The organism is Phenylobacterium sp. (assembly GCF_036677185.1).
GTDB lineage: Bacteria > Pseudomonadota > Alphaproteobacteria > Caulobacterales > Caulobacteraceae > Phenylobacterium.
The window spans coordinates 1-42591 of the sequence record NZ_JAKFEN010000036.1; the positions used below are offsets into that span (position 1 = coordinate 1).

The 42591-nt window shown below is 66.9% G+C and carries 42 protein-coding genes and 1 rRNA gene; 16 read left to right on the plus strand and 27 right to left on the minus strand.

Annotated elements, in window-relative coordinates; translation table 11 throughout:
- Positions 1 to 942, minus strand: a 16S ribosomal RNA gene (locus V6M51_RS19240); the annotation flags it as partial.
- Positions 943 to 1814: 872 nt separating this feature from the next.
- On the opposite strand from V6M51_RS19240, the gene V6M51_RS19245 reads away from it, so the two are divergent.
- Entirely contained in the window at positions 1815 to 2252 is a 438-nt protein-coding gene (locus tag V6M51_RS19245; RefSeq protein WP_332769784.1) for an RrF2 family transcriptional regulator, read from the plus strand.
- A gap of 18 nt (positions 2253 to 2270) precedes the next feature.
- Here the strand turns inward: V6M51_RS19245 and V6M51_RS19250 are convergent, their stop codons facing one another.
- From V6M51_RS19250 to V6M51_RS19265, 4 genes are all read right to left on the minus strand, one after another.
- Positions 2271 to 2702 carry a hypothetical protein gene (locus V6M51_RS19250; RefSeq protein WP_332769785.1) on the minus strand — a complete coding sequence of 144 codons (432 nt, stop codon included), beginning with the start codon at positions 2700 to 2702 and terminating at the stop codon, positions 2271 to 2273.
- Positions 2699 to 3313: a hypothetical protein gene (locus tag V6M51_RS19255; RefSeq protein ID WP_332769786.1), complete on the minus strand. Its 615-nt coding sequence runs from the start codon at positions 3311 to 3313 to the stop codon at positions 2699 to 2701. Before V6M51_RS19255 ends, V6M51_RS19250 begins: the two co-directional genes overlap by 4 nt.
- 136 nt (positions 3314 to 3449) lie before the next feature.
- Positions 3450 to 3878 carry a CBS domain-containing protein gene (locus tag V6M51_RS19260; protein ID WP_332769788.1) on the minus strand — a complete coding sequence of 143 codons (429 nt, stop codon included), beginning with the start codon at positions 3876 to 3878 and terminating at the stop codon, positions 3450 to 3452.
- Between the two features lie 59 nt (positions 3879 to 3937).
- Entirely contained in the window at positions 3938 to 4585 is a 648-nt protein-coding gene (locus V6M51_RS19265; RefSeq protein WP_332769790.1) for a rhomboid family intramembrane serine protease, read from the minus strand.
- Positions 4586 to 4746: 161 nt separating this feature from the next.
- On the opposite strand from V6M51_RS19265, the gene hfaA reads away from it, so the two are divergent.
- The 4 genes from hfaA to V6M51_RS19285 all read left to right on the plus strand — a co-directional run bounded on the left by hfaA (position 4747) and on the right by V6M51_RS19285 (position 10322).
- A complete protein-coding gene (gene hfaA / locus V6M51_RS19270; RefSeq protein ID WP_332769792.1) occupies positions 4747 to 5193 on the plus strand; it encodes a holdfast anchoring protein HfaA in 447 nt (148 codons plus the stop codon).
- Between the two features lie 10 nt (positions 5194 to 5203).
- Entirely contained in the window at positions 5204 to 6190 is a 987-nt protein-coding gene (gene hfaB / locus V6M51_RS19275; protein ID WP_442957685.1) for a holdfast anchoring protein HfaB, read from the plus strand.
- Complete coding sequence (gene hfaD, locus V6M51_RS19280) at positions 6120 to 7358, plus strand: holdfast anchor protein HfaD (RefSeq protein ID WP_332769795.1); 1239 nt, start codon at positions 6120 to 6122, stop codon at positions 7356 to 7358. Before hfaB ends, hfaD begins: the two co-directional genes overlap by 71 nt.
- 81 nt (positions 7359 to 7439) lie before the next feature.
- A complete protein-coding gene (locus V6M51_RS19285; protein WP_332769797.1) occupies positions 7440 to 10322 on the plus strand; it encodes a M16 family metallopeptidase in 2883 nt (960 codons plus the stop codon).
- Here V6M51_RS19285 and V6M51_RS19290 read toward each other — a convergent pair.
- On the minus strand, positions 10319 to 11197 hold the full coding sequence (locus tag V6M51_RS19290; RefSeq protein ID WP_332769798.1) for a M20/M25/M40 family metallo-hydrolase: 879 nt from the start codon (positions 11195 to 11197) through the stop codon (positions 10319 to 10321). The two genes, V6M51_RS19285 and V6M51_RS19290, sit on opposite strands and share 4 nt — an antisense overlap.
- Positions 11198 to 11395: 198 nt before the next feature.
- Here V6M51_RS19290 and lysM point away from each other — a divergent pair, with 198 nt between their 5' ends.
- On the plus strand, positions 11396 to 11884 hold the full coding sequence (gene lysM / locus V6M51_RS19295) for a peptidoglycan-binding protein LysM (protein WP_332769799.1): 489 nt from the start codon (positions 11396 to 11398) through the stop codon (positions 11882 to 11884).
- Between the two features lie 19 nt (positions 11885 to 11903).
- Here lysM and V6M51_RS19300 read toward each other — a convergent pair whose 3' ends face one another.
- Both V6M51_RS19300 and V6M51_RS19305 read right to left on the minus strand, forming a co-directional pair.
- Complete coding sequence (locus tag V6M51_RS19300) at positions 11904 to 12917, minus strand: glycosyltransferase family 2 protein (protein ID WP_332769800.1); 1014 nt, start codon at positions 12915 to 12917, stop codon at positions 11904 to 11906.
- Positions 12918 to 12940: 23 nt separating this feature from the next.
- Positions 12941 to 13819: a hypothetical protein gene (locus V6M51_RS19305; protein WP_332769801.1), complete on the minus strand. Its 879-nt coding sequence runs from the start codon at positions 13817 to 13819 to the stop codon at positions 12941 to 12943.
- Positions 13820 to 14013: 194 nt separating this feature from the next.
- Here V6M51_RS19305 and V6M51_RS19310 point away from each other — a divergent pair, with 194 nt between their 5' ends.
- Positions 14014 to 14559, plus strand: a complete 546-nt coding sequence (locus V6M51_RS19310; RefSeq protein ID WP_332769802.1) for a PAS domain-containing protein — start codon at positions 14014 to 14016, stop codon at positions 14557 to 14559.
- On the opposite strand, the gene V6M51_RS19315 is transcribed toward V6M51_RS19310, so the two are convergent.
- From V6M51_RS19315 to V6M51_RS19335, 5 genes are all read right to left on the minus strand, one after another.
- The gene (locus V6M51_RS19315) at positions 14556 to 15518 is read right to left on the minus strand and encodes an aldo/keto reductase (protein ID WP_332769803.1); all 963 of its coding nucleotides are present in this window, start codon (positions 15516 to 15518) and stop codon (positions 14556 to 14558) included. The genes V6M51_RS19310 and V6M51_RS19315 overlap by 4 nt on opposite strands.
- Before the next feature lie 11 nt (positions 15519 to 15529).
- Positions 15530 to 17179, minus strand: coding sequence for a choline dehydrogenase (locus tag V6M51_RS19320; protein ID WP_332769804.1), 1650 nt, complete (start codon positions 17177 to 17179; stop codon positions 15530 to 15532).
- Between the two features lie 182 nt (positions 17180 to 17361).
- On the minus strand, positions 17362 to 18144 hold the full coding sequence (locus V6M51_RS19325) for an enoyl-CoA hydratase-related protein (protein WP_332769805.1): 783 nt from the start codon (positions 18142 to 18144) through the stop codon (positions 17362 to 17364).
- A 54-nt stretch (positions 18145 to 18198) separates the two neighbouring features.
- Complete coding sequence (locus V6M51_RS19330; protein WP_332769807.1) at positions 18199 to 18411, minus strand: hypothetical protein; 213 nt, start codon at positions 18409 to 18411, stop codon at positions 18199 to 18201.
- Between the two features lie 14 nt (positions 18412 to 18425).
- Positions 18426 to 18956 (minus strand): gamma carbonic anhydrase family protein, encoded by a 531-nt coding sequence (locus V6M51_RS19335; protein ID WP_332769809.1) that lies wholly within the window; start codon positions 18954 to 18956, stop codon positions 18426 to 18428.
- A 306-nt stretch (positions 18957 to 19262) separates the two neighbouring features.
- Here V6M51_RS19335 and V6M51_RS19340 point away from each other — a divergent pair, with 306 nt between their 5' ends.
- Positions 19263 to 20051 carry a PhoH family protein gene (locus V6M51_RS19340; protein ID WP_332769811.1) on the plus strand — a complete coding sequence of 263 codons (789 nt, stop codon included), beginning with the start codon at positions 19263 to 19265 and terminating at the stop codon, positions 20049 to 20051.
- Positions 20052 to 20125: 74 nt separating this feature from the next.
- On the opposite strand, the gene V6M51_RS19345 is transcribed toward V6M51_RS19340, so the two are convergent.
- Positions 20126 to 20332, minus strand: a complete 207-nt coding sequence (locus V6M51_RS19345; RefSeq protein WP_254837089.1) for a DUF3126 family protein — start codon at positions 20330 to 20332, stop codon at positions 20126 to 20128.
- 139 nt (positions 20333 to 20471) lie between these two features.
- On the opposite strand from V6M51_RS19345, the gene V6M51_RS19350 reads away from it, so the two are divergent.
- Both V6M51_RS19350 and V6M51_RS19355 read left to right on the plus strand, forming a co-directional pair.
- Positions 20472 to 21542: a beta-N-acetylglucosaminidase domain-containing protein gene (locus tag V6M51_RS19350; protein ID WP_332769812.1), complete on the plus strand. Its 1071-nt coding sequence runs from the start codon at positions 20472 to 20474 to the stop codon at positions 21540 to 21542.
- Positions 21543 to 21707: 165 nt separating this feature from the next.
- Complete coding sequence (locus tag V6M51_RS19355) at positions 21708 to 22868, plus strand: MFS transporter (protein ID WP_332769814.1); 1161 nt, start codon at positions 21708 to 21710, stop codon at positions 22866 to 22868.
- Here V6M51_RS19355 and cysE read toward each other — a convergent pair.
- Positions 22856 to 23686: a serine O-acetyltransferase gene (gene cysE, locus V6M51_RS19360; protein WP_332769815.1), complete on the minus strand. Its 831-nt coding sequence runs from the start codon at positions 23684 to 23686 to the stop codon at positions 22856 to 22858. The genes V6M51_RS19355 and cysE overlap by 13 nt on opposite strands.
- A gap of 28 nt (positions 23687 to 23714) precedes the next feature.
- Positions 23715 to 24329, minus strand: coding sequence for an NUDIX hydrolase (locus V6M51_RS19365; RefSeq protein ID WP_332769816.1), 615 nt, complete (start codon positions 24327 to 24329; stop codon positions 23715 to 23717).
- 83 nt (positions 24330 to 24412) lie between these two features.
- Between V6M51_RS19365 and V6M51_RS19370 the strand changes: the two genes are divergently transcribed.
- The gene (locus V6M51_RS19370; RefSeq protein WP_332769817.1) at positions 24413 to 25024 is read left to right on the plus strand and encodes a nitroreductase family protein; all 612 of its coding nucleotides are present in this window, start codon (positions 24413 to 24415) and stop codon (positions 25022 to 25024) included.
- A 290-nt stretch (positions 25025 to 25314) separates the two neighbouring features.
- On the opposite strand, the gene queF is transcribed toward V6M51_RS19370, so the two are convergent.
- Positions 25315 to 25770: a preQ(1) synthase gene (queF, locus tag V6M51_RS19375; protein WP_332769843.1), complete on the minus strand. Its 456-nt coding sequence runs from the start codon at positions 25768 to 25770 to the stop codon at positions 25315 to 25317.
- Between the two features lie 95 nt (positions 25771 to 25865).
- Here queF and V6M51_RS19380 point away from each other — a divergent pair, with 95 nt between their 5' ends.
- The 4 genes from V6M51_RS19380 to V6M51_RS19395 all read left to right on the plus strand — a co-directional run bounded on the left by V6M51_RS19380 (position 25866) and on the right by V6M51_RS19395 (position 30863).
- Complete coding sequence (locus V6M51_RS19380) at positions 25866 to 26669, plus strand: SDR family NAD(P)-dependent oxidoreductase (protein ID WP_332769819.1); 804 nt, start codon at positions 25866 to 25868, stop codon at positions 26667 to 26669.
- A 207-nt stretch (positions 26670 to 26876) separates the two neighbouring features.
- On the plus strand, positions 26877 to 27575 hold the full coding sequence (locus tag V6M51_RS19385) for a TorF family putative porin (RefSeq protein ID WP_332769820.1): 699 nt from the start codon (positions 26877 to 26879) through the stop codon (positions 27573 to 27575).
- 293 nt (positions 27576 to 27868) lie between these two features.
- Positions 27869 to 29809 (plus strand): polysaccharide biosynthesis protein, encoded by a 1941-nt coding sequence (locus tag V6M51_RS19390; RefSeq protein WP_332769822.1) that lies wholly within the window; start codon positions 27869 to 27871, stop codon positions 29807 to 29809.
- Between the two features lie 31 nt (positions 29810 to 29840).
- Positions 29841 to 30863 carry an NAD-dependent epimerase gene (locus V6M51_RS19395; RefSeq protein ID WP_332769823.1) on the plus strand — a complete coding sequence of 341 codons (1023 nt, stop codon included), beginning with the start codon at positions 29841 to 29843 and terminating at the stop codon, positions 30861 to 30863.
- On the opposite strand, the gene V6M51_RS19400 is transcribed toward V6M51_RS19395, so the two are convergent.
- Complete coding sequence (locus tag V6M51_RS19400) at positions 30860 to 31555, minus strand: hypothetical protein (RefSeq protein WP_332769824.1); 696 nt, start codon at positions 31553 to 31555, stop codon at positions 30860 to 30862. The two genes, V6M51_RS19395 and V6M51_RS19400, sit on opposite strands and share 4 nt — an antisense overlap.
- A 182-nt stretch (positions 31556 to 31737) precedes the next feature.
- Here V6M51_RS19400 and V6M51_RS19405 point away from each other — a divergent pair, with 182 nt between their 5' ends.
- The gene (locus V6M51_RS19405) at positions 31738 to 32778 is read left to right on the plus strand and encodes an AraC family transcriptional regulator (RefSeq protein WP_332769825.1); all 1041 of its coding nucleotides are present in this window, start codon (positions 31738 to 31740) and stop codon (positions 32776 to 32778) included.
- Between the two features lie 3 nt (positions 32779 to 32781).
- Here the strand turns inward: V6M51_RS19405 and V6M51_RS19410 are convergent, their stop codons facing one another.
- The 9 genes from V6M51_RS19410 to V6M51_RS19450 all read right to left on the minus strand — a co-directional run.
- Positions 32782 to 34071 (minus strand): nucleotide sugar dehydrogenase, encoded by a 1290-nt coding sequence (locus tag V6M51_RS19410; RefSeq protein WP_332769827.1) that lies wholly within the window; start codon positions 34069 to 34071, stop codon positions 32782 to 32784.
- Positions 34072 to 35133, minus strand: coding sequence for an AGE family epimerase/isomerase (locus V6M51_RS19415; protein ID WP_332769829.1), 1062 nt, complete (start codon positions 35131 to 35133; stop codon positions 34072 to 34074).
- A 232-nt stretch (positions 35134 to 35365) separates the two neighbouring features.
- Entirely contained in the window at positions 35366 to 36067 is a 702-nt protein-coding gene (epsI, locus tag V6M51_RS19420) for an exosortase-associated protein EpsI, V-type (protein ID WP_332769830.1), read from the minus strand.
- A complete protein-coding gene (gene xrtV, locus V6M51_RS19425) occupies positions 36064 to 36879 on the minus strand; it encodes an exosortase V (protein ID WP_332769832.1) in 816 nt (271 codons plus the stop codon). The genes epsI and xrtV overlap by 4 nt, the downstream gene beginning before the upstream one ends.
- Before the next feature lie 63 nt (positions 36880 to 36942).
- Positions 36943 to 37668: a CpsD/CapB family tyrosine-protein kinase gene (locus V6M51_RS19430; protein ID WP_332769834.1), complete on the minus strand. Its 726-nt coding sequence runs from the start codon at positions 37666 to 37668 to the stop codon at positions 36943 to 36945.
- Positions 37665 to 39032, minus strand: coding sequence for a hypothetical protein (locus V6M51_RS19435; protein WP_332769836.1), 1368 nt, complete (start codon positions 39030 to 39032; stop codon positions 37665 to 37667). Before V6M51_RS19435 ends, V6M51_RS19430 begins: the two co-directional genes overlap by 4 nt.
- Before the next feature lie 26 nt (positions 39033 to 39058).
- Entirely contained in the window at positions 39059 to 39892 is an 834-nt protein-coding gene (locus tag V6M51_RS19440) for a polysaccharide biosynthesis/export family protein (RefSeq protein WP_332769838.1), read from the minus strand.
- 36 nt (positions 39893 to 39928) lie between these two features.
- Positions 39929 to 41119, minus strand: a complete 1191-nt coding sequence (locus V6M51_RS19445) for a hypothetical protein (protein WP_332769839.1) — start codon at positions 41117 to 41119, stop codon at positions 39929 to 39931.
- Positions 41120 to 41395: 276 nt separating this feature from the next.
- A partial coding sequence (locus tag V6M51_RS19450) for a calcium-binding protein (protein WP_332769841.1) occupies positions 41396 to 42591 on the minus strand: 1196 nt, incomplete at its 5' end.

The following is a 42591-nucleotide window of genomic DNA, read 5'->3' on the forward strand; positions in this document are numbered from 1 at the left end:
GGCATGTCAAAAGGTGGTAAGGTTCTGCGCGTTGCTTCGAATTAAACCACATGCTCCACCGCTTGTGCGGGCCCCCGTCAATTCCTTTGAGTTTTAATCTTGCGACCGTACTCCCCAGGCGGAGTGCTTAATGCGTTAGCTGCGTCACCGACATGCATGCATGCCGACAACTAGCACTCATCGTTTACGGCGTGGACTACCAGGGTATCTAATCCTGTTTGCTCCCCACGCTTTCGCGCCTCAGCGTCAGTAACGGGCCAGTGAGTCGCCTTCGCCACTGGTGTTCTTCCGAATATCTACGAATTTCACCTCTACACTCGGAGTTCCACTCACCTCTCCCGTACTCAAGATAGCCAGTATCAAAGGCAGTTCCAAGGTTGAGCCCTGGGCTTTCACCTCTGACTAAACTATCCGCCTACGCGCCCTTTACGCCCAGTAATTCCGAGCAACGCTAGCCCCCTTCGTATTACCGCGGCTGCTGGCACGAAGTTAGCCGGGGCTTCTTCTCCGGGTACCGTCATTATCGTCCCCGGTGAAAGAATTTTACAATCCTAAGACCTTCATCATTCACGCGGCATGGCTGCGTCAGGCTTTCGCCCATTGCGCAAGATTCCCTACTGCTGCCTCCCGTAGGAGTCTGGGCCGTGTCTCAGTCCCAGTGTGGCTGGTCATCCTCTCAGACCAGCTATGGATCGTAGGCTTGGTGAGCCTTTACCTCACCAACTACCTAATCCAACGCGGGCCGCTCCAATGGCGATAAATCTTTCCCCCGAAGGGCACATACGGTATTAGCTGAAGTTTCCCTCAGTTGTTCCGTACCAAAGGGCACGTTCCCACGCGTTACTCACCCGTCCGCCACTGATCCCGAAGGATCCGTTCGACTTGCATGTATTAGGCCTGCCGCCAGCGTTCGCTCTGAGCCAGGATCAAACTCTCAGGTTGAGATGACTCTGACTTCAATGTGTCAAACCCGGGCAGGGTTTGACTGGCATTGGTCTACTTAGTTCTTGACGAGTTCCCATTTACCTCACGATCCGAAGATCGGTTGGTACATGGTATTGTCTTCAAGAGACCGCAGATTTAGTCAGCGTCGAGATAGTGTGGTTAGCACTATCGCCAGAGCGCCGCCGCCTGCGTTTCTCTTTCCAATTCAACGATGTCAAAGACCGAGACCGGCTTTCGCCCGCCCCACTGTTTAGCGCCGGTGGTCGGCGGAGGCGGCTATCTAGTGGCCGGCCTCTTTCGTGTCAATCGATCCTTTCGGACTTTTTTGCGCCGCCCGGGAAACCCGGAAATTTGGCGCAAAAATCACCGCGGGCCGCCGAGGGGCTTCCCTCATTTGTCCGTAGCGATTCGATTGAAGGCCGGAACCTAACGACCGAGGGAGAGAAAATCAAGGACTTTGTTCAAGTCCCTGGCCTGTCTCGCCGCCGGGGCGGTTCCGAAGAAGAGCGGCGTATCTAGTTGCCGGCCCCTCCCCTGTCAATCGGCTCTTTCGAGCTTTTCGAACCTGCCCGGAAAGCTCCGGACCCGTTCGAAAAAACCTCCGCCGGTCTGCGCTGGAAGCTAGGCCTCCAGGCTCTTGGCGAAGATCCGATCGCCGCTCTTGGATGTTCCGGTTCGGCAACGAATTCAAGAGCTTGTGGCCCCGTCAGTCGTTTCCGTCCGGCCCGTCGTCCGAGCGAGGGGGGCTTCTACCCGCCGCCCTTGGAGGGCGCAACCCCTTAGCGACAGAATGACGACATTTCCCGCCCTCGCCTTGTGGAAAAGCCTGCGCCATCCTTTATGGCGCAAGGCTGGGAGGCGTTCGAAGAATGTTGTCGCAAAAGGCCCGCTACGGATTGCGCGCGCTCGTGGAGCTCGCCAGGGCGCAGGGCGCACAGGTCACTTCGGGCGAATTGGCCGTCCGCGCGGACGCTCCGCGCAAGTTCCTCGAGGCGATTCTGCTGGAACTCGCCCGCAATAAGGTCGTGGTCAGCCGCCGCGGCAAGTTCGGCGGCTATGTCCTGGCCCGCCCGGCCGGCGAGATCAGCTTCGCCGAGATCATCCGCATCATAGATGGGCCCCTGGCCCTCGCGCCCTGCGTCAGCCGCCTGTCGTTCCGCAAGTGCGACGACTGCCCCGACCTAGCGACGTGCTCTCTACGTGAAGCTCTATTGCGCGCCCGCGACGCCACTTCCGAGGTGCTGGAAGGCTACAGCCTGGAGGCGGCCGCGGCTTGCGAGGGCGCCGAGGTGTTCGGACTGACTTGATGCGAGACCGCGACGTCGTCAGTGGCAGATCCTCACAGGCGTGATGGGAAAGCCCTTCATGGCGTCGTTGGGAAAATAGCCCGACTCGCCTTCGCGCTTCTGCAGGGTCAGGAGATGCGCTGAGAAATCCGGCTCCAATCGAAACTTGATCCGGCCTTCGTGGGTCCTCTCCTGCACCTCGGTAAATGAGCCGTAGTCATACTCACAGCGGCCCGCCGACATTACGATGCGTGGCGGCACGATCCGCTCGCTGAAAAAGTCCCATTTCCCGATCGCTATGCGCTGCTGCCTAAACGACCGGGTCTCCACGCCATGACGCGTCTTTACCTCGACGACGCGCATGCTCAGCGGCACGCCGGTCTCGTTAAAAATCTCAAGGCCATGTTCAGGCGAACACCCGGCGAGCAGCATTGCGCACACGACAAGCTGTGAAAGCGATGAGGCCTTCATGGCCTTCTCGCCTTCCACGGCCGCGACGGATTATCCTGCGGACCCGTCTCGTTCCAGTTGCCGTCGCCATGCCACCCCTCTCCCTTCCTCAGGGAGTTGAGACCTCCCAGCAGATTTGAAGGCAGATAGAGCGCGCCAAGCATTTCACCCTGTAGCGTATGCTGCTTCTCGTGCTCCATCTGAGTGTGCCCGTTCTCAAGCTTGGGATTTCCCTTGGCGTCATGCCAGCTCCGAGCTCTCGGGTCGGGCGAGCCACGACGGCTGTAGGGATCGCCGTTCCAGATGGTCGTGTTGCCCAGGGTGACAACGCTGACGCCGCCAAATGGGTTGTCGATGAACTGAACGGCGTTCCCTCCGATACCTATACGCGAATCTCTTCCCATCGCCTTGCCGGCCACATGCCCCATCAATCCGTAGGCAAGCCCGAGCGCGGTGTTCGGCGCATTGCGCCACTTGCCGAGAGGGTTCCCAGCCTCCTCAGATCCAGCCTTTCGATATCGCTCGATAATCGTCCGCTCTTGGATCGAAGGCTTGCGCGGCACGGGCGGTATCGAGGGCGCGCTATCGGATCTGGCCGCGCCGCCTGGCGGGCGCTCTCTGGTCTCGCTCAAGTTCGGTCTCCACAATCCGCCGCGCCATCAGGCCACCACGCACGACCAGAATAGTCTCACGGCCAAGCTCGATTGTCGAGAACAAACAGAGAACATCTTGGAACGCGAGCGAGCCGATGGCTCGCGACGCCCCACCCTAACCCGCCGCTATATAGGCCTTGAGACCATCGGCCTCGGCCTCGACCTCGGTGATCTTCCACTTCACCAGGTCGCCGATGGAGACGATGCCCACAAGCCGCTCGCCTTCGCAGACGGGAAGGTGGCGAATCCGCCGGTCGGTCATCCGGCTCAACAGGGCGTTCACCGTCTCGTTCGGCTCGGCGAAATGCACGTCGCGGGTCATGCAGCTGGAGACCGGCTTGGAGAGCGCGCCGGCCCCCTCTTCCGCGAGGGCCCGGACCAGGTCGCGCTCGGAGACGATGCCGACCACCCGGTCGCTGTCCATCACCACCATGGCGCCCACCTTGCGCGAGTGCAGCAGGGCGCAGATCGCGCCAACCGTCTCGCCAGGCGTGGCCGTGAAGACCAGATCACCCTTGGTCTTAAGGATCTGAGACACCAGCATCGGCGCGTACTCCCTATTCCCGAAGGTCAGAGTCGCTCAGGACGCAGGCGAAATCAATGTTATCCGAGAGCTTCCTGTGTCGCGCGAGGCCCGCGCGCCAGGCGGCCGAACAGGTCGATGAGGAACAGACCCGCGAAATAGCCGAAGATGTGGGCCTCCCAGCCGACCTGAGCCGATCCCATGCCTGGGGCGAAGTTGATGAAGCCGAGGATCAGGTTCAGCGCCACCCAACTCAGGGTCATGCTGATCACCGGCGAACTGGTGAAGGGGCCGGGCGTCCCGCGCCCGCCCAGCAGCCGGGTCGCACCGCCCACCAGGCCGGCCACCCCACCCGACGCGCCGATAAGAAAGGTCCCCGGGCTCAGCCAGGCGTAGCCCAGGCAGCCGATGGCGCCCGTCAGCAGATAGAAGAGCGCGAAGACCAGCACTCCGCGTGGCCGCACGCCGAAGTAGCGCGCCACCGGGGTCCCGAAGGCCAGGGCGAAGCCGGCGTTCATCAGGGCGTGCGCCCAGTTCCCGTGCAACAGCATGGAGGTGAACATCGTCTCCCAGCGTCCGCCGGCGAGCGCCATGGACGAGAAGGCGAAATAGCGGACCCCCAGGTCGCTCAGCAGCACGGACTGCAGCCCGTAGCTCACCACGATCGACACGGTGACCAGGACGGCCGGCCATGGCGCGTTGAGAATCGGCTGGCGCGGCTCGTTCAATACGGATGCTCCCAACTCAGAATGGTGTCCGGCGCCAGTTTCCCTCATTGTTCTTAACCAAATCGCGAGGGTCTTGGCTTCTAGATGCCGGGTGACCGGATAAGGCGCGCCCGCTTGCGCGCCGTCCGGCGCAGGTCTGTCGGTGCGGAGTCACTAGGTCAATGATCGAAGTTTTCCTCGCGGCTCGGCGTGGCGCATGGATCGCCGCGGGCCTCGCCGTCGGCTTGGCTGCGGCTCCGGCCTGCGCCCAATACATGTCCACCAACGCGGCGGACTTCAACGCCGGCTACGGTCGCGTCGCTGGATCGGAGAACCATCCGGTCGACTATGCGACCCGCGACGCCAACGGCAACCGGGTCATCGTCGACGGCATCATCATGACGGGCGAGGATCAGTCGAGCTTCGCCTTCGGCTCGGGCTTGGGCGCCGGCGGATCCTATTCCGGCGTCGGTTCGCTGGGCGGCGGCTCCACGGCCATCGGCAACAACCTGGTGGTGGTCACCCAGGGCAACAACAATACCGTCATCGTCAATTCGAGCCAGACCAACAACGGCAATGTGACCGCGGGAACGCGCGTCAGCGGGGGCGTCGGCGACGATGATCAGTAAGAGCAACCTCATGCGTACGGTGGCGCTGCTCAGCGCCGCGGCGCTCGGTCTCTCGGCCTGCGCCACGCCGATCGCCGGCCCCAGCGGCAACTATGCGCGCACGATCGGGACCGCCCCGGTGACGGTCAACCCGACCCCCTATTCCGCCGCCCTGGTCTGCATGGCCGGCTATGCCCGCAACGCCCGCATTGTCGCCCCGCGGATCGCCATCGGCCGCATCGCCGACTACACGGGCAAGTCCGAGTCCGACGGCTCGGGGCGCAAGATCACCCAAGGCGCCTCGCTGATGGCCATGTCGGCCTTCGCCAAGGCCGGCATGCCGCTCGTCGAACGCTTCGACACCTCGGTCTCCGAGCTGGAGCTAAAGTACGCCAACAACAAACTGATCTCCGATGCGCCCAATCCGGCGCCGAACCAGGCGGCCGAATATCGCCGGATCGTGGCCGGCCAGGTGCCGGGCTCCGACTTCTATGTGGCCGGCGGCGTCACCGAGCTCAACTACAACATCCGCTCGTCCGGCTTCGATGTGGCCGGCGGCGATGTCGACGCCACCGACGCCAAGGGCACGTTCCGCGGCCGCCTGTTCATCATGAACATCGGACTCGACCTGAGGTTGATCAACACCCGCACGCTCGAGGTGGTCGACGTCATCTCCTATCAGAAGCAGGTCGTGGGCCGCGAAGTCGGCGTCGGCTTCTTCGACTTCCTCAATGGCAACGTCTTCGACATCTCGGCCGGCGCGGGCGCGCTGGAACCGATGCAACTGGCCGTCCGCAGCCTGGTGGAACGCGCCGTGGTCGAGATGACCGCCAATCTCTATGGCATGTCCGGTCCGCAGGGCTGCCTGACCTCCGACCCGCTGGAAGGCTCCACCGTCGGCCTGACCGGCGGCTATGTGCCGGCCTACAACAACCTCGGGACCAACAATGGCCAGACTCGCGAAGACCCTTCTCGCTGGAGCTCTCGTCGCGATTCTGCCGTGCGGGGCCGCTACTAGTCAGACCCCGCCCAGCAGCGTCCTGAACAATCAGGTCCAGTTCGGCGACGTCTTCTCTCAGCAGACCATGAACGTCGTCGAGGTCACCGACTTCACGACGGCCGACACCAATGCGGTTGGCAACGCCTTCGAGGCGACCGCTGACGGCCAAGCCCTGGACGTCCGCTCCGACCAGGCCGCCAACGGTGACGTGGCCGCCGACACCCGGCTCAATGTCAGTGGCTATTCGGGCGACACGGTCACCGTGACCAACACCGCCACCGGCAACAGCGGCTTTGTCGGATCCTATGATGGGACTGTGACCGCGGTCACCAATCAGAACACCGCCGCCACGGCGGCGATCTCCGGGAACAGCCGGATCAACGCGGCGGGCGGCTCGGCCGGCGATGTCGACTCCCTGAACCAGGCCACGGGCAACAGCCAGTCCTTCGGCCTCGAATACGCTTCGGCCGGCATCCGCGCCAACCAGACCAACGGCGCGACCGTCTCCACCGACGGCGGCGGCGACTACGCCTATGTCTCCGGCACGGCGAATTTCGCCGCCACCAGCACCGGCAATGACATCACCCTGGACGGCCAGGGCTCGGCCGCGGCCGTCATCGCCGGCCAGCTCAACGAGACCGACCGCGTCCAGGCCAGTTCCTTCACCGGCTACGGCAGCGTCCAGACGGCGGCCACCCGCGCCACCGCCGCCGGCAACAACATCAACGCCGTCAACGAAGGCCCCCTGCTGGACGCCTATGCCGACCAGCGCAACCAGGCCTATGTCCGCGCCGAGGCCCGCAATGCCGCCTCGGCCTACGGGACCGGCAGCGTCAACGCCTATGGCGTCGGCAACGCGCTCACCGCCGGCGACATCGGCGGCGAGCTCATCCTCGACACGGTCCAGCTCAACGAGGGCGGCGGCATCGAAGCGGTGGCCAATTTCATCGGGACCGACGGCTACGACGCCACGGCCACCTCGACGGCCATGGGCAATTCGGTCACCGGTTACGCCTGTTCGGAATGCGAGGGCCGGATGAGCATCACCAACAGCCAGGTGAACCGCTCCGACGTCGGCGCCCAGAGCATCGTCAACGTGACCGGCGGCGGTCGCTCGGCCAGCGGCGTCTCGACCGCGGTGGGTAACACCGCCACCTACTATGTGAGCCGCCCATCGGGCCAATGACGCCCTTATCGCGCCTTGCGAACGCCATATGCGGCGGCGCATGGTGAGCCTACCTTGCCCAAGCCGGATCCCTTGCACTTGATGATACGACCCACCGCGGTGACCGCGCTCGTCCTGGTCCTGGCCGCGCCCGGCTATGCTTCGAGCCTCCCCTTCCCCAAGTTCGGCCTTGGCAAGGACCGGCCCGCGGCGACGGCCTCGAGCGCCAGGCCCAAGGCTGGCGAGTGGGCCCAGGCGCGCTCGGACGTCGCTCCCGACCCGGACATCGCTTTCGGCGCCCTGCCCAACGGCATGCGCTATGCGATCCGCAGGCAGCAGATTCCGCCGGGCCAGGCCGCCCTCCGGCTGCGCTTCGACGCCGGCTCCCTGATGGAGAGCGACAAGCAGCAGGGCTTGGCCCACTTCCTGGAGCACATGGCCTTCAACGGCTCCAAGGCCGTGCCCGAAGGCGAGATGATCAAGATCCTGGAACGGTTGGGCCTGGCCTTCGGCGCCGACACGAACGCCTCCACCGATTTCGACGAAACCACCTACAAGCTCGACCTGCCGCGCACCGACGACGAGACGGTCGACACCTCGCTGATGCTGCTGCGCGAGGCCGCGAGCAACCTGACTCTCGACCCGGCCGCCATCGACCGCGAGCGCGGCGTGGTGCTGTCGGAAGAGCGCGCCCGAGATACGCCGTCCTACCGGGTCTACAAATCGCGCCTGGAATTCCTGCTGAAGGACCAGCGTCCGCCCACCCGCTACCCCATCGGCAAGGTCGAGGTCCTGCAGACCGCCCCGGCGGCCGAGTTCACCGACTTCTACAATCGCTTCTATCGCCCCGAACGTGCGGTGCTGGTGGCGGTCGGCGACTTCGACGTTGCGGCCATGGAGGCCAAGATCAAGGCCCGGTTCGGCGACTGGACGCCGGTGGGCCCCGCCGGCGCCGATCCCGCCCTGGGCGCGCTCAAGTCGCGCAAAACCGAGGCCAAGCTGTTGGTCGAGCCCGGCGCCCCGCTCCAGTTGCAGATGGCCTGGATGCGCCCCGACGACCGCGAAACCGACACCACGGCCAAGCGAAAGCGCGACCTGGTGCAGCAACTGGGCTTCTCGGTGCTGAACCGCCGTCTGCAGCGTCTGGCGCGCGGGACCCAGCCGCCGTTCCTCGGCGCCGGCGCCTTCGAGAGCGACGAGTACGACGCCGCCGAGATAACCATGGTGACGGTCAACGCCGAGCCGACCCGCTGGCGCGAGGCGCTCACCGCCGTCGAGCAGGAGCAGCGCCGCGCCGTGCAGTACGGGGTGCGTCAGGACGAGCTCGACCGCGAGATCGACGAATACCGGACTGCGCTCAAGGCCGACGCCGCCGGCGCGGCCACCCGGACCCCGGGCTCCCTGGCCGGCGAGATCGTGGGCTCCCTGTCCGACGACGAGGTCGTGACCAATCCCGCCCAGGACCTCGCCCTCTTCGAAGCCACGGTGAAGGGGCTGAAGGCCGGCGAGGTCAGCGCCACGCTCAAAGCCGCCTTCAAGGGCGACGGTCCGCTGCTGTTCATGGCCTCGCCCAAGCCTATCCAGGGCGGCGATGGCGCTCTGGTCGCCGCGCTCGAGACCTCGCGCAAGGTGGCGGTGGCCGAGCCCTCGACCCCGACCCAGGTCGCCTGGCCCTATGAGAGCTTCGGAACCCCCGGCAAGGTCGCCGAGACCCGCGAGGCCGCCGATTTCGACACCGTCTTCGTGCGCTTCGAGAACGGCGTGCGCCTGACGATCAAGCCGACCCGTTTCAAGGACGATGAGGTCCTGGTCCGGGTCAATGTCGGCCGCGGCCGGATCGACCTGCCCAAGGACCGCCAGAACGTCGCCTGGGCCTCGGGGGCCTATGTCGAGGGCGGCCTCACCCGGATCAGCGCCGAGGACATGGAGCAGGTGCTGGCGACCCGGGTCTACGGCGCCCAGTTCGGCATCGGCGACGACGCCTTCGTCTTTTCCGGCGCCACCCGGCCCGACGACCTCGACGTCCAGCTCCAGGTGCTGGCGGCCTACGCCTCCGAGCCCGGCTGGCGCGAACAGGCCTTTCAGCGGCTGAAGAGCAGCGGCAAGACCATCCACGATCAGTATGAGGCCACCGTCTCCGGCGTGGTCTCCCGCGATCTGGCCGGCCTGCTGCACGGCGGCGACGAGCGCTGGGTGTTCCCGTCCCGTCAAGAGATGGCGGACGCCAAGTTGGAAAGCTTCAAGGCCGAGGTCGCCCCGGCGCTGGCCAACGGCCAGATCGAGGTGGTGATCGTCGGCGACACCACGGTGGAGAAGGCCACGGAGGCCGTCGCCCGCACCTTCGGCGCCATGCCCGCGCGCCCGGCGGCCGCCCCGCCGCCGAAGGCCGAGATCGAGGTCGGCTTCCCCGCCGCCGTCGCCCAGCCGGTGATCCGCACCCACAAGGGCCGCGCCGACCAGGCCGTCGGCTATATCGCCTGGCGGACCAACGACTTCTTCGCCAACCCCCAGCGCGCCCGCGACACCGCGGTCCTGGGCGAGGTGCTTGAGCTGCGGCTGATCGAAGAGCTGCGCGAGGCCCAGGGCGCCACCTATTCCCCCAACGCCGCCTACAGTCACAGCTTCGTCTGGCCGGGCTGGGGCTACATCTCGGCCAGCGTCGAAGTGCCGCCCGACAAGCTGCCCGCCTTCTTCGCCGACGTGAAGAAGATCGCCAACGACCTCCGCACCAGGGAAATCAGCCCCGACGAACTGGCCCGGGCCAAGAAGCCGCGCCTGGAACAGATCGACAAGGCCCGCGAGACCAACGGCTACTGGCTGCAGGAACTCTCCGGCGCCCAGGCCGATCCCCGTCGTCTCGACGCCACGCGCGCCATGATCCCCGGCACCGAGCGGGTCACCCCCGCCGACGTCAAGCGCGCCGCCGAGGCCGTCCTCAAGGACGAGACCATGTGGATGTTCGAGGTGAAGCCGGCAGGGGCCTAGCGCCCCGCCTCTTTCGAAATCGCGTCCAGGTCTTCGTCGAACTGGCGCGCGGCGATCACCGCCGTCCGCACAGAACGGGCGAAGAAGTCCCGCGGAACGGTGGCGAAGTCGTCCGTCGGCCGGTGGTACTCGGCGTGGTCCTCCACCCCCAGATAGACCCACGGCACGCCGGCCTGATGGAAGGCCGCGTGGTCCGACTGCGCGGTCCAGTCGTCGTCGCCAAGCCAGGGCGGCCCGTCATGACCCTGCTTTAGGCTCACCGGGACCTTGCCCGCCAGTGCGGTCAATCGCGGCTTCAGCCAGGGGAAATGATAGCCGCCCGACGCGTAGAGCTCGCCCTTGGCGTTCTTGCTCAGCATGTCGAGATTGAGCGCCAGTGCGATCCTGGCCAGCGGAACCGGCGGCTTGGCCACAAGGGCCCCGGAGCCGCGATGCCCCACCTCCTCGGCGTCCACCACCGCGAAGATCACCCTATGCCGGGGCGGCGTCTCGGCGAACGCTTCGGCGATGGCCAGCAGGGCCGCCACGCCGGAAGCGTTGTCGTCCGCGCCGTTATAGATCTCGCCCTTGCGGACTCCCAGGTGATCGTAGTGGGCGCTGATCACCAGCACCTTGTCGCTCTTCCCGGTTCCGGCGATCTGGCCGATCAGGTTGATCCCCGCGCCGGTCTCGGCGGCCACGGCGAAGGCGAAGGGCTGTTCGAAGCTCCCATAGGCCGGCTTCAGCCCGATCTGGGCGAACCGCTTGAGGATATGGGTCCGCGCCAAGGCCGATCCCGGCGAACCCATGGCGCGGCCGGCCATGGCGTCGGTCGATAGGATCTCGACGTCCCTCAGCGCCTGTTCGCCCGCCGCCCAGGCGCTCGAGGCGGCCAAGCAAACCAGGCCTGCCGCGGCCAAGGCGGCTACGCGCGAAAAACTCGGAACGTCGGACAAGAAACCCCCCATGAACGCTGATTTGCACCGACCATCCAGCCGTCGCGAAATATTCGCAAGCGCGGTTGAAACCTCGGGAGTCTGGCTGCGTTCGGCTCTCAGGGGAGGCGCCTTCCTTCAAGCCAGGAGCACAGCACCATGAGCCTTTTCGACTTTGCGCGTGAGGCGGGGGAAACCCTGCGCGAGAAGCTGTCCGGCAAGCCGGACGTCGACGCCCGGGAGTTGGCCAAGGCCCTTCAGGAGAATGGCGTCACCCTCAAGGACGGCCGTATCACCGTGGCGGACGAGACCGTCACCGTCACCGGCGAGGCCAACAACCAGCAGGAACGCGAACTCGCCGTCCTGGTGCTGGGCAACACCAAGGGCGTGGCCCGTGTCGACGACCAGATCACCTTGGCCGCCCAGCCCGCCGCCGCGGCGACCACCACGGCCGGCGCAGCGCCCCCGGCCCAGGCGACCTTCTATACGGTGAAATCTGGCGACACCCTGTCGAAGATCGCCCAGGCGCACTACGGCGACGCCAACCGCTATGGCGAGATCTTCGACGCCAACCGGCCGATGCTGAAGGATCCGGACAAGATCTATCCCGGCCAGGCCCTGCGCATCCCGGGCACGACGCGGCACTAGCCCAAAGCGGGCGGGTGATTCACTGATCGGCCGCCCGCGACGGACTCAAGCCCGTCGCCGGCGCGCTCGAACGATCGGCCAACTTCCGTAGCAATCTGTACGGAAGCACGACCATGCTCAACGCCGCTGTCGCGGGATGCAGCACCAGCGGCGACCATGGCCGCCCGCGCCTTCCGAAGCGGCCCAGGAGCCCGTCGAGCAGGCCCTCGCGCATTGACCTACGACCGTTGGCGTCACCCCGCCGCGCGCGCTGCAGCTCTTCATGGATCAGCGAGATCGGGCTCTCCTGCTCGCCGCTGATGGAGACGCGCCGTCGAAGCGCCAGAAAGCGGTTCCGCGTCCTGTAGTATTTGGCGTTGTCGTTGCTGTCGGAGGCGCTGCCTTCGTGCATGACGATGGAAGCCCCGTCGAGCACCAGGTTCCAGCCGCGCTGCCTGGCCGTGATGAACCAGTCCGCCTCTTCCCAGTAGAGAAAGTAGTCCTCGGGAAACGGTCCCAGGGCGGCGAAGGCCCGCATCGACAGCGCGAAACCAGCGCCATGCAAGGTGCGCACGGGCCTGACGCCCGGCCGCAGGACACTCGCCTGGCGCTCGGCGTGGTTCTTGAAATGGAAATACTCGCCGTCGAACGTCACCCTCTTGCCGGCGTCCTGCAGGATGACGCTGCCGACGGCGGCGCAGTTCTCGCATGAGCGCAAGGTCGCGACCGCCGACTCGACCGCGCCGGGCTGGGGGATGGCGTCGTTGTTCAAGAGATAGGCGGTGTCATAGCCCTCGCTCAGCACGACGCGAAGGGCGCGGTTGTAGCCGCTCGCCCATCCGCCGTTCTCCGGCAACCGAAGCGTCCTGAGGTGCGGGAATCGGGCCTCCGCCTCGGCGGTCCGATCGTCGTCGGAGCCGTTGTCCACGAGCCAGAGGTCGCTCAGGTACGCCTGCATCGTCTCGATGCCCGCGAACGTTTCGTCCCAACGGTTGAAGTTGAGGATCAACACCGGGACGCGCCGTGTTCGGGGGGAGGCGTCAGCCATCATCATGTCGCCGCTCCGTGGACGACCGGCTAGTAGACGGTCCCGCCGACCCCGCCATCGAGGCTCATGGTGGTCGCGACCGAGGACTCGACGCGCTCTTCTTCCTCGCGATAGGCGGTGTAGCGTTCGACTTCGACGATGGTCAGGATCTTGATCCCGGCGCCGAAGCGGCGAAGCAACGAACGCTCATTGCAGTCCCGCGCGGGGGTCTGCCTGCGGCACTCCAGCTTGCCGTCGCGGCCATGATAGAGGGCGTCGCCCTTGCGGCAGGCAAGCGTCTTGCCGCCCGAGAAGTCGATCTTCTCATTGTAGTCGGCGATGGTGGCTTGCAGCCAGGTGCCGGCGATGCAGCGATAGAGTTCCCCCTCGAAGCCCTGGTCGATCTCGCGATCGGGGCGGACCTGGGAAGCGGCGTGCGGGATCTCGCGCGCGTCGATGCAGAAGGCCTGGATCACCACGCGGCGGACGCGGGTGCGGCTGGCTTCATAGGCCACGCGCTTCATGCGCTTGCCCTGTTCGACGTTCAGCTGGACCATGCCGGTGGCCATGGGCGGGGCGTAGCCGCCACCACCGCCGCCGCCGCCGTAGTAGACGGCCGCGCCGGCCAGGCCCGCGGCGCCGGCGCGCGAGCTGGCGTTGGCCACCGCGACGTTCACGCTGGAGACATGGACATTGATATTGGGCGTGCGCGGGGTGTCGCAGCACGGGGTGACGGGCGGCGGGGCCGGCGGCGGCACGCAGCAAGGCGGCTGGGGCGGAGGCGTGCAGCAGGGCGGCGGGGCTGGCGGCTGGCAGCACGGCGGGGGCGGCGCGCAGCATTGCGCCAGGGCGGTTTCCGGAGCGGCGCCGGTCAGCATCAACATGCCGAAACCGAGCAGGAAGCCAAGAAGGGTCGTACGCGTCTTCATGGACGGCCCCTCCAAAGGCCCGCCGGAATCCCATCGTTGCGACGATTAGATCAGGCGCGGCTTAAGAATCTCTGAGTCCGTCAACCATGCCGCACTCGCCGCGGCCAAGGTCTCGTTCCGGCACAGGCGGGCGCCTGGCGCCGATCTTCCTGCAAGCCCCATGCGGTCAATCCCGACCCCATTGGAGGCGCGTGATGTTCCATTCCAACACGCAGACCCTGATCGACTACTGGCGCGGACAGGGCGGCTATCGCGGCCTGCCGACCCGCGCCCAGATCGATCCGGCCGCCTTCCCCAAGCTCATGCCCCAGGTCTTCATCCTGGGCCGCGTCAATACGGGCTTCTATCCCATCCGCCTGGCCGGCGGGTTCGTGGCCGACCTGCACAAGCGCAACCTCAAGGGCCTGAACGGGCTGTCCTTGTTTTCCGAGCGCAATCGCCTGACCCTGCACACCGCGCTCGAGACCGCGCGGCGGCGCCCCGAGCCGGTGGTCGCCACGGTCGAGGCCTTCACCGATCAGGCCAGCCTGGCCATGGAGGTGCTGTTCGCGCCCCTAGCCGGCGCCGACGGCTCGCCCGAGCGGTTCCTGGGCCTCTACCAGCCCCTGGCCCTGGTCGCGCGCCTGGACGGCCGGCCGGTGCGTGAGATCGTCGCCCATAGCGTGCGCGGCGTCGGCCCCGCCAACGAAGAGACCCCGCGCCTGCGCCTGGCCACTCTCGACGGCCGCCGGGTGGCCTAGGCGGCCTGCGTTGCCGGCGCGGACGCTGTGTCCAGCATCGCCAGGTCCGACGCGTCCAGCTTCAGCCGCGCCGATCCCATCAGCTCCTCCAGCTGCGCCACACTGGTCGCAGACGCGATCGGCCCCGTCAGCCCGGGCTGGGCCATGACCCAGGCCAGCGCCACCTGGGCTGGGCTTGCCCCCCTGCCCGCGGCGACCTTGTCCAGGGCTCCAAGTATCCTCAGCCCGCGCTCGTCCAGATAGCGCTTCACGCCGCGTCCGCGCGGGCTCTTGGCCAGGTCTTCCTCGCTGCGGTACTTGCCGGTCAGGAAACCCGAGGCCAGGCCATAATAGGGGATCACCCCCACCTCGTTGTCGATGCAGACCTGCTGCATCCCGCTCTCGAAGCCCGCCCGGTCATAGAGGTTGTAGAGCGGCTGCTCGCTTTGATAGCGGGCGACGCCCTTCTTCTCGCTGATCTCCAGGGCCGATTTCAGCCGGGCCGGTTCGAAGTTCGACGAGCCGATAGCCCGGACCTTGCCCGCCTTGACCAGGCGTTCATAGGCCTCGGCGGTCTCTTCCTGCGGGGTGTCGGGATCGTCGCGGTGGCTCTGATAGAGATCGATGACGTCGGTCTGCAGCCGCTGCAGCGAGGCCTCCACGGCCTCGACCATGTACCTGGCCGACAACCCTTTCATCCCTTCGCCCATTTCCGAGCCGAGCTTGGTGGCCAGCACCACCTTGTCGCGCTTGCCGCCAGCCTTGAACCAGGCGCCGATCACCTTCTCCGAGGCCCCGCCGCCGGCCGGAGCCCAGCGCGAATAGACATCGGCGGTGTCGACCATGTTGAAGCCTGCATCGACGAAGGCGTCGAGGATGGCGAAGGAGGTCTTCTCGTCAGCCGTCCAGCCGAACACGTTGCCGCCCAGCACCAACGGCGCGACCTTCAGCTCGGACTTGCCCAGCCTGCGCAGTTCCATGGCGATTCTCCCTACGCCGCCTTCTGGCCGTCCTCGTAGACCGGCGCATCGTCGGCCGGCAGGGCGGCCTTGCCCCGGATCATGTCGGCCGCCTTTTCGGCGATCATGATGGTGGGCGCGTTGGTGTTGCCCCCCACCAGGGTCGGCATGACCGAGGCGTCGATGACCCGCAGGCCCGCAAGTCCGCGCACCTTCAGCTCGGCGTCGACCACCGCCATCTCGTCTGTCCCCATCTTACAGGTGCCCACCGGGTGGTAGATGGTCTCGGCGTGCTTGCGGATCCAGGCGTCGATCTCGGCGTCGGTCTGCACCTGCTTGCCGGGGAACAGCTCTTCGGTGCGGTAGGCGTCGAGCGCCGATTGCTCGGCCACCTTGCGCATCATCCTGACCCCTTCGCGCAGGGCGCGGCGGTCCTCGTCGGTGGCCAGGTAGTTGGCGAAGATCGCCGGATCGGCGAACGGATCGGCCGAGTTCAGCCCCACCCGGCCACGGCTCTCGGGACGAAGCTGGCAGACGTGGAAGGTGAAGCCGTCCTTCTCCACCACCGTGTTGCCGTGGTTTTGCATCACCGCCAGCACCGTGTGGATCTGCAGGTCGGGCCGGTCCAGGTCGGGCCGCGACTTCAGGAAGGCGCCGGACTCCAGGAACTGCTGGCGGCCCAGGCCCTTGCCGAAGAAAGCGTAGTTCATCCCGATCAGCAGGGTCTTCACCAGCCCCTTGCGCAGGGAGAAGGCGGTGATCGGCTGCGGGCATTCCCAGGACATGGTGACGTCCAGATGGTCCTGCAGGTTGGCGCCGACGCCCTTCAGGGCGTGGACAACCGGGATGCCGTGCTTGCCGAGTTCGTCGGGATCTCCGATCCCCGAGAGCTGCAGGATGTGCGGCGACTGGACCGCACCGGCCGACAGCAGCACCTCCTTGTCGGCATGGACCATGTGCTTCTGCTTCTTGGCGTCCACATACTCGACGCCGACCGCCCGGCCGTTCTCGACCACGATCCGGGTGGTCCGCGCCCCGGTCAGGCAGGTCAGGTTCGGACGGCTCATGGCGGGGTGCAGATAGGCCCGCGCCGCGCTCCAGCGCTGGCCGTCGTGGATGGTCATCTGGTACGGCCCCCAGCCTTCCTGCTGGAAGCCGTTGAAATCGCTGGTGACCGCGTGGCCGGCCTGACGGCCCGCCTCGACGGTGGCCTTGTAGATCGGGTTAGGCGAAGAGGCCTTGGAGATCTTCAGCGGGCCGTCGCCGCCGTGCCAGGCGTCGCCGCCGCCCTCCAGGCTCTCCGAGCGTTTGAAATAGGGCAGCACGTCGCGATAGGACCAGCCCGGCAGGCCCATCTGCCGCCAGTTGTCATAGTCCCGCGCATGGCCGCGGATATAGATCATGCCGTTGATCGAGGACGACCCGCCCCAGCCCTTGCCGCGCGGCCACCACAGCTTGCGGTTCTCGAGCTGCGGCTCCTCCTGCGTCCAGAATCCCCAGTTATAGGTCCCCGCCTTGCCGATCAGGGCGCCCACCCCGGCCGGCATCTTGACCAGAATGGAATTGTCCTTGCCGCCGGCCTCCAGCAACAGGACCCGCACGCTCGCGTCTTCGCTCAGCCGGTTGGCCAGGACGCACCCGGCCGAGCCGGCGCCGATGATCACGTAGTCGTAGCGGTCCATGGGCGGTCCGTCCCTAAACACTGTTAAGTTTGGCGCACACTTACCCAGACGCGCCGCCGAAACAAGGCCGGGAGGGACCGCTTTTTAGGTGTCGCAACGTCAAGCCTGGCGGCGGAATTCCATGATCCAGTTGGTCTCCCAGGTCATCTTTCAGACGACCTGAGGAGAAGGAGATCTCGGGACTACCGCCCCTTCCAGGCCGGCGCGCGCTTCTGGGCGAAGGCCATGGGCCCTTCGACGAAGTCCTCGGACTTGAAGAGGGCCGCGGCGGCCGGATAGCGCATCTGGCCCTTGATCGCGGCCTCCAGGCTGGGTTCGTCGAGGCCCTTGAACACGGCCTCCTTGGAGGCGCGGATCGACATCGGCGAGAGCTCGCAGATCTCCGCCGCCCATTTCCGCGCCGTGGCCATCAGCTCCTGCGGGGGGACCACTTCGTTGACGAATCCCAGCTCGTAGCCGTGCGCCGCCGAGACCCGCCGGCCGGTGAGGATCATGCCGAGCGCCCGCTTGGTCCCGATAGCGCGCGGCAGGCGGTGCAGGCCGCCGGCCAGGGCCGCCAGGCCCACGCGCGGTTCCGGCAGGGCGAAGGACGCGGTCTCCGAGGCGATGATCAGGTCGCAGGCCAGCGCGATCTCGAACCCGCCGCCCATGGCCACGCCGTTCACCGCCGCGATCAAGGGCTTGGTCAGGTCGAACCGCGACGTCAGGCCCGCGAACCCCGACGGCGGGCTCTTCATGTCTCCGCCCATGGCCTGGTGCTTCAGGTCGTTGCCGGCCGAAAAGGCCCGCCCGCCCGCGCCAGTGACGATGCCCACCCACTGGTCCGGATCGGCGGCGAAGGCGTCGAAGGCCTCGTGCAGCTCGAAATGGGCCGGCGAATGCAGGGCGTTCATGACGTCCGGGCGGTTCAGGGTGAAGATCGTCACCGGACCCTCGCGGTCCACGCGGATGAACTCATAGGCCATGGGGCGTTCTCCTCATTTGGTTGGCGCGACCGTCGCCAGGCGCCGCTACGTACGTCAAGCGCGCCAGCCCTGTTGCGAGCCTGTGACGATATCGGTCGCCGGCCCGCCGTCGCGGACGGTCTTGTCGCGGTAGATCACCGCCCCGATCAGGTTGGGCCGCCGGCGAATGGCCGCGCAGAACTCGGGCCAGGCCTCGGAGGGAACCCACAGGCAGGGCGCCCGGGGGTCCTCGTCGATGGCGATGTCCACCAGGGTGCGGATATCCATGATCGGACTCGGGGTCAGACCACAGGGGTGAGCCCGGCGTAATAGCGCTTCCAGTTGTGCACATAGTGCATCGCGCCACCGGCCATCACGCGCGCCTGCTCGTCGCTGATCTCCCGGACAACCTTGCCGGGCGCGCCCATGACTAGCGAATTGTCGGGAATCTCCTTGCCCTCGGTGATCAGGCAATTGGCGCCGATGAGACAATTGCGCCCGATCCGCGCGCCGTTCAGCACGATCGAGCCGATGCCGACCAGTGAGTTATCGCCGATCGTGCAGCCGTGAAGCATGACCATATGGCCAACCGTCACATTGCTTCCGATGGTCAGGGGCGAGCCGGTGTCGGTGTGCAGGACGCTGCCGTCCTGGACGTTGGAATTCTCGCCAATGATGATCGGATCGTTGTCGCCGCGAATTGTCGCACCGAACCAGACGGAAGCGTTTTTCTTAAGAATCACCCGACCCATCACCGCGGCGGTCGGCGCAATCCAGTATTCACCCTCATTGGGCAACTCCGGACCAACGTCGCCCAAGTTGTAGACACTCATCCGCATACCCCATTTCTTGAAACCGAAGCCTGTTTAACCATTCGTAAACCAAGCTAGCATCATCTTAGTCGTGCGATTCGAGAGGGTGAAACGCCTTCCCGCATCCCGCCGCGAGTCGGCCTTCGGCTCCCGGCCTTGCGTTTGGACGGAGTAAAGGGTGTCGCGTCTGCTTCGGCGGGTTCTCCCGCCCGGATCACAAATCGGAAGCGAGCCGCCAGGCCGCAGCGCACGACGCCGCCGTTCCAATTCCAATCTGCCGATGACCAAGGGCGAGCCATTCCGGCTTCGCCCTTTTTTCTTGCCCCGATGGAGGCCTTGATGACCAAGCGAGCTCTCAAGCGACAACTGCGCGAAGGCGCGTTCGACGCCGGCCAGTTCGAGGATGACGGCAAAATTCGCCGCCTGCCCGTGGATCGAGCTTGGTCTCCGCTGGCGCATCATAACGATGATCGCGATCAGGGCCGTGACCAGGGCTATGTGAAGACCATCAAGGCCAAGTCCCCGGGGCAGCAGGAGTTGATCGACGCCATCGACGCCAAGAACCTGGTCATGGCGCTTGGCCCGGCCGGCACCGGCAAGACCTATCTGGCCATCGCCAAGGCCGTGGAGGCCCTGGAGGCCGGCAAGGTCGGGCGCATCGTGCTCTCCAGGCCCGCGGTGGAGGCCGGCGAATCCATCGGCTACCTGCCAGGCGACGCCGAGGACAAGCTCGCGCCCTACCTGCGCCCGCTCTACGACGCCCTGTCGGACCGGCTTTCCATGAAACGGGTCCGGGCCCTGATGGCCGAGGGCGCCATCGAGATCGCCCCGGTCGGCTTCATGCGCGGCCGCACGCTGAACAACGCCTTCGTGGTGATCGACGAGGCGCAGAATTGCACCTACGGCCAGCTCAAGATGCTGCTGACCCGCCTGGGCTGGCACTCGACCATGGTGGTCACCGGCGACCCCAACCAGTCGGATTTGCTGCCCGAGCTGTCCGGGCTGGGCCCGGTGGCCGACAAGTTCGATGCGCTCGCCAACATCGCCGTCGTGCGGCTGAAGGACGTCGACATCGTCCGCCACCCGCTGGTGGCCGAAATGCTGGGCGTGCTCTGACGGCCTAGAGCTTCACCGAAACCTCAGCCGGTCCCGGAAACCGCCCCGGGGCCGGCTTTTTCGTGGGGCGAAGCCTAGGGCAGGTCTTCGGCCAGGATCGCCATCTCGAACATGAACGAACCGTCGCCGTCCTCGTCCTCGAACACCACGCCGATGAACTCCTCGCCGACATAGACCTCGGCGGAATCCTTCTGCTTGGGACGGGGCGTCAGGGTGATCCGGGCATTGGCGAAGGTGCCGCGCAGGTGGCCTTCGATCTTGCGGATAGTCTTTTCGTCCAGCACGCCGTGCTCCTGCGTCAATTTCGGCCGGAACCTAGCGCGCTTTGCTCATGGCGTGAAAGCGTCTGGGCGGGAAAAAGCTGGGGACGCGGCGGCGGGCGCGTTTAGTCTGCCTGCAAATCAAGGCGGGGAGACAGGCGTGGCGGGCGTCGAACTGGGACTGATCGAAGGCTATTACGGCAAGCCCTGGTCCTGGGCGGCGCGGCGGGACGTGATCTCGAAGCTCTCGGCGCACGGCTATGGCTTCCACATCTACGCGCCCAAGGCCGACCCCTTCCTGCGCCGCCGCTGGCAGGAGCTCCATCCCCCCGAGGCGTCCGAAGAGCTCGCCGCCTTCTCGGCCTATTGCCGCGACCTGGGCGTCCGCTTCGGGGTCGGTCTCAGCCCCTACGAGATCTACCGGGACTTCGGGAGGGAGGCGCAGAGCGCCCTCGCCGCCAAGCTCGAGCACCTGGAGAGCCTCGGCCTCGACGACCTGGCCATCCTGTTCGACGACATGCGCGGCGACCTGCCGGACCTCGCCCAGAACCAGATCCGCATCGTCCACTGGATCGCCGAGCGGACCACCGCCACGCGGCTCATCGTCTGTCCGTCCTATTATACGGACGACCCGATCCTGGACCGGGTGTTCGGCCGGCGGCCGGAGAACTATCTGGAGGACCTTGGCGCGGGACTCGATCCGGCGATCGAGGTCTTCTGGACCGGCGAGGAGGTCTGCTCGCGCGAATACAGCGTTGGCCACCTGGAGCGGGTGGGCCGCCAGCTGCGCCGCAAGCCGTTCCTGTGGGACAACTATCCCGTCAACGACGGCCCGTTGATGTCGCCCTTCCTGCACGTCCGCGCCTTCACCGGTCGGCCCGCCGAGATCGGCGCCCGCCTCTCGGCCCATGCGGTCAATCCGGCCCTGCAGCCGGTGCTGTCGCAGATTCCCGCCATCACCCTGGCCGAGAGCTATCTCGAGGGCGCCGCCTACGAATATGGCGCCGCCTTCGAGCGCGCGGCCGCGGAAGTACTGGGCGAGGGTCTGGCCGCGGCCCTCCAGCTCAACCTCACCCAGGTCCAGGGCTTCGGCCTCGACCGGCTGACCGAGGAGAATGTCCGGCGGATGCGCGCGCGCTATGAGGGCTTCGACCATCCGGGCGCGCGCGAGGTCCTGGCCTGGCTGGACGGCGCCTATCGCGTCACCCAGGCCGAGATGGACGCCTCTTGAGGTTTCGCCCTCCCGGGGCCTAAGCTGCTCGCGGCGAAACACCTGAACCACGGAAGAACCCACTCAGTGGCCGGCTGATCAACTCACAGGACTGGTCGTTCGCAGGCCTAGGCCCGCGACGGCGCCCTTCGTTGATCTTCTCCTGGATATTCGGGGCCGAGCCACATGGCGTTCTTTCGCAACACCACCGTCAATCTTCTGAACCTGCACTACGGCGTCCACGCCCTGGCGCTCAGCGGCGGCGGCGCGTTCTTCGCCGTCTTCCTGCTGCGGGCCGGCGTGCCGGCGCCAGGCGTGCTCAGCGCCTTGGCCGCCATCCTGATCGGTCGGTTCTGCATCCGGCCGTTCGTCCTGCCGCTCGGCAAGCGCTTCGGGCTCAAGCCCCTGGTCATCGCCGGCACGATCCTGACCGCCCTGCAGTACCCGCTGCTGGCGCAGGTGGACGGCGTCGGCTGGGCGCTGTTCGCGCTCTGCGCCGTCTCGTCCATCGGCGACACCTTCTACTGGACCTCCTACCACGCCTATTTCGCGTCGCTTGGGGACGCCGAGCACCGCGGCCACCAGATCGGGGCTCGCGAGGCCGTGGCCGCGCTCGTGGGGATCGTCGCGCCTCTCCTCACCGGCTGGGCTCTGGTGACGCTCGGGCCCCGGACGACGTTCGGGGTGACCGCGGCGGTGCTGATGCTGTCGGCCCTGCCGCTGCTCAAGACGCCGAACGTCGCCGTCCTGGACGACGCGCCCGGATCCCTGCGCGCCGCCCTCCCCGGCGCCTTGATGCTCGCCGCCGACGGGTGGGTCGCGTCCGGCTACTACTTCGTCTGGCAGATCGCGCTCTTCCTCTCGCTGGGCGAGAGCTTCACGGCGTTTGGCGGCGCGATGGCGATCGCCGCCGTGGCGGGCGCCGTCACCGGCCTGTTGCTGGGTCGGTTCATCGACGCGGGCCATGGCCGCTGGATCGTCTGGCTGGCGGCCGGCACGGCTGCGGCGACCATACTGGCGCGCGCGGCGGGCTACGGCGATCCCGCCCTAGCGGTGGCGGCGAACGCCGCCGGCGCCCTGGTTGTGGCCATTTACACGCCCACCATGATGACCGCGGTCTACAATCAGGCCCAGGCCTCGCCCTGCACGCTGCGCTTCCACATCGCCACGGAAGCCGGATGGGACGTTGGTGGGGCTGCGGGTTGCCTTGTCGCCGCGGGACTGCTGACCCTGGGCGCGCCGATGTCGGTGGCGATCTTGATCTCCCTGGCGGGGACCGCCGCGGCGTTCTTCCTGCTGCGGCGTTACTACCGTGCGACCGACCTCGCCGCGGCTCAGATCACGTAGTCGTAGACCGCCTCGGCCAGGGTGTGGTCCATGCTGCGCGCCGGCTCCTCGCAGGTCGGGCAGTTGACCAGGCGCGCGGGTACGCCGGCGGCCGTGCAGCCGGGCGGCACGGGCTTCAGCACCACCGAACCCGAGGCCACCTTGGCGTAGTCGCCGATAGCGATATTGCCCAGCACCTTGGCGCCGGCGCCCAGCAGGACGCCCTTGCCGATCTTGGGATGGCGGTCGCCGCGCTCGGCGCCGGTGCCGCCCAGGGTCACGCCCTGCAGCAGCGAGACATCGTCGCCGATCACCGCGGTCTCGCCGATGACGATGCCGGTGCCGTGGTCGATGAATACGCCGGAGCCGATCTTGGTGGCCGGATGGATGTCCACCTGGAACACCTCCGACATGCGGCTCTGCAGGTAGAGGGCGATGGTCTCGCGCCCCTGATGCCAGAGCCAATGCGCCACGCGCTGAGTCTGCAGGGCCTGGAAGCCCTTGAAGAACAGGAACGGCTGGACGTAGCCCTTGCAGGCCGGGTCGCGCTCGAACACCGCCTTGAGATCCAGCTCGGCGATGTCGACCAGCCGCGGATCGTCGCGATAGGCCGCGTCGGCCAGCTCGCGCAGGCTCATGGCCCGCAGCTCCTGGTCACCCAGCTTGCGCGCGAGCTGGTAGGACAGGGCCGCGCCCAGGTCCTCATGGCTCAACACCACGGCGTTCAGCAGCGAGGCGAGCGCCGGCTCGGCCTTGGCGGCCCGCTCGGCTTCATTGCGCAACGACGCCCAGACCGGCGGCGGCGCGCCGAGCTCGATGACTTCCAGACGTTGGCTCAAAGGCTCCTCCCGTCCCACGGCGGCTCCCCTATCCTAACATGGCGCGCGCGAGCGCGTCCGGCAAAAGCCCTTCCCGAGCCATATGGTAACCCCGAAGCAGCATCGCCACCGTTAGGGCGTCCTGAATATGTCCCGCCGTCGCGGCGTCGAGGATTTCGCGGAACGGAGCGCGGACCCGGGCGATGTCCTCGGTGCCGTCGCCCCGTGGCTCGGCCGCCGCCTGAGTCAGGCCGGTGGCCAGATAGCCGATGGCCAGTTCGTCGGTGACCGAGTTGGAGAGCTGCATCCGCAGCACCTCCGTCCAATGGGCGGCGGCCAGGCCCGTCTCCTCCAGCAGTTCCCGCTTGGCGCCTTCCAGCGGCGCCTCGTCGAGCGGCCCGCCGCCTTCCGGGATTTCCCAGCTGTAGTCGGCGAAGGGGAAGCGGTTCTGGCCCACCAGGGTCACCGTCCCATCCTCGTGCAGCGGCAGGATGGCCAGGGCGCGGTTCTTGAAGGCCACCAACCCGTACAGCGCCGGCTGGCCGGTGGGCGCGATCGCCGTCTGCTCGGTGACGCTGATCCAGGGATTGTCGTAGACGCGCTTGGGCTCGCCCCTCTTCCAGGGCGTCCCGTGCGCGACCAGCCAGTCGGGTTTTTGCGACATATTCTCAACTAGCCTTGCGGGACGACCGCCCAAAGCCCAATAAGGGATATCCCCTCTCGGTTTTCCTAACGAGGCGCCCGGACGTGACCGTCGCTCTCCCCCCCACGCCGCTCTTCGGGACGCCCGTCGATCAGCCGCCCCATCCGCAGGTCCTGGACTTCCTGGCCCGCCGAAGGTCGTCCTCGGCCGTAACCCTGGCCGAGCCCGGCCCCACCCCCGACGAGATCGCCGCCCTGATCGGCCTGGCCTGCCGGGTGCCCGATCACGGGAAGTTGTCGCCCTGGCGGTTCATTATCCTCGATTCAGCCGGCAAGGCGGCCTTTGCGGCCAAGCTGGAAGCCTTGGCCGAGGGCCGCAACGACCCGCGCGCCGCGGCCAAACTGGCCAAACTCAAGCTCCCGCCGGCGGGAATCGCGGTGGTCTCGCGGGCTGTCGAACACGAGATCCCCATGTGGGAGCAGGAGCTCTCGGCCGGGGCGGCCTGCACCACCCTGCTCTATGCCGCCCAAGCCCTGGGCTATGGCGCGAACTGGATCACCGACTGGTACGCCTATGACGCGCAAGCCAAGGCTCTGCTTGGCGTTGCGGAGGGCGAACGGGTGGCGGGCTTCATCCTGCTTGGCACGCCCAAGGAGCCGCCGCTGGAGCGCGAACGCCCCGATCCCACGGCGCTGACCACCCTCTGGCGGCCCTGAGCGCTCGCCAGATACACGACGGCCGGACGGCGATGGCGCGCCGCCCGGCCTGAAGTGTGACACGCCCGAGGAGAGATGGGCGATGTCGTAATAGCACACCGCACCCCTGTCGGCTAGTCGACGCCGACTCCGTCACAGCCAAGCTCGCCGCCTTAGCAACCGGCGCGCTTAGGTGGAGAGTGATCGAGGGTTGTATTCGGAAATGCGAATACTTCTGCAGACACGAACTTTTGGATCAAACTAACCGTTCGATCTCAAATCATTAACTCTTCCAAACGCTGAATTCTGAATCAGCCCCGTCCACGATAGGGCGCGACGCCTTGATCGGGGATCCACAACCCGTCCGGCGCCGGTCCCGTCTGCCAGAAGACATCGATGGGGATACCGCCGCGCGGGAACCAGTAGCCGCCGATCCGCAGCCATCGGGGCGCCGCCACCTCCACGATCCTGCGTCCGATGGCCACGGTGCAGTCTTCGTGGAACGCCCCATGACCGCGGAAGGCGCCGAGATAGAGCTTCAGCGACTTCGATTCGATCAGCCAGTCGCCGGGCGCGTAGTCGATCACCAGGTGCGCGAAATCCGGCTGCCCGGTCACCGGGCATAGCGAGGTGAACTCCGGCGCGGTGAACCGCGCTAGGTACAGCACGTCGGCCTGCGGATTGGGCACGCGCTCGAGCACCGCGGCTTCGGGACTGTCGAAACCGCGGACCTCGCGGCCCAGTTGGGTCAGGTGCGTCTCGTCCATGGCGGCGATGTAGCCCTTGGGCTTGCGCCCGGCAACCAAGGCGGCCGACAGTGGGGCCAAGACAGATACCGATAAGTCAAATTGGAGAAGCTGCGATGGCCGGCCGGGATTTCGAGAACTTCGTGGTGGTGGTGACGGGAGCTTCCACCGGGCTTGGCCGGGCGATCGCTGTGGAGACCGCAGGCCGCGGCGCGGCGGCCGTGGTCATCAACTATGCCCGCAGCGCCGATGAGGCGCAGGAAACCGGCCGGTTGGTGGAGGCGCAGGGCGCCAAGGCGGTGCTGGTCCAGGGTGATGTGGCGCTCGACGCCGATTGCCGCCGGATCGCCGCGGCCGCCGAGCCCTTCGGCCGGATCGACGCGCTGTTCAACAATGCCGGCGTGACCAAGTTCGCCCCCAACCACGCCGATCTCGAGGCGGTCTCGGCCGAGGATTTCCTGCACCTGTACGGGGTCAATGTGGTGGGCGCCTTCCAGATGGTGCGCGCCTGCCGCAGCCTGCTGGAGGCCGCCCCGCAACCGGGCGCGGTCGTCAACACCTCGTCGATCGCCGGCGTCGCGGGCATCGGATCGTCCGTGCCCTACGCCGCGTCCAAGGGCGCGATGAACACCATGACCCTGTCCCTGGCCCGCGCCCTGGCGCCGAAGATCCGGGTCAACGCCATCTGTCCGGGCTTCATCGACACCCCGTGGTTCGGCAAGGGCGTCGGGGCCGAGCAGGCCGCCAAGGTCCGCGCCGGCGCCGCGGCCAGCACGCCCCTGAAGGCCGCCTCCACCGCCGAGGACGTGGCCGCCGCCGCGGTGTTCCTGGCCTCGACCGCCTCGCGCCACGTCACCGGCGAGACCCTGCTGGTCGATGCGGGGACTCACCTGCACTACGCGCCCCTCTCCATGCGTTGAGAGGTTGCTCAGGAGCGACCTGTGACGGGAAAGTCACAGCATTTCGCCTAAAATCGCGGCGCTACGTTCTGTTAACGCTCAAAAATCGAACACGGCATAGGTAGAGCCATCCATCGGCTCCGCTCGCGTTGATCTGGAACTCGCTCGCGTGGCGATCTCCCTCGACGATTGGGCGGAGCTCGATCGAAAAATAAGGGGATAAACGAAATGAAACTCTTCAAGACCACGCTTCTCGCCGCCGTGGCCTCCGTCGCCATGGGCGGCGCGGCCTTCGCGCAAGACGACGCGAGCCCGTTCGACTTCTCGTTCAACATCGGCGCGAACACCGACTACGTGTTCCGCGGCGTCAGCCAGACCGACGAGAACTATTCCATCTTCGCGGGCGTCGACACGACCCTCTGGGGCATCGGCTACGCCGGCGCCTGGGTCTCCAATGTCGACTTCGGCAACGGCACCGACGGTGAATTCGACCTCTATGCCGGCGTGAAGCCGGTGGTCGGCCCGGTCACCCTGGACGTGGGCGTCGTCTATTACGGCTACATGAACCAGCCCAACGGTTCGAACGAAGACTATGTCGAGTACAAGCTCGCCGGCTCGGGCGCCGTCGGCCCGGCCACCATCGGCGCGGCCTTCTACTATTCGGACGACTTCTTCGGCGGCACCGGCGAGGCGACCTACTACGAAGTGAACGGCTCGTTCCCGGTGGCCGAGAAGGTCACCATCTCGGGCGCCGTCGGCCATCAGAAAGTCGTCGGTCCGCTGGACTACACGACCTGGAACCTGGGCGCCGGCTTCGCTCTGAACGACACGGTCGGCTTCGACCTGCGCTACCACGACACCGATGAGCATGGCTTCGGCGACATCTACGACAGCCGGGTCGTTCTCGGCGTCAAGGCCGTGTTCTAGGGTCTGACCCTGGGTCGTGGTCGCCGTCGGCGGCCACGACGCTCCGGCCCCGAAGGGTTCCGGCATGCTCGATTCGAAGATGCCGTGGGCTTTTCAGTAATTTAGGCCTATGAGAAGCCGCCCCGGTCCCGGGGCGGCTTTTCTGTCTCGGTGCGCACGCGTCAGGCGAAGAATGGTTCCCCTAGTGCGCGAAAAATGCTCCGACTGTGGGAGCTAAGCCTCAGTCCCCGAGTTTCATTGGACGGTCGCGTTCGCGCGTCTATGTTGCGGTTAAGGCGAGCGGAGCGCGACTCATGGAGCAGATGGCCAATCGGGCCCAGACCATTGTCGCGGACACTCTTATTGCTGCCGGGGCTTTCTTCCTGGCCTACATCCTCTCCTCCGCGCGAATTCTAGAACTGGGCGTCGCTGGCCTTCCCACGCTGAAGCTTCTTCAGCTGATCGGCATCTACGCTGCGCTCGCCGCGGTGTTCTCGACCATCTTCCGGCGCGAGCTCTCGCCGTGGCGCTATGTGTCGATTCCCGACGCCCTGGTGCTCACCCGCACGGCCTTCCTCACCGCCGGCGTCTTCCTGCTGACCGTGTTCGTCATGGACCGGGCCGACGGCCTGCCGCGCTCGGCCCTGGCCATGGCGGTGATCTTCCAGATGGTCGGCTGCATGGGCGCGCGGATCGTGCGCCGCGCCCTGCACGAGCACGCGTTGGACTCCTTCGCCCCGCTCAAGACGGTCAAGGATCGCGCGCCCCAAGCCCCTTCCCTGCTGCTGATCGGTCCGCCCTCCCTGGCCGACAGCTATCTGCGCGATGTGGCGCGCCGCCACGACCACGCCTGGACCCCGGTCGGCATCGTCGGCCCCGACGCCCGCGACGTGGGCCAGCAGGTTCGCGGCGTCTGCGTCATCGAGAGCCTGGACAATCTCGACGCGGCCATGACCGACCTGCGCCGCTGGAACCGCTATCCCCGCGCCATCCTGTTCCTGGACGAGCCCGGTCGCCTGCGCGGCCTGACCGCCGACCAGCTCGGCCAACTCAAGAACGACGGCATCCGCCTGCTGCGCCTGCCCTCCATCGTCGAGCTCGCCCACCAGGACGGCATGGCCCTGCTGCCCATGCGCGAGATCAGCGTCGAGGAGCTGCTGGCCCGCGATCCCATCGAGCTGGACCGCGCCGCGGTCGGGGCCCTGATTCGCGGTCGCCGCGTGCTGATCACCGGCGCCGGCGGCTCCATCGGCGCGGAGCTCTGCCGCCAGGTGGCCGCTTTCCAAGCCGCTCACGTCACCATGATGGATTTCTCGGAGACCTCGCTCTTCGAGATCGACCGCGAAATGACCGAGACCTGGCCGGCCCTGTCGCACAGCGCCGTGCTCTGCGACGTGCGCAATGCGCGCCGCCTGGAGCAGGCCTTCAAGAAGGAAAAGCCGCACCTGGTCTTCCACGCCGCGGCGCTCAAGCACGTCTCCATGGTCGAGCGGCACCCCTGCGAGGGTGTGCTCACCAACGTGGTCGGCACCTGGAACGTGGCCGAGGCCGCCAAGTCCTGCGGCGCGGCCCAGATGGTGCTGATCTCCACGGATAAGGCCGTCGATCCGTCCAATGTCATGGGGGCCACCAAGCGCCTGGCCGAGGCCGTGATCCAGGCCCAGCAGGCGGGCCAGGGCACGCGTTTCTCCGCCGTGCGGTTCGGCAATGTCCTGGGCTCGGCGGGGTCGGTGGTGCCGATCTTCAAGTCGCAGATCGATCGCGGCGGGCCGGTGACGGTCACCCATGAAGAGATCGAGCGCTTCTTCATGACCATTCCGGAGGCCGCCCAGCTGGTCCTCCACGCCACGGCCACCTGCGCCGAGGACGAAGAGACCGCCCACGCCCGCCTGTTCCTGCTGGAAATGGGCGAGCCGGTGCGGATCATGGACTTGGCCCGGCAGATGATCGCGCTCTCGGGCCGCATCCCGGGCAAGGACATCGACATCGAGATCACCGGCCTGCGTCCCGGCGAGAAGCTCACCGAGGCCCTGCTGGACGAGACCGAGCGTTCCCTGCCCTGCGCCCCCAAGGTGATGGAGGTGGTCTCCTCCTCAGCCCTGCGGATCACCAGCAGCCACCTGGTGGAGATCGAGGGTCTGGCCGAGATGGGCGATGTCGAGGACGTCCGCCGCGCTCTGTTCGACCTGGTCGGCCAGATTCGAGGCGAGAAGCCCGGCGCCGCCCCCACCCTACGGGTTGTCGCCAACGGGTGACGCCCGCGCCAAGACGGTCTAAGCGGGCTGCATGGCGCTCATCCTGGTCACCGGCACGGCCGGCTTCATCGGTTCCCACGTCGCCCACCGGCTGCTCGATCGCGGCGACACGGTGGTCGGGCTGGACAATCTCAACACCTATTACGACCCGGTCCTGAAACAGGCGCGCCTGGCCCGTCTGGAGGCGCGCGAGGGCTATCGCCACGCCGCCGTGGATCTCGTGGACCGCGAGGCCGTGGCCGCCCTGTTCGCCGAGACCCGACCCGAAGGCGTCATCAATCTCGCGGCCCAGGCCGGCGTCCGCTACAGCCTGGAAAAGCCGCAGGCCTATGTGGATTCAAACCTGGTGGGCTTCGGCAACATCCTGGAGGGCTGCCGCGCCGTCCAGCCCCGCCACCTGGTCTTCGCGTCCACCAGCTCGGTCTATGGCGCCAACGGCAAGCTGCCGTTCTCGGTGCACGATCCGGTGCACCACCCCATCACCCTCTATGCGGCCACCAAGCTCGCCAACGAGTCCATGGCCCATTCCTACGCTCACCTGTTCGGCGTGCCGGCCACCGGCTTCCGGTTCTTCACCGTCTACGGCCCTTGGGGCCGGCCCGACATGGCGCTGTTCAAGTTCACCGAGGCGATCCTGGCGGGCCGGCCCATCGACGTTTTCGGCCAGGGCAGGATGCAGCGCGACTTCACCTATATCGACGACATCGTCTCGGGCGTGGTCGCCGCCTTGGACCGTCCGCCCGCCCCCGACCCCGACTGGAACCCACAGGACCCCGACCCGGCCACCAGCGGCGTCGCCCCCTGGCGGATCCTCAATCTCGGCGCCAGCACCCGCGTGGAGCTGATGCGCTACATCGAGGTCCTGGAGGAGAAGCTTGAGCGCAAGGCGCAGATTAACTTCTTGCCCATGCAGCCCGGCGACGTGGCCCGCACCGAAGCCGATGTCACCGAGACCAAGGCGGCCCTCGACTACGCCCCCCAGACCCCCATCGAGGTGGGGGTTTCCAACTTCGTGGACTGGTATCGCGAGTACTACCGGGTGGGCGCGAACTAGCCGGCCGCCTCCAGGGTTTGGGGCGCCTGCGCGAACGCCTTGCTGAACCTCACGCGGAACAGCCAGAAGATCATCAGGACAAGCGGCGCCAGGATCGGCACGAAGAGAATCGGCGAGCCGTGCAGGACCTCGGGCAGGACCTTCTGCTGCCCGAGGAAGAACGATGTGGTGGCGATGAGCAGGGCGACGCACATCCGCCAGAGGTGCCGCGCGATGCGCGGGGCGCCGGAAATCCCGCCGCGCCGGATCACGCGGAGGTCCGTGACCGCGGCCAGGGTCGCGACACCGCCGAAGACGAAGATCATCTGATAGGGAATGTGGTCCATGGCCCCCTTGGGGCTCCCGGCCGCCACCCAGCCGGCGATGAAGTCCAGCGTCGCCACGACCGCGACGATGGCCAAGGCCGCGACCTCGAAGCGGCCGATCCGGCCCTCCTCGCGCCGGACGGTCATCCATGCCGTGGCCACCAGGTAGAAGGTGAGCACGCCCACGAGGATGGTGGGCCGGTTCGGCAGGAACACCGCCATGACCGCTCCGATGCCGGACATGAACAGCATGGCGACGAAGAAGGCCGTCCCCGCGATCCGGTGCAGGCGCTCGCCCTTGCGGAAGGCCAGGGCGGCGAAACCCGAGGCGAGGCCGACGCCGCCCGCGGCGATATGGAGCATCATGGCCGGAGGCATGGCGGTCACCCTGGAAGCGCCAGCGGCGCGTCTAAAAAGCAAGAAGCGAAACCAAGATCGACCGCAGGGAAGCTGTCGCGTTTGTCACTTGGTCTGGCTTCCTTTGGGCGTAGCCTCGTCCACGACGGACATGATGGACATGGCGGCGCGCATCAAAAGCATGACCCGAGGTAACAGGCGGCTCCGCGGCCATGGCTGAGTCCACGGTCTCGGCGGGTTTCGCGCGGGGGCTGATGGAGCTCGCCGTCAAGAAGGGCGCGCGCCGGGCCGCGCTCGCCGAGCGCTCGGGAGTCCGTCTCGAGGACCTGGACGACCAGGACAGCCGCATCCCGTTCGCCAGCTATGTCGCGCTCATGCGCGCGGCAAAGGCGCTCGCCGGTGATCCGGCGCTCGCGCTCCACTACGGCGAGACGGTCGACATCGCCAAGGTCTCCATCCTGGGTCTGATCGGCCAAGCCTCCGAGAACATGAGCGAGGCCTTCGCGCAGCTCAACCGCTACGTGCCCCTGGTGGTCGAGACCGACAACGCGGACGGCGGTGATCGCTTTCGGATGATGGGCGACCGGGACGGGTTCTGGATAGTCGACGCCCGCAACGACCCCAATGAGTTTCCCGAGCTCACCGAATCCGCCTTCGCCCAGCTGATCTGCGCACCCCGCCGATTCGACGAGACGCCGGTGGCCAAGGCGGTTCACCTCACCCACGCCGACCCGGGCTATCGCGACGAATACGAGCGCATCTTCCGCGCCCCCGTGGTCTTCGGCGCCGACAAGAACGGGATACTGGTCCACGGAGACTGGATGCAACGCCGGATCGCCCACCTGCCGCGCTACGCCTTCGGCATCCTCAGCGAGCGCGCCGACGCCCTCCTGCAGAGCCTGGAGAACTCGAAGTCCACCCGCGGCCGGGTCGAGGGGGTCCTGATGCCGATCCTGCACACCGGCGACGCGAGCATGGACAGGGTCGCCCGCCAGATGGCGGTCAGCCGCCAGACCCTGTTCCGCAGGCTGAAGGCCGAGGGCGTGACCTTCGCCGGTGTGCTGGACGAGCTGCGCCACAAGCTCGCCCTGCACTATCTCAACGGCAGGAAGGTCTCGGTGAACGAGACGGCCTATCTGGTGGGCTTTTCCGATCCGGCCGCCTTCTCCCGCGCCTTCAAGCGCTGGACCGGATGCAGCCCGCGCCGGATGCGCGCCTCGAAGCTCGTGGAGGACCGGACGGCGGCGTCCTAGCCCCTAGAGCCTAAGGTCGGCCGAGCCCTTCGGGAACATGCCCTTGACGTCGTAGAGGATGGCGTTCGGCTTTCCCAGGGCCCGGATCGCCGCCAGGCCCATCTCGCGGAACTGGGCGTGAGCCACGGCCAGGACAATGGCGTCATAGGCGCCGGCCTCGAGCGCCGCCACCGGGGCGACCCCGTACTCACGCTCCGCCTCGGCCGGGTCGGCCCAGGGCTCGTGCACGTCGACGGCGACTTCGTAGTCGGCCAATTCGCGGACGATGTCGATCACCCGGGTGTTGCGCAGGTCCGGGCAGTTTTCCTTGAAGGTCAGGCCCATCACCAGCACACGCGCGCCGCGCACCTGGATCTCGCGCCGGATCATGGTCTTGATCAGCTCCTGGGCGATGTAGCCGCCCATACCGTCATTGATCCGCCGCCCGGCCAGGATCACCTGGGGGTGGTAGCCCGCGTCCTCGGCCCGGTGGGTCAGGTAGTAGGGATCGACCCCGATGCAGTGGCCGCCCACCAGACCCGGCCGGAAGGGCAGGAAGTTCCACTTGGTCCCGGCGGCGTCCAGCACCTCCTGGGTGTCGATGCCGAGCCGGTTGAAGATCAGGGCGAACTCGTTGATCAGCGCGATATTGAGGTCGCGCTGGGTGTTCTCGATCACCTTGGCGGCCTCCGCCACCTTGATGGAGCTGGCCCGGTGGGTGCCCGCGGGCACCACGGCGCCATAGAGGGCGTCGACGAAGTCGGCGGCTTCCGGCGTCGAGCCGGCCGTGACCTTGACGATGCTGGAGAGCCGATGCTCCCGGTCGCCCGGATTGGCCCGCTCGGGGCTGTAGCCGGCGAAGAAGTCGCGATTGAAGGTGAGGCCCGACAGCGCCTCGATCACCGGGACGCAGTCCTCCTCGGTGGCGCCCGGATAGACGGTGGATTCGAAGATCGCCACCCCGCCCTTGGATATGCTCCGCCCGACCGTCGCGCTGGCCGCCAGCAGCGCCCGAAGGTCCGGCCGCTTGTGACGGTCGATCGGGGTCGGCACGGTGACGATGAACACATTGCAGCCGGCCAGGCCCGCCTCGTCGTCGGTGAAGTTCAGACCCTTGGCGCCGGCGAGTTCCTCGGCGGTCACTTCCAGGGTCCGGTCGAGGCCGGCCTGCAGCTCGGCGATCCGTTCGGTCCCGATGTCGAACCCCACGACCTCGAACCGGGCGGCCAGCGCCACCGCCAGCGGCAGGCCCACATAGCCCAGCCCGATCACGCAGATCTTCGGAGGCGTTCCGGTGAAGGGGTTCTGCGGCATCTAGCGTCCCGTGACCTTGAACAGCTCAAGGCAGGCGCCGAGGATATGGTAGAACGAGGTGGCCGGCGCGGGCTCCTCGACGAAGGTCCCGTCCGCCCGCAGCTTGTCGCGCCAGGCGCCGGGGGTCGGGGTTTCCAGGTAGCGCCGCAGGGCCTGGGCCGCCGCGAGGGATGCGGTCTCCTCGTCGAACAGCAGGGTCGCCTTCAGGTGCTCGGTCTGCGGCCACAGGCGCGCCGTGGTGTCCCGCGGGCTGAAGTCGTCCCAGAGCTCGTTCACCGCCACGCCACGCACGGGATCGACGCCCCGCCGGCCGGCCGCGTAGAGCCCCCGCGCCGCCTTCCCGGCCCGCGGGTCGCCGCGCCGCTTGGCGTGGCGGTCCATCAGCCAGGCCCATTCGAACTGGTGGCCGGGCTCGACCAGCCGCCCGTCGTCGCCGTCGGCCAGCCGCCACTCGGCGTCGAAGAACTCCCGCAAGAAGCCGCCCTTGGGGTCGATGAAGACGGTCAGGGCCATCTCGACGATCTCGTCGACCATCACCTCCCAGTCGCCGCCCACCAGCTCGGCCCAGGCCATGGCGCCTTCCAGCAGGTGCATGTGGGCGTTGGCCTGGAATGGATGGGCGATATTCTCGCGATAGCCGCCGGCGGGGTGGCGCATGGCCTCGAGACCCTGGCGGACGCCGCGCGCCACCTCGGCCAGTTCACCCCCCCGCGGATCGGCCTGGTGCAGGGTGGCCGTGCCCAGCAGGGCGAAGGCCTGATCGTACAGCATGGCCGTGTCGTCCAGCACCGCGCCGTCCAGCCCCACCAGGGTGCGGAACAGGCCGTCGGGCCGGGCGAACCGGTCGAGGAAGAAGTCCATCCCGTGCCAGGCGGCCTCGCGCCACGGCCCGTCCCAGCCCAGCACGCCGGCCGTAGCGTAGACGAAGGCCTGGCGGCCCTGGACCCGGGCGCGCCGCGGCGCCGGGCGCGGCTGGCCCTCAATGCTCAGGCCCTCGAAGAAACCGCCCCGCTGGCGGTCGGCGCCGGCCTCCCACCACAGCGGAAAGGCCCGTGTCCGCAACCAGCGATCATACCAGTCGGCCGCCTGGGCCAGGCTCGCGAACCCGTCGCCCCCCGCTCGCGAACCCGTGTCCGCGCGCCTGATCGCCGAATCGATAGCCAAAACGCCTAACCTCGCCACTGGAGCGTCCCTCGATAGCGCTCCCGAAGCCGCACGTCACACAACTTCCGCCACCCGGCCCGCGCGTTTTATCGCAGGCCACGTCCTCGGTTTGGACAAAGGCGTCGAGAGCCTAGGCGCCGGCCAGGCGCATCACCTTGGCGGGGTCGGTGCCGATCAAGGCGCGGCGGCTGTCGGCCGCGACGGCGGACAGCATGGTGGGGATGAAGCGGTCGAGAACGGCGAAGGCCTCATCGGCGTCGTCGTGCACGATCGAGCTGCGGACCAGCACGCCGTCAGGGATCAGCCCCTTGAACGACGTCCTCAACAGGATCTCCCTCTGGTCCGTATTGTTGGTGGGCAGCGCTTCGCCGACCCGGGTCCAATAGACCACGTTCTCCTGACGATCGCCGGCGACGGCGACAAGACGCACGACCGGCAGCGCCACGCCGCCGGGAAGTTGAACGGTCGACGCCTTCTTCGATCGAATGGCGAAGCCCAGGGCCGGATAGCAGACCTCTGGCCTGTGGATCTGCAGGAGGTCGCTCTGCAACCCCCCATAGGCGATGAGCAGCATGACGTCGGCGCCATCCGCATCGCCCTTGTAGGTGCGCTGGACGACCTCGTCATAGAGCTCGGCGGCCAGGCCTTCGGTCTTCGGCTTGACCATGCCTTCCGAGAGCTCGGCCGACCATCCGGGGATGGTCACCGGCACGATGGCCTCCATCTTCGCCGATCCCAGCAGGGAGAGCCGCTTGCGCGGCTTCAGCCCGTAGGCGAGCGCGCCTGCCCCGAAACAGGCCCCGGCGATTAACAGGTTCCTGCGCGTGCTCATGCCGGCTGCCCCTTGGCGCGCGGCCAGAAGCGTGAGGCCAGGTGGTCGATGACAAACACCAGGCTCAACGACGTGGCGAACAGCACCAGGCCGGCCGCCTGGTGGAGGAAGCCCTGCGCCACCGCATCGCCGAAGAAGTAGGTAAGCAGCACCAGGATCACGATCCGCACGATATTGGCCGCCACGGCGATAGGAATGACGAAGCAGGCCAGGAACAGCGAGTAACGCCAGGAGGCGTCCCGAAGAAGATAGATATAGAACAGGCTGATCGCCACCAGGCCGGTCAGGGAATTCATCCCCGAACACGCATCCTCGACCAGCAGTTGGTAGTTCCCGACGACCAGCGTGACCCCCTCGCGGGAGATCGGCAGGCCGAATATCTGCAGCCCGTCGGTCGCCACCCAGGAAGCGAACAGCTTCAGCGGCGCGGTCAGATCGTCCATCAGCCAGCCCGGGGGCGGGATGAGGAAGGCCAGGTAGAAGATCGGGAACCAGTTCTTGAACAGGGCCTTGAGGCCAAACTCGGAGTGCAGCATCGAGACGAACGCGCCGTACAGGCCCGCCACCTCGAGGCTGATAAAGCCATAGGCCCGCCCGAACACATAAAGGGGAAGCGACACCAGGAATCCGAGCGTTGTCAGCCAGGGAGAACCCTCGGTCGTCGCCTCTCGAAATTGGTCGCGCGCGCGCCAGAACAGCCAAGCCGCGGTGCCAAGCACCAGCGGGCCATGGGCGCCTGAATCACGCGACCACTCCTGATCTCCCAGGGTGATCACCGTCGGGACGGCGATCACGGCCAGCCCCAGGGCCAAGGCCCAGAACCTCCAATGAGGGAGGGCCCCCGGAGCCGAGATGCCGGATACCGCGACCACCGATCAGGCCTCTCTCAGAACCGTTCCGATGACCCTCGCGCCATCCTGCTGCAGCTGGGAGATCAGGGTCCCGATATCGGTGATCCGGCTCTGATGCTGACGGGCAACGACGAGGCTGTAGCCCACGACACTGCTCACTCGACGCGCGTCCGCGCAGCTCATGGCGGGAGGGGTGTCGATGATCGTCATCTGAAAGTCGCGCAGGCAGTGATCCATGAGGGTCTTGAACCGTTCGCCGGCCAGCAGCTCCTGAGGGTTGCCCGGCGTTCCGCCCGAATACATGACCGAAAGACTGGGCAGGACATCCTGCTGAATGAACTCGTTGAAGGCGCCATCTTCCGCCGCCAAGCATTGGCGCAGGCCCGATACCGGCCGGCTGGGCCGGATGTAGTTCTCCAGGCTTGGGCTGCGTAGGTCGCCATCGATCAACAGCGTCGTTACGCCGACCTGTGAAAGGGCCACCGCCAGGTTGGCGGCGAGGAACGAGCAGCCGGCTCCTGGACTAACCGCACAGACCGAGAGCGCTCGGCGTCCCTGATCCACATGCTGGGCCATGATGTGCGTGCGAAGCACGCGAATGGATTCCGCCTGGGCCTTGGCCGGCTCGGAGATTGTCACAAGCGTGTTGGCCAGGGCGAAGGTCAGAGGCTGATCGGCCGCGGACCGCGGCGCTTCGGCCAGCGTCGCCGGCCGGACCTCTTCTGGCGGTTTCAAGACGGGCTGGTTCACGCTCGTATCGCTCTCTTTCTGGTCGGCAACTTGACGCTGCCCGCCAGGCCGCGCCGCGCCGTCCTAGGACGCCTCGGGGCCGCCTCCGGCTTCACGACGGCCAGCAGGGGCACGTCGAACGCCGCTTCCATGTCTTCGACACTGCGCACCCGGCGCCCAAAGAGCTCCAACAGCAGCGCGACCATCAATCCCATTCCAAAGCCCAAGCCGGCCGCGCCGCCCAGGATCAGCGGGACATTGGGGAAGTTCGGCTTCCGCGGCGTCACCGCGTTCCCCATCGGCGACATGCCCGGATCGGTCACGTTGGCTTCCTGACGATACTCGGCCGCCCGCGCCATGGCGCGATTGTACTGTTCGCGGCGCAGGTTGACCTCCGACTGGAGTTGGCTGAGCCGTTGGATCTTGTCGCGCTTGGCGATGACGCGCGACGTCTGCGTCTGAACCGCGCTTTCGATGGCCGCCGCGGCCTGGGCCGCGCCGCTGGCCGCCGCGCCCGCGGCCGCGCGCTGCGCCGCGCGCTCCTGGGCCGCCATCTGCACGAGCGTCGCCCGCCGATTGTTCAGCTCATTCATCTGAGGATGGTTCGGGCCCAGGATCTTGGAGATCTGGCTGATCTGCGCGTCAAGCTGGGTGAGCGCCATCTCGGCGGGCGTCGTCGTCGCGGCGACGGTCGGCTGCGCCATGCTGATCCCGGCGCCCTGGCCGGCCAGGGCCCGAAGCCGGGCCGTGTCCACGTCCGTGTTGTCGGACTGCATTATGATGCCGTTGGCGCGCTCATAGTCGGTCTTCGCCTGATCGGCGGCGACCAGCTGCTCGCGCAGCTTGTCGGCCTGCTGGGTGAACCACTCCGCGTTGCGGTTCGCCTCCTGCCGCCGGGTCTCGAGAACCGATTCAAGATAGGCCGATCGAAGGGCCTCGGCGATCGCCCGGGCTTGTTCGGGGCTGGCGGAGCGATAGCCGATCTCGATGAAATTGGTCGCGGGCACCTGGGTAACGGTGGTTCCGTCTATGACGCGCTGCGCCAGCCACCGGCGCATGTCGCTGCTGGCTCCCGAAGCCTGGTATTGAGACATCAGGCCGGGATCGTTCATCCAGCCCAGTTGATCGACGACCTTCCCAGCGACCCCGTAATCCCGGATCAGTTCCGCCTGCGTCTTGATGTAGACGCCGGCCGTGCGGCTGCCGATCACCTCGCCGGTCACCGGGTCGGGCTTCAACAGGTTGAGCATGACCCTGGCGCTGGTCTGATAGCTCGGGGCGACGATCAGGACGACGATCATGGCTCCGACGAACGAGGAGATCGTCGTGACCAGCGGCAGCCACTTGTGGGCCCAGAATATCCGCAGGAATTGGGTAATCGACATGTCACACCTTTGGCGGAGACCGCCGCTTAGAACAGCCGTTCTTTAACGACGAGCACGTCTTCCGGCTCGACCTTGGCGCTCGGGTCCAATTTTAGCTTCTTGCCGGCGCGCGTCACCTCGATCTTCTTCCCGTTACCCGACTCCGTGAGGCCGCCGCTCCGCGCGATCGCCTGGCCGATGGTCATGCCCGGCGCGATGGGAAAGGTGCCCGGCGCGCGCACCTGGCCTGAGATGTAGAAGATGTCCGCGAGCGGCGCGTAGATCTTGTCGCCTGCCTGAACGAACGGGTCCTTGCTCGCGTCACCCGTCGCCAGGTCCCGGATGAAGTAGCGCTGTTCGGGTCCGCTTTCCGGACGGACCACGAGGTATTCCGCGGCGGCCCCGGTCACCCCGCCCACCCGGGCGAGAATCTCGGACATCCGATAGGCGCGGTTGATTGGCACGAGGCCCGGCGCGCTCACGGCGCCCAGGACGGTCACGTAGCGGCTGGCGAAGGACACGACTTCGACGTTCACGACCGGATTGGCGTAGAAGCCGCCGTCCTTCAGGAGCTTGGCCAGCTGGTCGCCCAGCTGCCGCGGCGTCTGACCGGCGACCTGGACCTTGCCCAACAGATTCAGTTGGATGGTGCCATCAGTATAGACCTTGGTGCGCGCGCGGTCCGGAAGCCCGACAACCTCGACCTCGATGACATCTTCCGGTCCGACGATGTATTCGTCATCCGCCGCGGGCGCCGCCTTCGCGGGCGACTGCGCTCCGGTCAACGGGACGACGGGCGGCGCCACGGCGGCCGGTGTCTGGGCGCCCGCCGCGGCGGGCAGAATCCCAACCAGGCAGAGCGCCATCGCGAATTTGATCAAGGTCGTACGGATTTGCATCACCAGTTCTCGTCAGACTCAGAAGCTTACGCTCGTTGTCAGCCCCACACGTGTCGCCGAATAGTCAAACAGAGGATCGTTAGCGTCGTATTTAGTATGAGAAGCGTCCAGCACGAAAGAGAGGCGGTCGCTCTGTTGGAAACGAAGTCCGGTGTTCCATTCGTCCGAGCGCGATTTCGCCAGAGACGGGACCGCGGCGAACAAAGAGCCCCTCGACGTATTGTCGCGACGACGGACACCCACGGAATAGGTGAACCGCGTGCCAAGCTTGTAACTCGCGTTCAGCGCGACGCCTTCCCGAAGACTGTATAGGCGGCCGACCTGGACCGAGGGCTTGACGCTACGGTCCCAGAGCAGTCCCAAGGACAGCCTGGATGTCGGTTGGTAGTCGACCTGCACCGCGTAGTTCAGGCCTGAATAATTGCTGCCGGCGCCTGCCACGGCGGACGTCGAATTCACTTCGGTCTGGGACGCCGACACCGACCCCTTGAGCCTCGAACCAACCTTCCGAGAATAGGTTGCGCCGATGCTCTCGACCTCATAGCCCGAGGTCGTCGCAGGCACGAGGGCGTTGGAATACTCGGTTTCCGCGTGACTGATGAAGACCTGAGCCTCGCCAAGCGTCGAGCGCCGGTAGACCAGGCCCGCGCTCACGGACTGGGTTTCATAATCGACGGTGTCGGCGGCGCCGCTGGATTCGCCCCAAATCTGCCCGGCGCCGAGCGAGACGCCGAGGCCGGCTGTCAGTCCGCAAACCGTCTGCAGGTTGACGCCGGTGGTGTCCTGGATGGCCTTTGGGTTCGGGATCGCCAGATCTTCGAGGTCGCGCTGTCGGCGCGAGAAGGATGCTACGGCCGAGCCCTGGCATGGCCCCACGCGGGTGCCGAATCCGCCCTGGATGTCGGCGACCTCGCGATTGAGGTCGGTGTTCTTGTCGTAGATTCGATAGCCGACGCTGCCGCGCGCGAACACAGAGCTGCGGCCGATCGGCTGGGTCCAGTCGATGCTGGCCGAAGGCGTCAGGATGGTGTCCTCGCGCTCAACCCCCCGCGCCAGCGCGAGCGCCTCGCTGCTTCGCGCGACGTTGGTGTCCCGCAGGACGCCGAGACTAAGGTTTCCGCTGAAATTTCTCGTGACCTGCGCCGCGGCGGGGACCGCCAAGACGCTGGATCCGATGAGTATAGCGAAGGCAAGGGCCCTCTTCGCCATGTGATGTGCCCCCCAATGAACCCGCACGCAGGATCGCGGTCTGAAGCTAACTGACAGATAACGCCAATCCATGGAAGGCGCATTGGAGACGGCACAGTGCGTAGCCAATGGGGATGTCTTCTGCATGCGGCATGCCACCGGGCCGTGTCCTCGGCAAACAGGGATGAAACAGGAATGCGGCGTCGTGAAGGCCCGCGCATGCGAAGAAACCCGCCGGCGATCACCGGCGGGTTCCAGTCTGTTCGCGATGGGCGCCCGGGCGGGCGGGCCGCGCGCCTAGCCGTTGATGATGAAGCTGGTGCCGGTCGACTGCAGCTCGTGCGCGTCGACGCCGGTCAGGCGGATCGAATTTCCGGTGTCGAACTGGATCAAGGTGTCCGTGCCCAGGTCGGTGATCGTGAATTTCACGCCGGCCTTGGCGTAGGCCGAATAGTCGATCAGTTCGCGCGCGCCGCCCGCGCCGAAGTCGGTGATGACGTCGGCGCCGCTGCCGCGGCCGAAGATGAAGCGGTCCAGGCCGTCCCCGCCCGTGAGCACGTCGTTCCCGGCGTCGCCGAGCAGCGCGTCGGCCCCGGCGCCGCCATTGATCGTGTCGGCGCCAGCGCCGCCGGACAGGCGATTGTCGCCCAGGTTTCCGGTGATCTGGTTGTTCAGCGAGTTGCCGACCACGCCGGACCCGCCCTTGCCGGTCAGGGCCGCGTTCTCGACGTTCGCGCTCATGGTGATGCCGTTCATCGATTTCACGGTGTCGATCCCGGCGCCGGCGGCCTCCACGACACTCGCGTTCGCATTGACGATATAGGTGTCGTCGCCCGCGCCGCCTTCCAGAAGATCGGTGCCGCCCTGGCTCACGAGCGTGTCGTTGCCCGCGCCGCCGACGAGGTGGTTGCTGCCGTCATTGCCGGTGATGAAGTTGTTCAGTCCGTTGCCGACGCCGTCGATGTTGGCGGTTCCGGTCAGGGTCAGGTCTTCGACATTCGCCGACAGGGTGAAGGAAACGGAGGACTTCACCAGGTCCTGGCCAGCCCCGGCCAACTCGGTGATGACGGTGGTGGTCTTGCTGACCACATAGACATCGTCGCCCGCGCCGCCGGCCAGGGTGGTCGAGCCGTCGGTGTCCGTCAGGGTGTCGGAGCCCGGGCTGCCGGACTTCGTTCCGACCGTCGTCGTGGGCGTAGTGGGCGTGGTCGTGGCGGTGTCGCCGACGGGGGCCGAGGCGCTGGTGTCGTAGAGTTCCGCCGCGACGCTGTCGGGATGATTGTCCATCCAAAGACTGAGGATAGCCATGCCGCCGTCGGTCGGGACGGCGATGAGGATGTTGCCGGTGTCGGTGGTCACCTGGACGATTTCCTGGCGGATATAGTCGGTGGCCTGGTTGTTGGTGAGGGTGACGTCGACGGTGTTCTTGAGGGCGATGCGGGCCTTCATGTCGGCGAAGCCGGCGACGATGTTGTCGCTGATGATCAGGCCGT

Bases quoted from the DNA above. Each gene is read 5' to 3' on its own strand.
- V6M51_RS19245 (WP_332769784.1), top strand. From the start codon at position 1,815: ATGTTGTCGCAAAAGGCCCGCTACGGATTGCGCGCGCTCGTGGAGCTC.
- V6M51_RS19250 (WP_332769785.1), bottom strand. From the start codon at position 2,702: ATGAAGGCCTCATCGCTTTCACAGCTTGTCGTGTGCGCAATGCTGCTC.
- V6M51_RS19260 (WP_332769788.1), bottom strand. From the start codon at position 3,878: ATGCTGGTGTCTCAGATCCTTAAGACCAAGGGTGATCTGGTCTTCACG.
- hfaA (WP_332769792.1), top strand. From the start codon at position 4,747: ATGATCGAAGTTTTCCTCGCGGCTCGGCGTGGCGCATGGATCGCCGCG.
- hfaB (WP_442957685.1), top strand. From the start codon at position 5,204: ATGCGTACGGTGGCGCTGCTCAGCGCCGCGGCGCTCGGTCTCTCGGCC.
- hfaD (WP_332769795.1), top strand. From the start codon at position 6,120: ATGGCCAGACTCGCGAAGACCCTTCTCGCTGGAGCTCTCGTCGCGATT.
- V6M51_RS19285 (WP_332769797.1), top strand. From the start codon at position 7,440: ATGATACGACCCACCGCGGTGACCGCGCTCGTCCTGGTCCTGGCCGCG.
- lysM (WP_332769799.1), top strand. From the start codon at position 11,396: ATGAGCCTTTTCGACTTTGCGCGTGAGGCGGGGGAAACCCTGCGCGAG.
- V6M51_RS19300 (WP_332769800.1), bottom strand. From the start codon at position 12,917: ATGATGATGGCTGACGCCTCCCCCCGAACACGGCGCGTCCCGGTGTTG.
- V6M51_RS19305 (WP_332769801.1), bottom strand. From the start codon at position 13,819: ATGAAGACGCGTACGACCCTTCTTGGCTTCCTGCTCGGTTTCGGCATG.
- V6M51_RS19310 (WP_332769802.1), top strand. From the start codon at position 14,014: ATGTTCCATTCCAACACGCAGACCCTGATCGACTACTGGCGCGGACAG.
- V6M51_RS19315 (WP_332769803.1), bottom strand. From the start codon at position 15,518: ATGGAACTGCGCAGGCTGGGCAAGTCCGAGCTGAAGGTCGCGCCGTTG.
- V6M51_RS19320 (WP_332769804.1), bottom strand. From the start codon at position 17,179: ATGGACCGCTACGACTACGTGATCATCGGCGCCGGCTCGGCCGGGTGC.
- V6M51_RS19325 (WP_332769805.1), bottom strand. From the start codon at position 18,144: ATGGCCTATGAGTTCATCCGCGTGGACCGCGAGGGTCCGGTGACGATC.
- V6M51_RS19330 (WP_332769807.1), bottom strand. From the start codon at position 18,411: ATGGATATCCGCACCCTGGTGGACATCGCCATCGACGAGGACCCCCGG.
- V6M51_RS19335 (WP_332769809.1), bottom strand. From the start codon at position 18,956: ATGAGTGTCTACAACTTGGGCGACGTTGGTCCGGAGTTGCCCAATGAG.
- V6M51_RS19340 (WP_332769811.1), top strand. From the start codon at position 19,263: ATGGAGGCCTTGATGACCAAGCGAGCTCTCAAGCGACAACTGCGCGAA.
- V6M51_RS19355 (WP_332769814.1), top strand. From the start codon at position 21,708: ATGGCGTTCTTTCGCAACACCACCGTCAATCTTCTGAACCTGCACTAC.
- V6M51_RS19365 (WP_332769816.1), bottom strand. From the start codon at position 24,329: ATGTCGCAAAAACCCGACTGGCTGGTCGCGCACGGGACGCCCTGGAAG.
- queF (WP_332769843.1), bottom strand. From the start codon at position 25,770: ATGGACGAGACGCACCTGACCCAACTGGGCCGCGAGGTCCGCGGTTTC.
- V6M51_RS19380 (WP_332769819.1), top strand. From the start codon at position 25,866: ATGGCCGGCCGGGATTTCGAGAACTTCGTGGTGGTGGTGACGGGAGCT.
- V6M51_RS19385 (WP_332769820.1), top strand. From the start codon at position 26,877: ATGAAACTCTTCAAGACCACGCTTCTCGCCGCCGTGGCCTCCGTCGCC.
- V6M51_RS19390 (WP_332769822.1), top strand. From the start codon at position 27,869: ATGGAGCAGATGGCCAATCGGGCCCAGACCATTGTCGCGGACACTCTT.
- V6M51_RS19395 (WP_332769823.1), top strand. From the start codon at position 29,841: ATGGCGCTCATCCTGGTCACCGGCACGGCCGGCTTCATCGGTTCCCAC.
- V6M51_RS19405 (WP_332769825.1), top strand. From the start codon at position 31,738: ATGGCTGAGTCCACGGTCTCGGCGGGTTTCGCGCGGGGGCTGATGGAG.
- V6M51_RS19410 (WP_332769827.1), bottom strand. From the start codon at position 34,071: ATGCCGCAGAACCCCTTCACCGGAACGCCTCCGAAGATCTGCGTGATC.
- epsI (WP_332769830.1), bottom strand. From the start codon at position 36,067: ATGAGCACGCGCAGGAACCTGTTAATCGCCGGGGCCTGTTTCGGGGCA.
- V6M51_RS19435 (WP_332769836.1), bottom strand. From the start codon at position 39,032: ATGTCGATTACCCAATTCCTGCGGATATTCTGGGCCCACAAGTGGCTG.
- V6M51_RS19445 (WP_332769839.1), bottom strand. From the start codon at position 41,119: ATGGCGAAGAGGGCCCTTGCCTTCGCTATACTCATCGGATCCAGCGTC.